This is a genomic window from Corynebacterium sp. ACRPS, from assembly GCF_022346005.1.
Lineage (GTDB): Bacteria > Actinomycetota > Actinomycetes > Mycobacteriales > Mycobacteriaceae > Corynebacterium.
Map to the genome: position 1 here is coordinate 113328 of NZ_JAKRMY010000001.1, position 57671 is coordinate 170998.

The 57671-nt window shown below is 60.0% G+C and carries 45 protein-coding genes and 1 tRNA gene; 23 read left to right on the top strand and 23 right to left on the bottom strand.

Going from position 1 to position 57671, the window contains the following annotated elements:
* The first annotated feature begins 131 nt into the window (after positions 1 to 131).
* The 5 genes from MHX65_RS00555 to narI are packed head-to-tail and all read left to right on the top strand — an operon-like array spanning position 132 to position 8431.
* Positions 132 to 1457: a nitrate/nitrite transporter gene (locus MHX65_RS00555; RefSeq protein ID WP_239267773.1), complete on the top strand. Its 1326-nt coding sequence runs from the start codon at positions 132 to 134 to the stop codon at positions 1455 to 1457.
* Between the two features lie 19 nt (positions 1458 to 1476).
* Positions 1477 to 5214 (top strand): nitrate reductase subunit alpha, encoded by a 3738-nt coding sequence (locus MHX65_RS00560; RefSeq protein ID WP_239267774.1) that lies wholly within the window; start codon positions 1477 to 1479, stop codon positions 5212 to 5214.
* Positions 5214 to 6806 carry a nitrate reductase subunit beta gene (gene narH, locus MHX65_RS00565; RefSeq protein WP_126318814.1) on the top strand — a complete coding sequence of 531 codons (1593 nt, stop codon included), beginning with the start codon at positions 5214 to 5216 and terminating at the stop codon, positions 6804 to 6806. Before MHX65_RS00560 ends, narH begins: the two co-directional genes overlap by 1 nt.
* A 7-nt stretch (positions 6807 to 6813) precedes the next feature.
* On the top strand, positions 6814 to 7641 hold the full coding sequence (narJ, locus tag MHX65_RS00570) for a nitrate reductase molybdenum cofactor assembly chaperone (RefSeq protein WP_005280179.1): 828 nt from the start codon (positions 6814 to 6816) through the stop codon (positions 7639 to 7641).
* Between the two features lie 10 nt (positions 7642 to 7651).
* The gene (gene narI, locus MHX65_RS00575) at positions 7652 to 8431 is read left to right on the top strand and encodes a respiratory nitrate reductase subunit gamma (protein ID WP_005280178.1); all 780 of its coding nucleotides are present in this window, start codon (positions 7652 to 7654) and stop codon (positions 8429 to 8431) included.
* 403 nt (positions 8432 to 8834) lie between these two features.
* On the opposite strand, the gene MHX65_RS00580 is transcribed toward narI, so the two are convergent.
* From MHX65_RS00580 to MHX65_RS00590, 3 genes are read right to left on the bottom strand one after another with little or no spacing between them, the layout of a single operon-like run.
* Positions 8835 to 10217: a multicopper oxidase domain-containing protein gene (locus MHX65_RS00580; protein WP_239267776.1), complete on the bottom strand. Its 1383-nt coding sequence runs from the start codon at positions 10215 to 10217 to the stop codon at positions 8835 to 8837.
* On the bottom strand, positions 10218 to 11417 hold the full coding sequence (locus tag MHX65_RS00585; RefSeq protein WP_239267778.1) for a beta-carotene 15,15'-monooxygenase: 1200 nt from the start codon (positions 11415 to 11417) through the stop codon (positions 10218 to 10220).
* Positions 11407 to 12483: a hypothetical protein gene (locus MHX65_RS00590; protein ID WP_239267780.1), complete on the bottom strand. Its 1077-nt coding sequence runs from the start codon at positions 12481 to 12483 to the stop codon at positions 11407 to 11409. The genes MHX65_RS00585 and MHX65_RS00590 overlap by 11 nt, the downstream gene beginning before the upstream one ends.
* 70 nt (positions 12484 to 12553) lie before the next feature.
* Between MHX65_RS00590 and MHX65_RS00595 the strand changes: the two genes are divergently transcribed.
* The 4 genes from MHX65_RS00595 to MHX65_RS00610 all read left to right on the top strand — a co-directional run bounded on the left by MHX65_RS00595 (position 12554) and on the right by MHX65_RS00610 (position 16184).
* On the top strand, positions 12554 to 12814 hold the full coding sequence (locus tag MHX65_RS00595; RefSeq protein WP_239267782.1) for a DUF2249 domain-containing protein: 261 nt from the start codon (positions 12554 to 12556) through the stop codon (positions 12812 to 12814).
* 84 nt (positions 12815 to 12898) lie between these two features.
* Positions 12899 to 13660 carry a molybdate ABC transporter substrate-binding protein gene (gene modA / locus MHX65_RS00600; protein WP_239267784.1) on the top strand — a complete coding sequence of 254 codons (762 nt, stop codon included), beginning with the start codon at positions 12899 to 12901 and terminating at the stop codon, positions 13658 to 13660.
* A 3-nt stretch (positions 13661 to 13663) separates the two neighbouring features.
* Positions 13664 to 15520: an ATP-binding cassette domain-containing protein gene (locus MHX65_RS00605; RefSeq protein WP_239267786.1), complete on the top strand. Its 1857-nt coding sequence runs from the start codon at positions 13664 to 13666 to the stop codon at positions 15518 to 15520.
* A gap of 4 nt (positions 15521 to 15524) precedes the next feature.
* On the top strand, positions 15525 to 16184 hold the full coding sequence (locus MHX65_RS00610) for a helix-turn-helix transcriptional regulator (protein WP_239267788.1): 660 nt from the start codon (positions 15525 to 15527) through the stop codon (positions 16182 to 16184).
* Here MHX65_RS00610 and thrB read toward each other — a convergent pair.
* From thrB to argS, 4 genes are all read right to left on the bottom strand, one after another.
* On the bottom strand, positions 16171 to 17100 hold the full coding sequence (thrB, locus tag MHX65_RS00615) for a homoserine kinase (protein ID WP_239267790.1): 930 nt from the start codon (positions 17098 to 17100) through the stop codon (positions 16171 to 16173). The genes MHX65_RS00610 and thrB overlap by 14 nt on opposite strands.
* Positions 17101 to 17123: 23 nt before the next feature.
* Positions 17124 to 18467: a homoserine dehydrogenase gene (locus tag MHX65_RS00620; protein ID WP_239267792.1), complete on the bottom strand. Its 1344-nt coding sequence runs from the start codon at positions 18465 to 18467 to the stop codon at positions 17124 to 17126.
* 178 nt (positions 18468 to 18645) lie between these two features.
* Positions 18646 to 19983 carry a diaminopimelate decarboxylase gene (lysA, locus tag MHX65_RS00625; protein WP_239267794.1) on the bottom strand — a complete coding sequence of 446 codons (1338 nt, stop codon included), beginning with the start codon at positions 19981 to 19983 and terminating at the stop codon, positions 18646 to 18648.
* The gene (gene argS, locus MHX65_RS00630; RefSeq protein ID WP_239267796.1) at positions 19984 to 21636 is read right to left on the bottom strand and encodes an arginine--tRNA ligase; all 1653 of its coding nucleotides are present in this window, start codon (positions 21634 to 21636) and stop codon (positions 19984 to 19986) included.
* 224 nt (positions 21637 to 21860) lie between these two features.
* Between argS and MHX65_RS00635 the strand changes: the two genes are divergently transcribed.
* From MHX65_RS00635 to MHX65_RS00655, 5 genes are all read left to right on the top strand, one after another.
* A complete protein-coding gene (locus MHX65_RS00635; RefSeq protein ID WP_239267798.1) occupies positions 21861 to 22646 on the top strand; it encodes a (Fe-S)-binding protein in 786 nt (261 codons plus the stop codon).
* Positions 22646 to 24151 (top strand): lactate utilization protein B, encoded by a 1506-nt coding sequence (locus MHX65_RS00640; protein WP_239267800.1) that lies wholly within the window; start codon positions 22646 to 22648, stop codon positions 24149 to 24151. Before MHX65_RS00635 ends, MHX65_RS00640 begins: the two co-directional genes overlap by 1 nt.
* Complete coding sequence (locus MHX65_RS00645; protein ID WP_239267802.1) at positions 24148 to 24768, top strand: LutC/YkgG family protein; 621 nt, start codon at positions 24148 to 24150, stop codon at positions 24766 to 24768. The genes MHX65_RS00640 and MHX65_RS00645 overlap by 4 nt, the downstream gene beginning before the upstream one ends.
* A gap of 111 nt (positions 24769 to 24879) precedes the next feature.
* The gene (locus MHX65_RS00650; RefSeq protein WP_239267804.1) at positions 24880 to 26436 is read left to right on the top strand and encodes an alpha/beta fold hydrolase; all 1557 of its coding nucleotides are present in this window, start codon (positions 24880 to 24882) and stop codon (positions 26434 to 26436) included.
* 53 nt (positions 26437 to 26489) lie between these two features.
* Positions 26490 to 26563: transfer RNA gene (locus tag MHX65_RS00655), tRNA-Arg, on the top strand.
* 595 nt (positions 26564 to 27158) lie between these two features.
* Here the strand turns inward: MHX65_RS00655 and MHX65_RS00660 are convergent.
* Positions 27159 to 27608, bottom strand: a complete 450-nt coding sequence (locus MHX65_RS00660; RefSeq protein WP_239267806.1) for a Panacea domain-containing protein — start codon at positions 27606 to 27608, stop codon at positions 27159 to 27161.
* Positions 27609 to 27805: 197 nt separating this feature from the next.
* Here MHX65_RS00660 and MHX65_RS00665 point away from each other — a divergent pair, with 197 nt between their 5' ends.
* Both MHX65_RS00665 and MHX65_RS00670 read left to right on the top strand, forming a co-directional pair.
* Positions 27806 to 28705: an ABC transporter ATP-binding protein gene (locus tag MHX65_RS00665; RefSeq protein ID WP_239267808.1), complete on the top strand. Its 900-nt coding sequence runs from the start codon at positions 27806 to 27808 to the stop codon at positions 28703 to 28705.
* Between the two features lie 3 nt (positions 28706 to 28708).
* Positions 28709 to 29878, top strand: coding sequence for an ABC transporter permease (locus tag MHX65_RS00670; RefSeq protein WP_239267810.1), 1170 nt, complete (start codon positions 28709 to 28711; stop codon positions 29876 to 29878).
* A 56-nt stretch (positions 29879 to 29934) separates the two neighbouring features.
* Here the strand turns inward: MHX65_RS00670 and MHX65_RS00675 are convergent, their stop codons facing one another.
* The 7 genes from MHX65_RS00675 to MHX65_RS00705 form a co-directional block, all read right to left on the bottom strand.
* A complete protein-coding gene (locus MHX65_RS00675) occupies positions 29935 to 30138 on the bottom strand; it encodes a hypothetical protein (RefSeq protein WP_023017763.1) in 204 nt (67 codons plus the stop codon).
* 72 nt (positions 30139 to 30210) lie between these two features.
* On the bottom strand, positions 30211 to 30531 hold the full coding sequence (locus tag MHX65_RS00680) for a molecular chaperone GrpE (protein ID WP_239267812.1): 321 nt from the start codon (positions 30529 to 30531) through the stop codon (positions 30211 to 30213).
* Positions 30518 to 31024 (bottom strand): MarR family winged helix-turn-helix transcriptional regulator, encoded by a 507-nt coding sequence (locus tag MHX65_RS00685; protein WP_239267814.1) that lies wholly within the window; start codon positions 31022 to 31024, stop codon positions 30518 to 30520. Before MHX65_RS00685 ends, MHX65_RS00680 begins: the two co-directional genes overlap by 14 nt.
* Positions 31025 to 31029: 5 nt before the next feature.
* A complete protein-coding gene (locus tag MHX65_RS00690; RefSeq protein WP_239267816.1) occupies positions 31030 to 33615 on the bottom strand; it encodes an AAA family ATPase in 2586 nt (861 codons plus the stop codon).
* 5 nt (positions 33616 to 33620) lie between these two features.
* Positions 33621 to 34736, bottom strand: coding sequence for a metallophosphoesterase family protein (locus MHX65_RS00695; protein ID WP_239267818.1), 1116 nt, complete (start codon positions 34734 to 34736; stop codon positions 33621 to 33623).
* Between the two features lie 2 nt (positions 34737 to 34738).
* On the bottom strand, positions 34739 to 35560 hold the full coding sequence (locus tag MHX65_RS00700; RefSeq protein WP_239267820.1) for an SWIM zinc finger family protein: 822 nt from the start codon (positions 35558 to 35560) through the stop codon (positions 34739 to 34741).
* A 4-nt stretch (positions 35561 to 35564) separates the two neighbouring features.
* A complete protein-coding gene (locus MHX65_RS00705) occupies positions 35565 to 38594 on the bottom strand; it encodes a DEAD/DEAH box helicase (protein ID WP_239267822.1) in 3030 nt (1009 codons plus the stop codon).
* 168 nt (positions 38595 to 38762) lie between these two features.
* Here MHX65_RS00705 and putP point away from each other — a divergent pair, with 168 nt between their 5' ends.
* From putP to MHX65_RS00720, 3 genes are read left to right on the top strand one after another with little or no spacing between them, the layout of a single operon-like run.
* Positions 38763 to 40334: a sodium/proline symporter PutP gene (gene putP, locus MHX65_RS00710; protein WP_239267824.1), complete on the top strand. Its 1572-nt coding sequence runs from the start codon at positions 38763 to 38765 to the stop codon at positions 40332 to 40334.
* A gap of 34 nt (positions 40335 to 40368) precedes the next feature.
* On the top strand, positions 40369 to 40935 hold the full coding sequence (locus MHX65_RS00715) for an HNH endonuclease family protein (protein ID WP_255716798.1): 567 nt from the start codon (positions 40369 to 40371) through the stop codon (positions 40933 to 40935).
* A 56-nt stretch (positions 40936 to 40991) separates the two neighbouring features.
* On the top strand, positions 40992 to 41435 hold the full coding sequence (locus tag MHX65_RS00720; RefSeq protein ID WP_005282326.1) for a hypothetical protein: 444 nt from the start codon (positions 40992 to 40994) through the stop codon (positions 41433 to 41435).
* Positions 41436 to 41443: 8 nt separating this feature from the next.
* Here the strand turns inward: MHX65_RS00720 and MHX65_RS00725 are convergent, their stop codons facing one another.
* The 4 genes from MHX65_RS00725 to MHX65_RS00740 all read right to left on the bottom strand — a co-directional run bounded on the left by MHX65_RS00725 (position 41444) and on the right by MHX65_RS00740 (position 47593).
* Positions 41444 to 42682, bottom strand: coding sequence for an HNH endonuclease signature motif containing protein (locus MHX65_RS00725; protein ID WP_239267828.1), 1239 nt, complete (start codon positions 42680 to 42682; stop codon positions 41444 to 41446).
* A gap of 146 nt (positions 42683 to 42828) precedes the next feature.
* Positions 42829 to 44700: a DEAD/DEAH box helicase gene (locus MHX65_RS00730; RefSeq protein WP_239267830.1), complete on the bottom strand. Its 1872-nt coding sequence runs from the start codon at positions 44698 to 44700 to the stop codon at positions 42829 to 42831.
* A gap of 46 nt (positions 44701 to 44746) precedes the next feature.
* Positions 44747 to 45916, bottom strand: a complete 1170-nt coding sequence (gene hutI, locus MHX65_RS00735) for an imidazolonepropionase (RefSeq protein ID WP_239267832.1) — start codon at positions 45914 to 45916, stop codon at positions 44747 to 44749.
* On the bottom strand, positions 45917 to 47593 hold the full coding sequence (locus MHX65_RS00740; protein WP_239267834.1) for a urocanate hydratase: 1677 nt from the start codon (positions 47591 to 47593) through the stop codon (positions 45917 to 45919). It lies immediately after the preceding gene.
* A gap of 181 nt (positions 47594 to 47774) precedes the next feature.
* Here MHX65_RS00740 and MHX65_RS00745 point away from each other — a divergent pair, with 181 nt between their 5' ends.
* Positions 47775 to 48581 (top strand): SGNH/GDSL hydrolase family protein, encoded by an 807-nt coding sequence (locus MHX65_RS00745; protein ID WP_239267836.1) that lies wholly within the window; start codon positions 47775 to 47777, stop codon positions 48579 to 48581.
* Here the strand turns inward: MHX65_RS00745 and MHX65_RS00750 are convergent.
* The 3 genes from MHX65_RS00750 to MHX65_RS00760 all read right to left on the bottom strand — a co-directional run bounded on the left by MHX65_RS00750 (position 48564) and on the right by MHX65_RS00760 (position 51599).
* Entirely contained in the window at positions 48564 to 49226 is a 663-nt protein-coding gene (locus MHX65_RS00750) for a flavin reductase family protein (protein ID WP_023021803.1), read from the bottom strand. The two genes, MHX65_RS00745 and MHX65_RS00750, sit on opposite strands and share 18 nt — an antisense overlap.
* A 1-nt stretch (position 49227) precedes the next feature.
* On the bottom strand, positions 49228 to 50781 hold the full coding sequence (hutH, locus tag MHX65_RS00755) for a histidine ammonia-lyase (RefSeq protein ID WP_239267838.1): 1554 nt from the start codon (positions 50779 to 50781) through the stop codon (positions 49228 to 49230).
* 74 nt (positions 50782 to 50855) lie between these two features.
* Positions 50856 to 51599 carry an IclR family transcriptional regulator gene (locus MHX65_RS00760; protein WP_239267841.1) on the bottom strand — a complete coding sequence of 248 codons (744 nt, stop codon included), beginning with the start codon at positions 51597 to 51599 and terminating at the stop codon, positions 50856 to 50858.
* Between the two features lie 62 nt (positions 51600 to 51661).
* On the opposite strand from MHX65_RS00760, the gene hutG reads away from it, so the two are divergent.
* The gene (gene hutG / locus MHX65_RS00765; RefSeq protein WP_239267843.1) at positions 51662 to 52600 is read left to right on the top strand and encodes a formimidoylglutamase; all 939 of its coding nucleotides are present in this window, start codon (positions 51662 to 51664) and stop codon (positions 52598 to 52600) included.
* Positions 52601 to 52603: 3 nt separating this feature from the next.
* Here the strand turns inward: hutG and MHX65_RS00770 are convergent, their stop codons facing one another.
* Positions 52604 to 53950 (bottom strand): YjiH family protein, encoded by a 1347-nt coding sequence (locus MHX65_RS00770; protein WP_239267845.1) that lies wholly within the window; start codon positions 53948 to 53950, stop codon positions 52604 to 52606.
* Positions 53951 to 54077: 127 nt separating this feature from the next.
* Here MHX65_RS00770 and MHX65_RS00775 point away from each other — a divergent pair, with 127 nt between their 5' ends.
* Together MHX65_RS00775 and MHX65_RS00780 are read left to right on the top strand one after the other, a co-directional pair.
* Positions 54078 to 54464: a (deoxy)nucleoside triphosphate pyrophosphohydrolase gene (locus tag MHX65_RS00775; protein ID WP_239267847.1), complete on the top strand. Its 387-nt coding sequence runs from the start codon at positions 54078 to 54080 to the stop codon at positions 54462 to 54464.
* 12 nt (positions 54465 to 54476) lie between these two features.
* A complete protein-coding gene (locus tag MHX65_RS00780) occupies positions 54477 to 57599 on the top strand; it encodes a DUF3427 domain-containing protein (RefSeq protein WP_239267849.1) in 3123 nt (1040 codons plus the stop codon).
* The last annotated feature ends 72 nt before the right edge of the window (positions 57600 to 57671 follow it).

The following is a 57671-nucleotide window of genomic DNA, read 5'->3' on the forward strand; positions in this document are numbered from 1 at the left end:
GGAATCGATCAAGAATTACGCAACATTTGTATGCCGTAATTAGATACGGATTTTACCGTTTTTATTTACCTGTTCGAGCATAGTCGCCGGTAAATTGAGGAGTCGAACGACCTACTACCTGTGAGGAAATCATGACTGCTCTTGATACCTCAGGCAAAGTCATCCAAGGTTGGGATCCAGAAGATTCTGACCACTGGGACTCTAAAATTGCCTGGCGCACGCTGTGGATCTCCACATTTGTCCTTATCATTGGCTTTGCCACCTGGTACCTCGTATCGGCAATTGCCCCACAGTTGAACCAGATCGGTTTCGACTTATCCCGCAGCCAGCTCTACTGGCTGACCGCCATCCCCGGATTGGCCTGCGGTATCTTCCGCCTCATCTTCATGTTCTTGCCGCCCATCCTGGGCACGCGCAAGCTCGTCTTCAGCTCGTCGCTGCTATTTATCATCCCCATGCTGGGTTGGTTCTTCGCGGTGCAAGACTCCTCCACCCCATACTGGTGGCTGCTGACCCTCGCCTTCCTCTCCGGCATCGGTGGCGGCGTGTTCTCCGGATTCATGCCCTCGACCGGTTACTTCTTCCCCAAACGCCTGTCCGGTACCGCGCTGGGTATCCAGGCCGGCATCGGTAACTTCGGTATCTCCTTTATCCAGCTGGTCGCCCCATGGCTCATGGGCTTTACCCTGCTGGGCGTGGGCTTTGTCGCCCCGCAGCGCACCGATGACGGCGAAATCTTTGTCCACAACCCCGCCATCTTCCTGGTGCCGTGGGCCATCGTCGGCGCATTCCTCGCGTGGACCCTGCTCAAGGACGTTCCCGTGAAGGCGAATTTCCGCCAACAGATGGACATCTTTGGCAATAAGAACACCTGGATTCTTACCGTCGTCTACTTCATGACCTTTGGCGCATTTTCCGGCTTCGCGGCGCAAACCGCGCTGCTTATTAACCAGATTTTCGGCGAAGGCTCCGAATTTGCCGGCACCTACGATAACCTCCCTGCCGGCGCGAGCTACGCCTTCCTGGGACCACTCATCGGCGCGCTCGTCCGCGCGCTGTGGGGCCCGCTGTGCGATAAGTTCGGCGGCGCCATCTGGACCTTCATTGGCTGCCTGGGCATGACCATCTTTACCGTCGTGGCCACCTTCTTCCTCACCCCGGACGAGCCGGATGAGGTCTGGTGGTTCCTGGGCACCATGCTCATTTTCTTCTTCTTCACTGGCCTGGGCAATGCCGGCACGTTTAAGCAGATGCCCATGATTTTGCCCAAGCGCCAAGCAGGCGGTGTCATCGGTTGGACCGGTGCCATCGGCGCCTTCGGCCCGTTTGTCGCGGGTGTCTTGCTCTCCATGATGTCTGCACCGACGTTCTTCTGGGGCTGCGCCGTCTACTTCGCCATCACCACCGTGCTGGTGTGGATCTACTACGCCCGCCCCAACGCCCCTTTCCCCGGATAATTAGGAGCTTTCATTCCCCATGACTGCATACTTCGCGCCCGAAAAAGGCAACTCAAATCCACTCTTTAAGCTCGGTGCCTACCTGCGCAAAGGCGAAGCTACCGATTCTGGTCAGCAGCTTTTCTTAAAGGGCGGCCGCCAGGCAGACGTCTTCTACCGCAACCGCTGGGCCTTCGACAAGATGGTGCGCTCCACCCACGGCGTGAACTGCACCGGTTCATGCTCGTGGAAGGTTTACGTCAAAGACGGCGTCATCACCTGGGAGTCCCAGGCGGTGGATTACCCCACCACCGGCAATGACATGCCGGAATACGAGCCCCGCGGCTGCCCGCGCGGCGCCTCCTTTTCCTGGTACACCTACTCTCCTACCCGCGTGCGCTACCCGTATGCCCGCGGCGTGCTGGTGGATATGTTCCGCGAGGAAAAGGCAAAGCACGGCGATTCCGTCCTGGCATGGCGCGCCATCCAGGAGGACCCAGAAAAGCGCAAGGCGTATATCTCCCAGCGCGGCAAGGGCGGGCTTATCCGCATCTCTTATGAAGAGGCCATCGATATCGCCTCGGCCGCGCACGTCTACACCATCCGCAAGTACGGGCCGGACCGCATCAACGGCTTTACCGTGATCCCGGCCATGTCCCAGATCTCCTATGGCGCGGGCATGCGCTTCCTGCAGACCATCGGCGGCGTCGCGCTCTCCTTCTACGACTGGTACGCCGACCTGCCCCCGGCATCGCCGCAGACCTTCGGCGACCAGACCGACGTCCCCGAATCCGGCGACTGGTACAACTCTTCCTACCTCATGATGTGGGGCTCGAATATCCCGGTCACCCGTACCCCGGACGCCCACTTCATGGTGGAATCGCGCTACAAGGGCACCAAGGTCGTCGTGGTCTCGCCCGACTTTGCCGATAACACCAAGTTCGCCGATGAGTGGGCTCGCATCGAGCCGGGCACGGATGCCGCCCTCGCCTTTGCCATGGGCCACGTGATCTTGAAGACCTTCCACGTAGACCGCCAGGAACCGTACTTCCTGAACTACATGCGCAAATACACCGACTCACCCTTCCTGGTATCCCTGGAAGACCGCGGCGACGGCACCTACACCCCGGGCAAGTTCCTCACCGCCTCGCAGCTTGCCGATGCCACCTTGAATTCCTCCCCCAACGCCACCCACCGTGGCCTGGTGATGGAGGAAGACGGGTGCATCGTTGACCCAGGCGGCACCGTGGCAGACCGCTGGGATAACGAAAGCGCCAAGTGGAACCTGGCGCTAGATAACGCCGATCCGGTCATGTCCATCGCAGAAACCGATAGCTTTGATACCGCCGAGGTGCTCTTCCCGCGCTTCGACCTGGATACCAACCCAGAGGACGTGGGAACCGATAAGCCCATTGGCGCGGGCATCGTCCACCGCGGCGTGCCAGTCCGCGAGGTCGACGGCAAGCTGGTTACCACCGTCTTCGACATCATGCTCGCCCACTACGGCGTCAACCGCGAGGATCTCCACCTGCCGGGTAGCTGGCCGAAGGACTTCCACGATTCCAGCGAAGTCGGCACCCCCGCCTGGCAGGAAGAGCTCACAGGCGTGGCCGCCGATACCGCTATCCGCATCGGCCGCGAATTCGCGCAAAACGCCGCGGATTCTAAGGGCCGTTCGCAGATCATCATGGGCGCTGGCGTCAACCACTACTTCCACGCCGATAATATCTACCGCACCTTCTTGGCACTGACCTCCATGTGCGGTACCCAGGGCGTCAATGGCGGCGGTTGGGCGCACTACGTGGGCCAGGAAAAACTTCGCCCGATCAACGGCTGGACCCAGTGGGCCATGGCCGCCGACTGGCAGCGCCCGCCGCGCCACATGATTTCCACCGGCTTCTACTACTTCGCCACCGAGCAGTATCGCTACGATAATTCGCGCGCCTCCCACTTGGGATCGCCGCTTGCTAGCCACGGTTCCATTGGGGACAAGATGGTCTCCGATACCATGGCAGAATCCATGCGCCGTGGCTGGATGCCGGCCTACCCGCAGTTCAACCGCAACTCCCTCTTCCTTGCCGATGAAGCCGATGAGGCCGGCATGGACATCAACGACTACGTGGTCCAAGAGCTAGAAAACGGCCGCCTGGAATTCTCCTATGACAACCCGTCTGCCGAGGAGAACTGGCCGCGCATCCTGCTCAACTGGCGCACCAACCTGCTCGGCTCGTCCGCCAAGGGCACCGAGTTCTTCCTGCGCCACCTGCTGGGCATCGACTCGGACGCCACCGCGGAAGAACTAGCCCCCGAAGACCGCCCACGCAGCATTAAGTGGGTGGATGAGGCACCGGAGGGCAAGTTGGATCTGATGATGACCACGGACTTCCGCAATACCTCCACCACGCTGGTCTCGGATCTCATCTTCCCGGCCGCTACCTGGTACGAAAAGCACGATATGTCCTCTACCGACATGCACCCGTACCTGCACTCGTTTAACGCGGCGATTAACCCGCCGTGGGAGGCACGCTCGGACTATGAGGTCTTCCGGGACCTGGCCGCGGCACTCTCTGATAAAGCCACCAAGTGGCTTGGCGTGCAACGCGATGTCATTACCCAGCCGAGCCACCACGACAGCCCAGACGAGCTCGGCATGCCCAATGGCATCGTCCCCGACCCCGAAGAACAGGGCCTTATCCCTGGGGTCACGATGCCGAAGCTGCATGTGGTCGAGCGCGATTACACCAAGGTCTACGAAAAGTGGGCCCACCTGGGCCCGCTTCCCGCCAAGGCCGGCACCGGCGTGCACGGCACCAAGTTCAACGTGGAAAAGCAGGTCAAAGAGCTCGAGCTTATCTGTGGCACCACGGAGACCTCGATGGGCGAGCTGGTGGACCTATCCAAGGACACCAAGGTCATCGACGCCATCCTGCACCTTTCCGGTGTCTCCAACGGCGAGCTAGCCAAGCAAGGCTTTGAGTTCCTATCCTCGCGCACCGGCAAGGATCTCACCCCGCTGGGCGCTCCCGATGAAGACGTACGCATCACGTGGGACGACATCAAGGAACGCCCGAAGGAGGTCATCACCTCCCCGGAGTGGACCGCCGATAAGCGCAATAAGCGCCGCTACACCGCCTTTTCCATCAACGTCGAGTTCGACAAGCCCTGGCACACGCTGACCGGCCGTATGCAGTACTACATCGACCACGACTGGTTCATGGACTACGGCGAAGCGCTGCCGATCTTCCGCCCACCGCTCGACCACGTCCACATGCACGGCGAATTCGCGCCGGGCACGGAATTGACCAATGACCGGGGCGAGGCCGAGGTCACCCTGCGTTACTTGACCACGCACAATAAGTGGTCCATCCATTCGCAGTACTTTGACAACCTGCACGTGCTCTCCATCTCGCGCGGTGGCCAGGTGGTCTGGATGTCCAATAAGGACGCCGAGAAAATCGGCGTGACGGACAATGACTGGGTCGAGGTATATAACCGCAACGGCGTCGTCTCCGCCCGCGCCATTGTTTCCCACCGCATTCCGGAGGGAACCATGCTGTGCAACCACGCACAGGAGCGCACCGTGGGCACACCTATCAACGAGCACACCGGCCGCCGCGGCGGCACGCACAACTCGCTGACCCGCATTTCCATCAAACCGGTGCACATCGCTGGCGGCTATGGCCAGCTGACCTACCACTTCAACTACATCGGCCCTACCGGTAATAACCGCGATGAAGTCACCCGCGTTCGCCGCCGTTCCCAGGAGGTATCCTACTAATGAAAGTCATGGCCCAAATCTCCATGATCATGAACTTGGACAAGTGCATTGGCTGCCACACCTGTTCAGTTACCTGTAAACAGGCATGGACCAACCGCGAAGGCACCGAGTACATCTGGTTCAATAACGTCGAAACCCGCCCCGGCCTCGGCTACCCGCGCACCTGGGAAGACCAGGAAAAGTGGAAGGGCGGCTGGGAGCGCACGGCGTCCGGCAAGATCAAGCCCAAGGCCGGCGGGCGCCTCAAGAAACTGGCTACCCTCTTCCACAACCCCAACCTGCCCACCATCCAGGATTACTACGAGCCCTGGACCTACCAGTACGAGGACCTGATGGGCGCCGAGGCGGGCCAGAAGACCCAGCCGACCGCCAAGCCGGTCTCCCAGATCGACGGACGGGACATCGGCAAGATTGAATGGTCCTCCAACTGGGACGATAACCTGGGTGGCTCTACTGCCACGCTTGACGATGACCCCGTTCTCCACAACATGAACCTCGAGGTCAAGAAGGAAATCGAGGACTCGTTCATGTTCTACCTGCCGCGCATTTGCGAGCACTGCATGAACCCGACCTGCGTATCCTCCTGCCCCTCCGGTGCGATGTACAAGCGCACCGAAGACGGCATCGTCTTGGTGGACCAGGACCGCTGCCGCGGCTGGCGCATGTGCGTATCCGGTTGCCCGTATAAGAAGGTCTACTTCAACCACAAGACCGGTAAGGCCGAAAAGTGCACGCTGTGCTACCCGCGCCTCGAGGTGGGCCAGCCCACGGTGTGCTCCGAGACCTGCGTGGGCCGCCTACGCTACTTGGGCGTTATCCTCTACGATGCCGACCGCGTCGCCGAGGCCGCCTCCACCGAGAATGAGCAGGACCTTTTCGAGGCACAAAAGTCGATCATGCTCGACCCCCACGACCCAGAGGTAGTCCGCGCGGCCCAGGCGGAGGGCATCCCGCACTCCTGGATCGATGCCGCGCAGCAGTCGCCGATCTACGACCTCATCTTCAAGTACGGCGTCGCTCTGCCGCTCCACCCGGAGTACCGCACGCTGCCGATGGTCTGGTACATCCCGCCGCTGTCGCCCATCGTTGACAAGGTGACCGCAACCGGCAACGACGGTGAGGACCACAAGATCCTTTTCTCGGCGCTATCGAATATGCGCATTCCGCTGGAATACTTGGCGGGCCTATTTACCGCCGGCGATACCGTCCCGGTGGAAAAGTCGCTGCGCCGGCTCGTCGCCATGCGTTCGTATATGCGCGATATCAACCTGGGCAACGAGCCGCAGGAGGAAATCGCCCAGGCAGTCGGCATGACGGGCAGGGATATGGAAGGCATGTACCGCCTGTTGTCCATCGCTAAATACGATGACCGCTACGTTATCCCCACCGCCTCGCCGGAATCCCCGCGCGGCATTACCGATTTGGATCCGTTCGGCGATGTGGACCCGGCCAAGGCCTCCGAGGACGTCTTCCACGACCTTGGCATGGGCGCGCCCGAAGCTTGCACCCACGGCGCCGAACCGCAAGGTAAGGTCTCGCTGCTCTCCTGGAGCGGCGACCGCCCCGATGCCATGTTCCCGCCGCGGAAGTAGGTTAGCCGTGAATATCTTCGATAAACTCCGCAAGCGCCAGGAATCCCTGCAGCGGCAATCTGCCCCGCAGGGTGCCGATGCCCCCGTGGCCGGGTTCGGAACTCCCGCCGGCATCGGTTCCATGGGCGGTGCCAAGGACGTCGAAAAGACGCTGCGCACCCACACCGGTCAAGTCCCGCGCGAATTCGTCACGCCTGTCGAGGTCACCGAAGACCAGCGGCGGATAGTCGCCATGGCCGTGTCCGTGCTGCTTAATTACCCAGGCGAAGACATCTTTGACCGCCTCTCCGTGGTCGAAGACCAGGTAGATGACCTGCCGCTGGCCATTGCCACCGACTTCATCAACTTCGCCGAATGGGCCCGCAGTATCGGCCCGCGCGGCTTGGAAGAGCACTACGTCGAGACCTTTGATCAACGCCGCCGCTGCGCGCTGTACCTGTCCTACTTCGCCGTCGGCGATACCCGCCAGCGCGGAATGGCCATCTTGTCCTTCCGCCAGCAATTGGAATCGCTCGGCTTCGAAATTTCGGATGAAGAACTACCCGATCACCTCTGCGTCGTCCTCGAAGCCCTCGCCATGAGCGAGGGGGACACGCACGAGCGCGCCGTCGAATTGGTAGCCAGCTACCGCGAGGGAATCGAGGTGCTGCGCGCGGCCCTCGCCCACGAGCGCTCGCCGTACGTCAGCTTGATCGTGGCGCTGTGCAAGGCCCTTCCAGAAGTCGATTCTGATACCGCGCAAAAGTACGTCGATCTCATCCGCACCGGCCCACCCGCCGAGATGGTCGGCATTGCAGACCTTCCCTTCCCCACTACCCAACCAGACCTCGTCTAGGAGCCACATCATGTTTGATAACTTCCTCTGGGGTGCCTTCCCGTGGTTAGCCATCGCGGCATTCTTCGTGGGCATCTTCTGGCGGTGGCGATCCGACCAATTCGGCTGGACCACCCACTCCTCCCAAATCTATGAATCCAAGCTGCTGCGTTTATCCTCGCCGCTCTTCCACTGGGGCATGGTTTTCGTGGTCATCGGCCACCTGATGGGCTTGGCATTCCCCAAGTCCTGGACCCAGGCCGTTGGCATCAGCGACCACGCCTACCACCTCCTGGCCACCATCCCCGGCTCCATCGCCGCACTGGCGGTCCTGCTGGGCTTTGCCGGATTGCTGTACCGCAGGCTAAAGAACCGCTCCGTATTCTTGTCCACCTCCACCTCGGACAAGGTCATGTACGCGCTGCTCGGCCTCGCGCTGGTATCGGGCTCGTTTGCCACCTTTACCCTGCAGCTTTTTGACCTCGCTGGCACCGGCGGATACGACTACCGCGAGACCATTTCCCCATGGCTGCGCCAGCTGTTGATTTTCAACATTCAGCCCGACCTCATGGCCAGCGCCCCGTGGCAATTTAAGGTCCACGTCCTCTGCGGTTTCACCATCATCGCAGTATGGCCCTTTACCCGCCTCGTCCACGCATTCTCGGCACCGGTTGGCTACGTCACCCGCCCCTACGTGGTGTACCGCTCCCGCGATGAACGCACCACCCCGATGCGCTCCAATACCGCGTGGGAGCCTATCCGCTCCAACCGGAAGCAATTGGAGGGAGAAACCCCTGGCCACGGTGCCTAGGTAGTTCCTCGGTCCTTTTCACCACCGCGCGTCGTCCAGTATTTGGATGGCCCGCGGCGGTTTCCTTATGTCTGAATCTACTCCGACGCTACCCACGCGCCCACCCCGCGCCCCCACTCGCCCTTCGCGCTCACCGGCAAAGCGGCGCGGCCGTGAAATCACCACCCGGTGAGCGCCAAGGGAAGGTGCCGATCAACCCCCGCACCCTTCGCGCTCACGAGGAAAGCGGCGCGGCCGTAGATACTTCCGCCCTGTGAGCGCCAAGGGGGAGGCTGCGATCAAAGGACCCCCGCCCTTTGCGCTCACGAGGAGAGGTGGATCTATCTCTCTACAGTGCCCTGGTGAGCGCCAAGGGCGGGGGAACGAAGTGCGCGGGAACGAAGGGCGGGGAACTAAGGCCGCTTTATTCGGTGACGACGAACTTGCCGTGCTGTCCCTTTTCCGCGTTAGTCATGATGTGGTTGACAAAGGAATACGTTCCAGGCTCGTTGAAGGTCATCTCCACGAACCCGCCTTGTGCGGGGAGCAGGTCGAGGGCTTGCGAACCGGTCTTATCCTCGTCCTTGATGAGGTAAGCACCTTCCTTATAGGCAGTATCGAATTGCTCGCCCACCACGTGGAAGCTAAGCGGCTGATCGGGGCCCACGTTCAGGATCCACAACCGGACGGTATCGCCCACCTTGGCCTTGATGGGGTCGACGTCGTACTGGCTGGGGTAGTAATTAAAGGCCATGAGGTCGAAGTCGCCATCGGCCACGCGCTGGGCGTCGGCGCCGGTCTTTTCCTCACCGAGGAATACATCGTTGGCGATGAAGTTGTACTCGGCATCTACGTCCTTGAGATCTGGTGGATCGATGATGACGTTACCGGCCATGCCGTTGGCGATGTGCAGGGACATCGGGGCGGTTGAGCAGTGATACATCCAAATGCCGGAGCGATTCGCGGTGAATTCGTAGGTTAGTTCTTCCCCGGGCTGGATGGACTTCATGTTTTCATCCGGGTTGACCTCACCGGCGTGGAAGTCGATGGAATGGGCCATGCTGCCCTCGTTCTTGATGGTGATCTTGAACTTATCGCCCACCTTGCCGCGCAGCGTCGGCCCTGGCGCCTGGCCATTAAAAAGCCATTGCATCTGCTTAACTCCTGGGGCTACCTCAACGATTTCCTCGGTCATCGACCAGGTTTCTTCGTGCGTGGTGGTATTAGCCGCCGGCGCCAGGGAGGCGTCATAGGCGCTAAAACCTTCGCGGGAGGCACCGAGTTCGGCGGCGCTCGGAACATCAACGTGCGGGTTGGATGCCCCTGCCACGGCGTGGTGGTGATCGTGCCCGCCGGTGCTTGGCGCGGAATCGTCCACGTTGACGTCAAAGGTCATACCTTGCAGGCGGTGACCGGCAATGGTGCAGTAGCCTTCGATGCTGGATTCGATGACACCGGCATCGAGCTGCACGGTATCGCCGGGATCGACGCGGCCGGTTTCGGCATCACCAATCTTTAGATCGTGGACTTGGTCCCCGGTATTGGTGAAGTTAACCACCAAGTGGGTGCCGGGATCGATATCAACGTGGTTGGGGACGAAGGCCATACCATCGACTTCTACGTCAATGGTGTGGGTTTCACCTTCGGCAACAGAGCCCGCCGGTTGAGAGTCCTTAGAGATGGTATTGACTAGGGCGAGCGCGATCACCGCGGCCAGCGCGATACCGATAAGTAACCACGAGGCCCATTGGGAGTTACCGGACTCCGGCGGCTTATCCTGTGGCTGTGGGGAAGAAACACTAAGCATTTAATTCTCCAGATTCTGTTGTTGGTAGACGGCGCGTCCCACGGCAAGCACGTTTAATGCTAAGCCTATCCCCATGAGGATAAGCCCAGCAGAAAGGGCGTTGACAAGGCTCAGCAGGGCGCCGAGGTTGATGAGGACGAGTCGGGCAAAACCGGCGCGGTCCGCGGTATCCCGGCCGTGGTGCACCTTGGCAGGACCGCCTCCCACCAGCGTGGGCAAGAGATGGTGCAAGACGCCGGTGACCAGCTGCAAAATGCCGCCGCCGATGAAGGCCGGAACCACAAACAGCGTGATGACGCGCGGGTAAGCGCCGAGCGCTGCGGCGACGGCATCGCCGGCGCACAGGGCCACCATCCACAGCAGTCCTGCGATAACGGATACCGATGCTGTGGTGAGCCGGGGGTTGCACCCCAGCACAGTGGCCAGTACCGGTTGGATGATCATAATTGCAGCTAGCACGACAAGCAGCTGGGCGATGCCCGCCGCGCGCGTCCACCCCACCGCGCCACAGACCATGGTCAGTATTAGCCCGGTGCAGTGGACGATGAGCCCGCGTGTGCACCGCATCCGCGCGGTGGGCGAAATCGCGGTATTAGACAAGGTGGGAAGCAGCGTCACGATGGTGCCCACGATGGTCAGCCACGCAAACCCCCAGACCATGCCGCGCGAGTGCGCTGCCACTAGGAAGGAATAGTTACCCACGCCATTGCCGCTTAAGATCACGAGCACCACGGAGGCGATCATGAAGATGGATGCGGCCGCATAAAACGGCACCGTCACCGCAAAGGATCCGGAAAGCGAGCCGCGCAAACGCGTATAGGTGAATACGAGCTGCCAGGCAAGGGCGGCGATGATGAGGAGGGAGGCGGCATCGGCAAGCAGGCCCCAGTCATAGCCCGCGCGATCGATCATGAGCAGGATGAGGCCCACCTGGATGAGCGCCACGCGCGCGCCCACGCCGCGGTAACCATTATTGGCGGTGCGGGTGAGCGCCTCGGTGAAATGGGTGGAAAATACGATGATGGCGGTGGTCAGCGCGCCAATGGTCAGCGGGTGGATGAGTTCCCACCACACCACGGGGGCGCCCAGGTGGCCCGCCACGTTGATGCCGATGCCGATGAGTACCCACGCGCCGATAAGCGCGGCGGTAAGGATATGCCAGCGGCTGCGGGCGGCCAGGGAGATGTCATTAATGCGCACGGTGGGCCTCCTTCACCGTCAACGTAATGCCGCAGGCGAGGAATACCAAGACGGCGGCGATGGTGGTCAGGCCACCTACCTGGTAGGCAACGGTGTGGCGGGCGACATCGGCAAGAATGCGCAGCGCCAGCCCGCCGTGCAGGACCGCTACGGGGAGAAAAAGCACCGGATGGTAGGGCAAGTGGCGGCGGATGACGGAGGTAATGATGATGGGGGCATGGGCAAAAATCATGGACATGACAAAGCCTAAAAAGATGGCGTGCACCGAGGCGTCGTAGGCAAAGCCCGAGCTTTCGCCATAAAGCAGCCAGAAATATCCGCCCAGGGCCAGCCAAAAATACCCGGCGAGCATGCAGGCTGCGGAATAGCGCGGCAGCCCGCGCGAGCGCACTAGGTTCTTCGCCACATCCACGCGCACGGTAGAAACCGCAACGCCGATAAGCGCCGCACCCATCGCGCGGTAGCCCACGGCCGGGGAAAGGATATAGACCACGCTGAGCGCCGCCAACCCCAAAACCCACAGGGTAATGCGCTTTTCCGCCTGGGTGCCGGCCATGGTGATGCGGGCAAGCTCCATGCGCTCGCCGATGATCGTCGCTACCACGTAGAGCACGCACAGCGGCATCGCCGTAGAAAAGGCCGGCTCCATGGCCCACAGCAGTGCCGCTGCTACCCCACCGATGACGCCGGTGGCCTGCACAATGATGGGCAGGGCCGGCTGGCGCCGGTGGATGGTGGCATAGATCAACCCCAGCACGATGAAGCCGGCGGCGAAGCACAAGGCCGGGACCTGCCGCGGTAAGCCTGCCACGATGCCCACGAAACCGGCTACGTGGAAGATGGGTCCTGCCCAGGCCCACCGCGTGCGCACGGCGACGGCGCGCTCTAGCCCAATGGCGCCGCCGACAAAGCCAAAGACCATCAGCGGGCCGTGATCGGCGGCGACGGAGGCTGCCGACGAAAATCCCACGCCGAGCAGGGATGCCCCGGCGGCGAGCCCAACCAGCAAGGACAGCCCCGCGCAGGCAAGGAAGAAGAAGCGGTGCGCGAGCCTATTATTTATCACGGCTTTAATCGTACTAATATTGGTGGCAAGGTAAAACCCTCGCCCCACCTCCGAAAGGATGATCCTCGCCATGGAACTTCCCATCACCGATTCCTCCCAGCAGAACTCCATCCCCACGCTCAACGCCACCGAAATCCCCCACGCCGTGCGCCACGGCGCCATCCACGGCGCTTTGGGTACGCTGAACGTGGGCCAAGCCATGGTCCTCATCGCCCCGCACAACCCGCTGCCGCTGCTCAAGGAAGTAGAAGAGCGCGCGGAGAAATTTGAGCTGTCGTACCTCAAGGAAGAAGAAAACGACTATCACATCAAGTTCACGCGAATTTCGTAACGTATTTCCTTGCAAGTCGATACGCTATGTGCTGATAACTCCATCTCTTATACCCTGTTGCCTACATAACACGGAGCATTCACTATGAATAAGAAATTTGCCGCAGCCGCCGTTGCTGCGACCGGCTTGGCGCTCTCCGCCTGCTCTCCCGATACCTCCACCACCTCCGATGCAGAGCAGACCAGCTTGAACCTCTTGGCTGCATCATCCACCCGCGTCATCAACGACGAACTAGAAAAGCGCGCTTCCGAGCTCGACACCCCGGTTGACCTCGAGTTCCAAAATGGCGGCTCTTCTGACTTGGTCAATAAGCTGAGCGAGGGCGCTCCTGCGGACCTGCTGCTTACCGCGTCCAAAAAGACCATGGACAAGGCAATCAATGACGGAACTGTGAAGGACCCGAAGGTGCTTGCCACCAACGTCATGGTGATGGTCGTACCGAAGGGCAACCCGGGCAATATCCACTCCATCGAGGATCTGCAGAACGAAGACCGCTTCGTCATCTGTGACCCGCAGGTTCCCTGCGGCGATATCTCTTCCCAGATCATCGAAGAAAACGACCTGGACGTAAAGCCCGCCTCCCAGGAGCAGCAGGTCGCTGACGTTTTGGGCAAAGTCGTCTCCGGTGAGGCCAATGCCGGCTGGGTCTACTCCACCGACGCCGCGGCCGCTGGCGATGATGTAGAGGTCATCGAGATCCCGGATGCTGATAAGTTTGCCAACCAGATCCTGGGCGCAGTCTCCGCCGAGGCTGAGCACCCAGAAGAGGCACAAAAGGTCCTCGACCTGTTGGCCGATGACTTTGATAAGACCTGGGAAGAGTACGGCTTTAACCCAGCAGATTAATCAATGACCCCTCCCCAGCCCATTCGCCTTCAGTCTCCCCTCGTTATCGGCCTTATCGGCCTCATCGCGGTCGTTGTTATCCTCGTTCCCGTAGCCTCGCTGGGTCTGCGCGTACCGTGGGACCGCATCGGCGAATACCTCGCCAAACCGGAAATTTGGGACATGCTCAAGCTGTCCTTCACCGCGGCATTCCAATCAATGCTGCTGGCGATGGTACTGGGGACCGGTCTTGCCTTATGGGTCCAACAGCTTGGCCGGGGCAGCGGCGTTATCCGCCTATTCATCTATTTGCCCCTGGCCATGCCACCCGTCGTGGGCGGTTTGGCGCTGACCGCCGCCATTGGCCGCCGGGGCTATTTGTCCCCGCTTCTTGACGCCATCGACTTCCATTTTGCTTTTGCTTTCCCGGGCGTCATCGCCGCGCAGTGCTTCGTCGCCTTGCCCTTCGTCGTGGTGGCGGTCGATTCCGCCCTGCGCCAATTGGATCAGGAGATTTTGGCCTCTGCCGCCAGCATAGGCCTTTCCCGCTGGGAGGTACTGCGCAAAATCACCATCCCCTCCATCGCCCCTGCCTTGGCCACCGGCGCCGGCCTTGCCTTTGCCCGGTCCCTCGGCGAGTTCGGCACCACGCTGACCTTCGCGGGCTCCCAGCCGGGCGTGACCCGCACGATGCCGCTCGGCATTTACTTGGAGCGCGAGGTCGATACCGATGGCGCCTACGTGCTCTCCGCCATCCTCATCGCGATGGCGATTGTCTGCCTCGCCCTCGCCGGGCTGCCCTCGCTCCTCCAGCATTCCTATCAGGCGCAGGCCCGCGAGCTGCACAGCATGGACTACGAGAAACTCCGCGCCCTGACCGCCCCGGATAATGCCCCTGCCCTATCCGTCACGGCGGATGGGGAGACGACTGAATTTACTCCGCGCGCGATCACCACCATCGTCGGTTCCAATGGATCGGGCAAAACCACGCTGATGAGCCGCATCGCCGGGCGTCTGACCGGCGCGGAGATTAGCGCCAACCAGGATGACATCGTCCTGCTGACCCAGCGCCCCGGCCTGCCGCCGCAGGCTACCGCCAACCAAGCCATCGCGATGGTCACCCGCGATAAGCAGCGCGCCACGCAGTTGCTGGAGGCTGCGGGCTTGCGTGAGCTTAACGATGTCCCCGTGCCAGCCCTTTCCGGCGGCCAAGCCGCCCAAGTCGCCTTCGTCCGCGCGCTCGCCGCGCGGCCCGCCATCCTGATTCTAGATGAGCCCTTGGCGGCCATCGACGTGGAATCCGCCAGCAAGTGGCGCCGCTTCCTGCGCGCCACCCGCCGCGACCGGACCACGCTGCTGGTGACCCATAATGCGCTGGATATTGCTGGGCTTGCCGATGACATGGTGGTCATGAATTCCGGCAACGTCATCGCCCACGGCTCGGCTGCGGATTTACTCGATGTCCCGCCCACCGGCTTCGTGGCTTCCATCGCCGGGCTCAACCGCGTAGAAGGTACCGTCAAAGCCGCCACCGCTACCGAGACCATCGTCTCTTGCGGGAGCACAACCATCACCGGTGACGCGAGCGATCTCCGCGCCGGCGATAAGGTAGTGGTCACGTTTAAGCCAAGCGACATGCACCTTACCTCTGAAGCCTCTACCGGGGTCAATCACTGGTCTACCAAGGTCATCGCGGTGGAAGCGGCCAGCATGGCGGGTGCCCGGCTGAGCCTGGATATGGGCGGACACACCATTACCGTGCCGGTCAGTAGGCAGACGGCTTTAGGCATTGATACAGGAAATACCGTATCCTATAGCGTGGCTAAAGATAAGATTTCTGTTAATCAAGCCCCTCATCAGCACCCAGAGATACGAAGTTAATCGCATGCCCAATTCGCTCCCACGCCCCAGCTCCGACCTTTTCCCAGAAGCGCTCAAGCTATCTCCTAAGCAGCGCGAGGTGCTCACGCAGCTGCAGCATTATTCGCGAGGAGCCCGTGCAGCGGAGGTAGCAAAAGATTTAGGCATGCACGTCAATACCGCGCGCGGGCACATCGATGAGCTCATTCAGGTTGGCGCCATCACCGCCGTTCCAGAACGCAGCTCTGGGCGCGGGCGCCCTTCCCTGGTGTACCAGGCCCGCGTGCCGGATAACCGTGCCATCGCAGAGGAATACGTCAGCCTCATTAGCGTGCTGACCTCCATGCTCGCGGGCAAGGAAGAGCTCGATGATTTCTCTTCCCCACAGGCCCGGGAATTGGGGCGGCAATGGGCGCGCGCTACGGGCGCGGATATCCAGAGCGGCGCGCTCGATACCCTCTTTGCCACCCTGCGCGATATGGGGTTTGATCCTTCGCAGGGCGCGGATCCTTCCGAAATCGAGCTGAATGCCTGCCCGTTCGTCTCCTCCGGGACCACGCCGAGCCCCTTTGTCTGCGCCATACACGCTGGCTTTTTGCAAGAAGCCAGCGGCACGGACACGGACATTGCCTTAACCCCGATGCAGCGCCCCGAGGTCTGCCAGATCGAGATTAAGCCTGTGTAACTTCCACGCGGACTGGGCCCGCGACCTTGAGATCGAAGACGCGCAGGCCCTGCTCGCGGGCATCATCAAGAATGCTCTCGTCGATGTCCTCCGTGTGCAGCACCATCACCGTCGGCCCCGCCCCAGAAAGATAGGCGGCGTACCCGCGGTTGCGCAGGCGGTTCACCCACTCCGCGGTCACGGGGAGCACGTCTGCGCGATACGGCTGGTGCAAGCGGTCGCGGGTGCCTTCCCACAGTAATTCCGGGTAATTCTGCAATGCGGCTACCTGGACGGCGGTGCGGGAGACGTTAAAGGCGGCATCGGAATGCGTCACGTGCGAGGGCAGCACGCGGCGCACCGCCTGGGTGGAGGCGTGGGAATCCGGCACCAACGCGGTCGCCCGGATATCGGGATGCACGTTGATGGTAGCGGCCTTGTATTCCGGCAAGGAGCGGCCATCGACGGGCACCGTCGTCCACGAGACCACGGCGCTGCCCAGCACCGAGGCCGCGGCATTATCCGGGTGTCCCTCAAACGCCGAGGACAATTGCACCAGCTGTTTTTGGATCAGCGGGCTGCCTGCCAACGCATTGCCCGCGGCCACGCCGGCGACCGCCGTGGAGGCAGAAGAGCCCAAGCCGCGCGATTGGGGAATCGTATTATGCGATACCACGCGCAGCCCTGGCACCGTGGCTTCGGCGGCAGATAGTGCGGACCGGATGGCCTTGACCATCAGGTGCGATCCATCGCGTGGGAGCTCTTCTGCCCCCTCGCCAAAAATCTCCACCTCGAGGCCGGAGGGAATGACCTCCACCTCGGCGGTGTCGTACATGCTCAGTGACATGCCGAGGGTGTCATATCCCGGTCCCAAATTCGCCGTGGAGGCGGGGACGGTGACTATCGCTTTGGTGCCGACTTCAACTTCGATGCTCATGGTGACTAATATATCGAACCGATTTAGCTGCCCAGGCGGATGACCGAGTGAACGGCCTTGACCTCATCGAGCTCGCCCAAGGCGGAGACGATGTTTTCCAGGGTTGCTTCCTTGGCGGCGTGGGTGACCACGATAAGGCGCGCGGTGTCCTCGCCGTCTTCTTGGCGCACGGTGCGCAGGGATACCCCATGCTGTGCGAAGAGCGCCGAAATGGCTTCCAAGACGCCGGCGCGGTCCTGGACTTCCATATCGATGTGGAAGCGGGTATCGACCTCGCCAAAGTCTGCAATGGGCAGGTTGGCGTAGGTATTCTCGCCAGGCGCGCGACCGCCGTGCACGATATTGCGGGCGGCACCGACGACATCGCCAAGCACTGCCGAGGCAGTAGGGTTGCCGCCGGCACCATTGCCGTAGAACATGAGCGACCCGGCGGCTTCAGCCTCGACGAAGATGGCGTTATAGGACTCACTGACAGAAGCCAGCGGGTGATCCTTAGCCACCAGGGTCGGGTGCACGCGCGCGTTGACCACTTCGGATCCATCCTCGCGGCGGAGGCGCTCACAAATGGCCAGCAGCTTGATGGAATAGCCGGCATCGTTTGCCGCGGCGATATCGTCTGCAGTGATATCGGTAATGCCCTCGCAGTGCACGTCCTCGAACTTCACGCGGGTGTGGAAGCCGATGGAGGCCATGATGGCGGCCTTCGATGCTGCGTCGTGGCCCTCCACGTCCGCGGTGGGATCCGCCTCGGCATAGCCCAAGCGGGTAGCTTCCGCCAGGGCTTCGTCATAGGTGGCGCCGGTGGACTCCATGGCATCCAGGATGTAGTTGGTCGTGCCGTTGACGATGCCGGAAATGCGCTCGATTTGGTCGCCCGCCAGGGAGCGGCGCAGCATACCCACAACCGGAATGGCGGCGGCCACGGCGGCCTCAAAGTAGAGGTCAACCCCGGAGCGTTCCGCAGCCTCGGCCAATTCATCAGCATGCGCGGCAACGAGCGCCTTATTAGCCGTCACCACAGACTTGCCGGAATTAAGCGCGGTCAAAACCAGCTCGCGCGGGAAATCGATACCGCCGATAACCTCCACCACCATGTCGATATCATCGCGGGAGATCAGGGCCTTGGCATCATCAGTCAGCAGCTCATTAGGCACGCCCGGGCGCAGCTTGTTCTTGTTCTGGATTGCGATGCCGCGGATCTCTGCCGGCCCGCCGATGCGGTGAGCAAAGGCATCCGCATTTTCATCTAAGAGGCGGAAGACTTCCGCGCCCACGGTGCCGAATCCAAGCAGTGCAATGCCAACGGTTTCGCCTTCGCCCTTGCCGGTACGCGAATGTAGCTGTAGCTCACTGTTTGAAGCATCCATAGTCCGTCTCCATGTTGGTTTAGTGGTGGAAAATGTCCCCCGCTTTACGCGGCTACAGGACACTATACAGAACGAGCTGTCTATATTGCGACATGCGGGGGATAATATTCGTTCAGCTACAGAAAACCCCCGCCGCACGGGCCGAATGCGGCACCTGCTTAACGGGGGTAGTACTGACTTAATCCACTTCCAAGGACAAGAGGTCCTCGATGGTTTCGCGCCGCAGCATGGGTTTGGTATTTCCCACGCGCGTTGCCACCACAGCCGGGCGCACCGCGCCGTTATACCGAGACGACATCATGTACTGATACCCACCGGTGGCCGCGAAGGCGAGCAAGTCCCCCGACTGGATATCATTGGGCAATTCGCCTTCTTCTAGCAAGATATCGCCGGATTCGCAGTGGAAGCCCACGATGCGCGAGGGCACCATCTCACCATCGCTAAAGCGGTTCACCAGGCGCACATCGTATTCGGAACCATAGAGCGCGGGGCGGATATTATCGGACATTCCCCCGTCGATGGAAATATAACGGCGCACCGGCAAATCGGCCTTGCCGGTTTCCACGTCCTTGACCGTGCCCACGCGGTAGACGGTCACGGCAGAACCCGCCACCAAGGAGCGACCCGGCTCCACGAGGAGGAACGGCGCCTTAATGTCGAGTTCTTCCGCGGTTTGGTCCACAGCTCGCAGCATGTCCTTTGCCACGCGGTCAATATCCAGCGCTTCCTCATAGGGCATATATGGAATACCAAAGCCGCCGCCCAAATCCAGCTCGGCAAGGTCAACGCCCAGCTCGGTGTGGATTTGGCGGTAGAGCTCCAGCACGCGCTCGGCGGCGAGCTTAAAGCCCTCAGCATTAAAGACCTGGGAGCCCACGTGGCAGTGCAGTCCGCTCAAGTGGAGGTTATCCACCTCGAGGCAGCGCTTCGCGGCAGCAAAAGCCGCACCCGTGGCCAGGGAAATACCGAATTTCTGGTCCTCGTGCGAGGTGGCCACGAACTCGTGGGTATGCGCGTCCACGCCCGGCTTGACGCGAATCATCACCGGCTGCACCACGCCCGCCTCACCGGCGATACGGTTGAGCTCTTCGAGCTCCTGCTCATTATCGATGACCACGTGGCCCACGCCCGCATCCACGCACAGGCGCAGGTATTCCTCGTCCTTATTATTGCCGTGCGCGGTAATGCGCGCGGCTGGGAACTCTGCGGCGAGCGCAATCTTTAATTCATTGAGCGCGGCAGCATCGAGGCACAGGCCCTCTTCATTGACCCACTGCACTACCTTTTTGGAAATGAACGCCTTGGAAGCATAGTGCACGTGATCCGGCCCGCCGAAGGCACGCGCCATATCTTGGCACCGCGAGCGGAAGTCGTCCTCATCGAAGACGTAGAGCGGAGTCTGGAATTCCTCTGCCAAATCCGGCAAGGGCACTTCCGCCACGGTAACGACGCCGTCCTCTTGGCGGCTCACGTTCCGCGGCCACACGTGCGCGGGTAGCTCGTTGAAATCAGCCATTTACATCTTCTCCGGTGCGCTCACGCCCACCATGGTCAAGGCATTGGACAGGACGACGCGGGATGCTTCCGCCAATGCGAGGCGTGCGCTGTGAATGGGCTGCTCTTCCTCCCCCGCCTTGGGCAGGACCTGGCAGGTGTCGTAAAAACGGTGGAACACGCCCGCCAGCTCTTCGGCATAGCGCGCCACTCGGTGCGGCTCGCGCAGTTCCGCGGCATCTGCCACCACGGCGGGAAACTCGCCGAGGGTGCGGATAAGGTCGCCTTCGCGCTCATGCTCCAGCAGCGACAGGTCCGCACCTTCGGAACTAACTCCCAGCTCCGCTGCCTTGCGCCCGATCGAGCACAACCGCGCGTGTCCGTATTGCACGTAGTAGACCGGATTATCCGAGGACTGCGACTCCCACAGGCCCAGATCGATATCGATCGACTGATCCACAGAAGATCGCACCAGCGAATACCGCGATGCATCGACGCCGATGGCGGCGACCAGATCCTCAATGGTGATCACAGTGCCCGCGCGCTTGGACATGCGCACCGGCTTGCCATCGCGCAACAGGTTGACCATCTGACCAATGAGCACCTCCACGCCATCGGCGTCATAGCCCAAGGCAGCTGCCGCCGCCTTCAAGCGCGGGACATAACCGTGGTGGTCAGCGCCCAGCATATAGATATTGAGGTCATGGCCACGGTCGAATTTATCGGCCACATAGGCGATATCGCCGGCGATGTACGCGGCATTGCCGTCCGATTTCACCACGACGCGATCCTTAGAATCGCCATAGTCGGTCGATTTCAGCCACCACGCGTTGTCCGCCTCATAAAGGTGACCTTCAGACTTCAGGGTCTCAAGCGCCTTGTCCACCGCCCCAGATTCGAACAGTGAATTTTCGTGGAAGTAGACATCAAAGTCCACGCCAAATTCATGCAGGGACTGCTTAATCTGGGCAAACATCATCTCTACGCCATCGGCGCGGAAGGCCTCCTGCACCTGCGCAGCATCGCCCTCGAGCGCGTTGGGGTTCTTTTCCACAACCGCGTTTGCGATGTCGCGAATATAATCTCCGCCGTAGCCGTCCTCCGGCGTGGGCTCGCCTTTAGCTGCGGCAACAAGGGAGCGCGAGAAGCGATCGATCTGGCCGCCGTGATCATTGAAGTAGTACTCGCGGGTGACTTCTGCACCGGAAGCCGTGAGTACCCTGCCTAGCGAATCGCCGACGGCGGCCCACCGCGTCCCGCCCAGGTGAATCGGGCCCGTGGGGTTGGCAGACACAAATTCCAGGTTAATCTTCTTGCCTGCAAAGGAGTCATTCGAACCGTAGTCCGCGCCTGCCTGCAGAATCTGGGCGACAATCTCACCCTGGGCAGCGGCGGCTAAGCGGATATTAATAAATCCAGGCCCGGCAATATCGGCTTCCGCAATGGCATCGTGCTGGGCTAATTTTTGCGCTAACCAGCCACCAAATTCGCGCGGATTCGCGCCGGCTTTCTTGGCCACCTGCAGTGCAAGGTTGGTGGCGTAGTCACCGTGTTCTGGGTTGCGGGGGCGCTCTACCGTGACAGATTCCGGCAATACGGACGCGTCTAGGTCATGTTCTGCCATGACCTCGGTGGCGGATTCTTTAACTAAGGTGGCCAAATCAGCTGGAGTCATGTGGCAAGAGTCTAGTTCACTGCCCCGACACGTGCGAAAAGAAGCACTGGCTAACATTTCCGCGGGCGGAGATCACTCATTTAATAGACCTCTTAGGCAAACCTATATTGCGATATATATTACAAAATATATGCTGGTAGAACGTGATTCACACTACATTCCACGCAGTGAATGTGTAGTGTTAATGACACCTCCATGACTTAAAAACTAATAAGGAGCACCGTATGCGCATTGCGCTTTTTTCTACTTGCATTGGTGACACCCTTTTCCCGGACGTCCAAAAGGCGACGGCATTGGTTCTCTCCCGGTTAGGTCACGAAGTTGTCCTTCCGGAGGAGCAAACCTGCTGCGGCCAGATGCACATCAACACCGGCTACCAAAAGGAAACTCTGGGGATGATCCGCTCTTATGCGGATGCCTTCGCAGATCCTTCCATTGACTACGTCGTGGCCGCCTCCGGTTCCTGCGTTGCAGCAGTTCGCGACCGCCACGAAAGCATTGCCGACCGCTTCGGCACTTCCGCCGATGTCGATGGCGCGCAGAAGACCGCGGGAAAGACCTACGATCTCACGGAATTTTTGGTCGATATTGAAGGCGTGACCAACGTCGGCGCTTTCTTCCCACACCGAGTGACCTACCACTCAGCCTGCCACGGCCTGCGCTTCCTTAAGCTGGAAGACCGCCCCTACAAGCTTTTGCAAGAAGTCGAGGGCATCGACTTGGCACCACTAGCCAATAGCGAAGAGTGCTGCGGCTTCGGCGGCACGTTTGCCCTGAAGAATGCAGAGGTGTCCCAGGCAATGGTCTCCGATAAAACCCGCCACATTAAAGACACCCAAGCCGAGTACGTTACCGCTGGTGACTCGTCCTGCCTGATGAATATCGGCGGCGCGCTCCACCGCCAGCGCTCCGGCATTCGCGCCCTACACATGGCAGAGATTTTGGCCTCCACGAAGGAACACCCGTGGCAGCCAAACTCCGCCGCTTACTCCAAGGAGACGATGCTCTAATGACCTCTTTCCTCGACACCACCCCACCACGCGCTCCTGAAGGCTACGGCAACCTGCGCGGCAGCAAGGCCTTCGTCCCGCTCGCGCACGTCGGGCTGAATAACGCTACCCAGCGTCATAACCTGCAGCACGCGACCACCACCATCCGCCAAAAGCGCGCTAACACCGTGCAGGAAGTGGATGACTGGGAGCTGCTCCGCAACGCCGGCTCTGCCCTCAAAGAGGACGTCGCAGCCCGCATGCCGGAATTGCTCGAGCAATTTGAGAAGGCCGTGTCTAACCGCGGCGGCATCGTCCACTGGGCACGCGATGCCAAGGAAGCCAACGAGATCATTGAAGGTCTCATCCGCGAAACGGGCGAAACCGACGTAGTCAAGGTTAAGTCCATGGCTACCCAGGAAATCGGCTTGAACGAGCACCTCGAAGACGCCGGAATCCACGCCCAGGAAACCGACTTGGCAGAGCTCATCGTCCAGCTTGGTGACGATATGCCATCGCACATTCTGGTGCCCGCAATTCACCGAAACCGCGCGGAAATTCGCGATATCTTCGTCGATAAGATGCCCAATACGGACGACTCGCTGAAGGCCGAGCCCGCCGAGTTGGCCGAGGCTTCCCGCCAGTTCCTGCGCCAGCAATTCATGAAGGCCAAGGTCGCCATCTCCGGCGCCAACTTTGGTGTGGCAGAAACCGGCACCGTCAACGTTGTCGAGTCTGAGGGCAATGGCCGCATGTGCGTGACGTTGCCGGAAACGCTGATTACCGTCATGGGCATCGAAAAGCTCGTGCCTACCTTCCAGGACCTGGAAGTCTTCCTGCAGCTGCTGCCTCGTTCCTCCACCGCGGAGCGCATGAACCCCTATACCTCCATGTGGTCCGGCGTGACGGAGGGCGATGGCCCGCAGAACTTCCACATCGTCTTGCTGGATAATGGGCGCACCGCAGCACTGTCTTCGCCCGTTGGTCACCAGGCGCTAAAGTGCATCCGTTGCTCGGCCTGCCTCAATGTCTGCCCAGTCTACGAGCGCGCCGGCGGACACGCCTATGGCTCCGTGTACCCGGGCCCCATCGGTATCTCGCTGACTCCGCAGCTTACCGGCATGAAGGACCACAACGATCCATCAGCAAGCCTGCCGTATGCTTGCTCGCTGTGCGGGCGCTGCGATGACGTGTGCCCGGTGAAGATTCCGCTTTCTGATGTCATCGTGGAAAACCGCCATCAGAAGGTCACCCACGCTGCCTCGCCGATCGAGCCGAAGCTGTTCAAGACGGTGCAGCTGCTCTGGGACAACCCGAAGATGTGGGATAAGGTCACCCACCTCGTGGCACTTGGCCGCGTGATGGGCGGATTCAACGGCACCATCGAGTCGCTGCCGCTATTTATGTCCGGTTGGTCCGATGGCCGCGATACCGCGATTCCGCCGAAGAAATCCTTCCGCCAATGGTTCGACTCCGATGAAGGCAAAGAGCTGCTGGCTAATGCCCGTAAGGAGGCCACCAAGTGAGCGCAAAGCAAGACATCCTAAACCGCATTCGTTCGGCGCAGAAACAGGCTGGGCTCCCAGATCACGTCGATGTGCCGCGCGAATACCAGCGCGAAGGCACGCTGAATGATGATGAACTGCGCGAAATTCTGGTCGATCGCCTCGAGGATTACAAGGCAGAAGTCCACGTCACGGAGGAACGCGATCTGAAAAAGACGCTGGATACCATCGTCCACGACCGCAACTGCACCGACATCCGCTACGCCCCAGGCATGAATGCCGATTTTTTTGATGGCCTTCCTGCCCGCCCGGACGACGAAGACGCGGATCCGCGCGAGCTTGACGATGCCGATGCCGTCGTCACCGAGTCCCTCGTGTCCTCCGCACAGACCGGCACCATTGTGTTGCAGTCCGATTCCCGCTGCGGCCGCCGCGCCCTGACGCTGGTACCGGACCGTCACATCTGTATCGTCCGCCGCGACGAGATTGTCTACGGTATCCCCGAGGTCATTTCCCGGATGAACCCTGACAAGCCCGCAACGTGGATTTCTGGCCCTTCCGCGACCTCCGATATCGAGCTCTCGCGCGTCGAAGGCGTGCACGGCCCGCGCGATCTGATCGTGATTATTGTGAAGTAGCGTGGCTAGGGTGCCGAGTTAGGGCACCCGTCACGTGGAAATTCCTGCCACGAACCTGAAAGAAGCATAAGCTAACTCTGACAAACGTTATAGGAGTCGGAGCTTTAGCTTATGCTTTCTTTTTCTCGAAAAATCTCTACCGTAGTGTGCGCTAGCGCCCTCGCGCTGGGCGTGGCAGCCCCCACCGCCGCGGCGACGGAGCCGGACATCACCTGGGAGGATTGCCCCGAACAGGTCAACCTCAATGGCGCCGAGTGCGGCCGGGTAGAGGTGCCTACCTACTACGATAACCCCGCGGCCGGCACCATTAGCGTCGGGTTCGTTCGCGTGCCCGCGGCACAACCAGATGCGCGCCGCGGCGCGCTCTTTACCAACCCAGGTGGCCCAGGCGGCGACGCTTATTCTTGGGCTGGAAACGATGCCGTCGAATGGCCCGAGGAAATTCGCAACGAGTGGGATCTGATCGGCGTCCAGCCGCGCGGCCTGCCCGGTTCCACCCCGGTGGACTGCGCTACCACCCCGAACTTCAATCCCATCGAGGCCACCACCCAGATTGGCAAGGCTACTCGTGACGCCTGCGAGCAGAATACCCCTGGCTATACCAACTCTTTAACCACCGCCAATACCGCCCAAGACTGGGAGATGGTGCGCCAAGCGCTGGGCGAGGACGTCATTGACATCGCCGGTGTTTCCTACGGCACCTACCTTGGTTCCGCCTACGCCACCAAGTATCCGCAGCACACCGGCAAGGTGCTGCTCGATTCCGGCATGAGCCCCCAGTTGGCGTGGAACGGCATCTTCGCCTCGCAGCAGCAGGGTTATGAGAATGCGCTGCACGATCTGTTCCAGTTCATTGCGGATAATGACGCCACCTATCACTTAGGCACTACCCCACTTCAGGTCTATGAAAAGTGGTCGCAGAAAGTCGCCATGGAAGCCGGTGCCCGTCCCACCGTATTGCCACCGGATGCGAAAATCGGCGACCTTCCCCCAGGGCTCGAGTTCGCCGGCCAGCCGGGCGCGGACATCATGACCGCCACGGGTGAGCTGCGCGTACAGGCGGAATTCCTCGCCAACAAGGCGCTTAACCCACAAGCGGACCAGCGCGCCTCAATCACCTTGGGTAAGACCCGCGAGGTCGTTCCTATGCCCGCGCACTGGGATGAGTTTGCCAAGTACTTAAACGGCAGCACGCCCCTCGAGGTCGTCGATGACCCGGAGCTTGCCCGCGCGGTGCAACAGCAAACTATCCAGATGATGAATATGCAAAACCTCATCGTCTGCAACGAGAACACCGTCGCCGGCAACCCGTGGCTCTTCCCCACTTATCTATGGTCCAACTTTGTCACCGGCGATATTTTCTCCCTGGTTAATTCCATGTATGGATCTGGCGCCGGGTGCGGCGGCCGCGGACCCGTTACAGGCGGGGCTCCACTCGATGGCTCGCACCTTGCCACCAAACCGCTGCAAATCCAAGGTACGGGCGATCCGCAGACCCCGTACCAGTATCACGAGGCACTCTCCCAGCCCATGCAATCGCGCGTCGTCACCGTCCACGGCCCCGGCCACGGGCACTTTGCGCTGGGTAATAAGGCCGTCGATGAGATTGGCGTGCACTATCTGCGCACCGGTGAGGTAACCACCGCAGACGCACCGGGCCTGATTTAGTTCCGCGGCTGCCGATGCGCTAGAATCACATCGTTGGGAATTTTCCCAGCGATGTCTCCGTAGCTCAGCGGATTAGAGCATCGGTTTCCGGTACCGAAGGTCGCAGGTTCGATCCCTGTCGGGGACACAAAATTTTTAGCCCCTCGCTTTTGCCAGCGAGGGGTTTCACTATGCGCCCCGTTTTCGGATTATGTAGCCACCGAGGGTTCAGGAAGGACCAATCATCCCGAACGCCGAACGAAAATTGTGAGACGGGCTGGGTCTAGCAAGGTCAAAGTCGCGGGCTCCGCTTTAATGTGAGTAAAGATCCCCATATTTAGTCTCTATCCATAGAACATAGAAAATTCCACCGTCTTTCCAGCCAACGAATGGAAGGTTTTCTTGGTGTCGGAACACGCGGAATTTGGTTAGCTCTTGGAACTGCCTAGGGATTTGAGCTTTGATTTCCTTTTTCGGGATAAATTCTGAGCCGAGGCCGTGCCTGTGGTGATTAACAAACTCTGTCCAAGAAATTAGTGACCGTTTGTGCCATTTGTCGAGGAATTCTCTGCGCATTCTATCGGTCATTTGCCCGAACCCCCATCCGCTCTGCAAAAACCTAGTGGACAGGAGTGGGTATTCGTTTGATGCTGCTCTTATGGCACTCAAGACGCTTGTATCGGCACCACTTTGGCTCTTTGAGGCAGGCCGAGTGCTACGTCTCTTACTTTTCTTTCCCATATCTAGTCGAAGTACTCTTTGAGGTCTGCATCAGAAACCTCGAGCCCCCGTTCTTCTTCAACGAAGTTTTTCTTCCAAGGCGACTCCGTGTGGGTTTTATTACGTAAAGCCCATGCGGAATAGGGCCCGTACTTATTCCATACTTCAATCAAGGTATCTTCCACAGGCCGGTAATCGTCCCAGTTGAAGTCATCAGAAATAAACGTATCGGGGTCGATGGGGCTCTTACCGTACTTTTTAAGCTCGTGGTAGATGTCTACAACGACAGGTCCGTGGGCCCATGCTTCCATCCGTTCATTGAAGAGAGGAACCCCTCCGGAGGCTGGCATGTAAAACCCCTTTGCATAGTAGAGGAGCTTTTGAAGTTTCAGTGGTGTCAGCTCGGCTTCTTCGGTTTCTTCAGCCCAAGCTACGAGCCATTCTGCGATTTGGCGGGCAGTGAATTGCTTCATTGTGCACCCCCTTCCTGCATGTTCTTAACGTTACAGCACCTAGATAGCACTTTCTATTCCTACCTACTCAGCAGGGGCTTGACCCATGCAACCTGGCTTTCGATGGATTCCATTGTCAAACTATTAGGCTTATGAAATACTAAGGTACTTAGAACCACGACAGTTATGCAGTATAGGCGCGACATGGAGGAGACCCCTTGCCCACCTTAGAAATCGACCATCTCAATAAATCTTTTGGCAGTGTTCGCGCGCTGCAGGATATGACCTTTAACGTGCAGGAGGGCGAGATCTTCGGTTTCGTCGGTTCCAATGGCGCGGGCAAGTCCACCACCATGCGCATCGCGCTGGGCGTGCTCGCGAAAGACTCCGGCGAGGTTTATTTCGATGGCTCCCCCATTAATGACGATAATCGCCGCCGCATTGGCTATATGCCCGAAGAGCGTGGACTCTACGGCAAGGAACCGCTGCTTAGCCAGCTGACGTTTCTGGGCACCCTGCATGGCATGAGCAAGCAGGCCGCCCAGAAATCCGGCACGGAGCTACTGGAACAGTTGGGGCTGGGTGAGCGCCAGGACGACAAGCTGGATGATTTATCCTTGGGCAACCAGCAGCGCGTGCAGCTGGCCGCGTCCCTCATTCACGATCCGGATATGTTGATTCTGGATGAGCCCTTTTCCGGCTTGGACCCCGTCGCCGTCAATGTCATGTCTGACATGCTGCGCGAGCGCGCCGCCCGCGGGGTGCCGGTCATCTTTTCCTCCCACCAACTGGACTTGGTGCAGCGCCTGTGCGACCACGTGGGCATCGTCACGCAAGGCCGCATGGTGGCAGAGGGCACGGTAGATGAGCTGCGCACCCAAGGGGCCTCGCGCTATGCGGTGGAAACCCCTGCCCGCGGTTGGTATCCGGAGGGCACCCACCTAGTAGAGGAAACGGACCAGGGCGTAGTGCTCGAAGCCGATGACGGCACCGATGACCAAGCCATCTTGCGCGCTGCCATGGCCGCTGGCCCCGTCCACTCCTTCGGCCTCAAGGTCCCAGACCTTACCGAGCTATTCCAAGACGTCGTCACCAGCACCACCACCGAGGAGGCCTAGCCCATGCAGTATTCGGCAATGAAGACCATAGGGACCGTCGCCAAGCGCGAGATGGCGGTTGCCCTTAAGACCAAATCCGTTGTCATCATGATGCTGCTGCTTATCATTGGTGCCATCGCCACCCCTATCATCATTGACTTGCTGTCCGGTGGTGACGATGAACCAGATTCCGTCGCCGTGGTGGGCCTGGAGGCAGACGCATTCGCTGATTCCGGACTGGAGACGCAGGCCGCAGATGACCGGGATAGCGCGGTGCAGCTTATCGATGACGGCGACGTCGACGCCGCCCTCGTGCCCGCCGACGACGAGGGGTGGGAGCTTTTGGCCAACGGCACCGTCTCCACCACGATCTCCACCACGGTCAATCAAGTGGTCGCGGCGCAGGCGCAGGCAGAGGCACTAGATACGCTGAATATTGATGCCCAAGACCTTGCCGACGCCACCCCATCGACCAAGGTGACCGCGGTAGATCTGGAAACAGATGAGGCCTCCGAAGAACAGATGGGCAATGTTGCCATCGTCCTTATCGCCGCCATCGTGGTGGTCTTTTCCATCATGACCTTCGCAGGGCTCATCGGCGGCCGCGTTACCGAAGAGAAGTCTTCGCGCGTGGTCGAAATAATCCTTTCCACGGTGCGCCCGGTGGATTTCTTGGCAGGCAAGGTCATTGGCAATACCATCATCGGGCTGCTCGGCACCTTCCTCATCTTGGCCGGCGGCGTGGCTTCCCTGGCATTTACTGGCGCAGCAAGCGAAATCCAGCTCGACTATGGTCTAATCGCTGCCCTGCTCGTCGGGGAAATCCTCGGTCTCTTATTCTTCGGCAGCCTCTATGCCGCAGCCGGCTCCATGGTGCAGCGCACCGAGGATCTGCAATCGACGCAGATGCCCATCCTGCTCATCGTCTTTGCCACCATGTATGTCCCCATGTTTGGCTGGACCAACTTGGATGCCACCTGGATGCAGGTCATGGGCTGGGTGCCGCCGGTCTCCATGTTGGTCGCTCCCCTCCAAGTTGCTGGCGGCAATATGAGCTGGCTAGGCTTGGCGGGAAGCTATGCGGTCCTCGCTGTAGTTACCGCGCTGATCCTCATCGTTGTCGCGCGCATCTACCGCCGTGCCATCTTGAATAACGGCAAGAAGATGACCTGGCGCCAGGTGCTCAAGAAATAAAAATAAATCCGGCCTCCCACTTTCCAAGGGAGGCCGGATTTTTCTATTGCGCCGAATTACTCAACGATGAATTCGTTGGTGATCGGCTGGGTGATATCCAGGGTGCCGTGCTCGATGTAGTACATGCCAAAGAACATGGCGCCGAGCAGCACTACGGACAGCAGCATGCAGGGAATCCACTGGACAAAAACGGAAACCCAGCCCTCGGATTGCTGGCGGGCCGCTGCCTCGCGTTGTTCTTGAGCCTCGCGCTCGTTCATAATGATAAAACCTCTCACTTCACCGAAGATTAACTAAAAGTATCTTAACAGTTTATGGTCTCCGCGGTGGCATTAGATCCCCGGATCTTCATCATTTAATAAAGCCTCGAGGAATGCCTCGCGGTCCGCGAACATTTTCTCGATATCCTCTTCCGCGCCCACGATCCAGGCATTGGCATCCTCATCAAAGGTCACCGCGGAATCGGGATAGGTTTCCAGGGCTTCCTCCATCGCAGCAAGCTGATCGGCATCGGCACGGTCCTCAGCAAAAGCCTCTGGATCGCCAATACGCTGGCCCAGCTCACCCAAGGCCGTCAAGCCATACGTTTTATGCTGCTTTTTCGGGTACTCGAAAAGTTCTTGGCCCATCATGGCGGTATTATTTTCCTCCATTCAATAAAGAATCCGGGACGAATCCCGAATAGCCGGGGATATTATTGACCTGCAATACCCCATGGAAAAAGCGCTTGAGCGCGGGAACGTCATCCTCGTGGAGGTGGTCGAAGACCAACCGCCGGACGGATTCCACGTGCTCGGGGGCCGCGCGCTCGAGGTGGTGGAGCCCAGCCTCCGTGATGTGCACGTTGACCCCGCGGCCATCATCGGTGGTCTTTTCCTTGACCAAGAGCCCGCGCTTTTCCATGCGCGTGACCTGGTGGGAGGCGCGCGAGCGATCCCAGGCCAGTTCCGTGCACAGGTCGCGCAGGCGCAGGTGCTGATCTGGGGCTTCCGAAAGGGATGCCAAGACCGCGAATTCCGAGACGGAAATCTCCCCGCCCGCCTTAAGGGTCTCGTCCATGCCCCTATCTATCTTGCGGGTCGCAGCCAATAATAGGCGCCATAGCTCCTGTTCATCATCGTTTAACCAGCGGGTTTGTTCAGACATAAGGACTAGATTACCCCCTTCAGCATGGCGATGTCGCGCTCGCTGCGCCCGAGCACCCGCGAATAGCGCTGCGGCATGCAGGTAAAGACCAAAACCTGGTTCTCGCGGCCCACCTGTGAGAACAAGGTGGACATGAGTTGCAGGCGGTGGGCGTCGGTGGAGCCTAGCGCATCATCGACGATGACCGGCACGGTTTCCTCCCCCGCCACCAAGCGCGCGATGGCAAAGCGGGTAAGGATGGCCAGCTGCTCGCGCGCGCCGCCAGACAGGCTGGTCATGGCCACCGTTTCATTATCGCGGGTGCGCGCGGTAACAGAGAGATCGTCCGCCAATTCAAAGCTGATATCCCCGCCGTAAATAGTGCGGGCCAGCTGGGCGAGCGCCGCCACGAAGGGCTCGGCATAGCGCTGGCGCGCGGCATCGCGGTGCTTGAGCAGCAACTCGCGCAGGTAGCGTGCCGCCAGCGCGCGCTTTTCCACGCTTTCTAGCACCGCCTGCGCCATTTCTGCTTCCGCTTGCGCCTGCTGCTCGCGCTCTGCCGCGCCGGAGTGATAATTAATTTCACTCGACAGCTTGCCCAGCTCCACCTTGGTATCTTGCACCTGGTTCTGCAGGTACTCTAGGTGCGATTGCGCACCCTCCACCAAGCTCTGAGCGGTGGCCAGGTCCACGGCCTCCATCTCAGATAGCTGTTCCTGCAGCCGGGTCACCAGCGCACCCAACCGCTCCGCTTCTTCTGCCAAGCCGGCATCGGAAGTTTTCTCCCGCGCTTCGGCCAGCTCGCGCTCGGCGCGCTCGGCCTTCTCGTTGGCGGCCTCAAGCTCGGCTTCTAAGCGCACCACGTCGTGGGCGATGCGGCTATCGCGGAAGGGAATAAGCTCGCGGTCGAGGGCATCGACAAGCTCGCGCGCCTCTTCCTCCGCCTCCTCCGCAGCGGATAAATCCTTGGCAGGGGCATCATCGAGGCCGGCGACCTTCTCCTTGAGCGCCGCGTGTTGGGCGCGCAGTTCACCTAAATCATCCGGCCCCAACTCGCTTTCGAGCTTGCGCGTTGCCACATCCAAGGCGGCATTCTGCTCGCTGTGCGCCTCGTGCAGGTTCTCTGCGGCGGCGATGGATTCCACGCCGGTGGCATCGAAAAGCTCCTGCAAACGCGCCTCGGCCTGATCCACCTCGCGCTGGGTCTTATCGGAAGAGTACGCGCCAGCCACGAAGCGGGCGGTGATATCGCCGATGGTGATCTCGCGGCCATCGACAAGCTCAATTGCGGGCTGCTTGCCGATGTCCACCTGCGTCCCATCCACCCCAATCTCCGCGCCCTCAGGCCCGGAAAATTCCACCTTAGCGGCGGTGGCATCGTGCAGGCGCTTGGCCAGCGACAGATCGGCATCCGCCTTGCGGAGTTCCTCGACATCCGCGGCGGTCATCTCGCGCCCGCGCTGGGCTATCTCCGTTTGGGCCTTCTCCACGCCACGTACCAATTCTTCTACCTTGAGCAGGCGTTTATCCAGGCGCTTAAAGGTCTCCTTGTCCTGATACGCCCGCGCCTGTTTGAGCGTTGCGCGCGCGGTGGCGTAGTCCTCCTTCGCGGTGGACAGTTTCTTTTCCACCGCTTCTTTCTTCTCGTTTTCCTCTGCGGCCTTCTCGCGGGCGGCCGCGAGCTTATCCGAGGCGCTCGCCTGCGCCGTGCCAGCGGCCTCGAGCGCCTCTGCCATCTCCCGGCGCTGGGTTTGCGCATCCTTCGCGCGTTGGAAATCCTCCTTGGCGCGGGTGAGCTCGGCCTTGTGTGCATCCACCTGGTGCTGGGCCTTCACGGCCTCGTCCGCGGCGGACTGTTTCTCTGCGAGATCCTTGCGGGCAGCGGGAAGCTGCGCTTCCGCCTCTTCTTGCTGGTGTTCCAGGTGCTCGTAGCGCTCCACCACGGAATCGAGCCCGCGCACCGCAGCGGTTGCTTCCTCCAGCTCTTGCTCGGCACGCTCCAAGGTCTCCTGGGCCTTCTTGTATTCGCCAGCCGGTTTGCCCCACCTTGCTCCGTAGTAGCGCTTATATTCCCTATCTACCTTGCCCAAAAGTTGGGAGTCGTCGCCGGATACCTCGTCTTCAGCCAAGCCGGACTCCTGCTCGAGGGCCTGCGTCAACGTGGGAATGCCCGCTGCGGAGATGGCGTCATTGGAGTCATCCTGGCGCATAAAGAGGACATCGAGAAGCTGGCGGTCCAGGTTCTCGCTTAAGATCTGATCCAGCTCATCATCGGCCTGGCGGCCGGTATACTGCGCGTGGCGCGGGGACGAGATGGCCAATTCACTGTACTTCTTCTTCAGCCAGCGCTTGGCAATGCGAAAGCGGTACTCCCCCACTGATATATCCGCGATGACCTCCGGTGAAACGTCCTTGCCTACCGGCTGCAAGTCCTTTGTAGCTTTCGTCCATGTGTGTTTTTCCGTCAGCACCACATCGAGGGCCTCCACGATGGTGGACTTACCGGCCTCGTTCTCGCCGTGGATGACCACCACCCCGGTTTCTGGAAGGTCATCTAAAACCAGGTGCTCGATGCCGCGAACATTTTTAATCTCTAAGCTGTGGATGCGCATGTGGTTTATCCTTCCAGGCGAAATAGCAGGTTGGCGGCGTCGCGGGCCACCGGATCCTCGCGGTTATCCAGCAGCTCCTGCAGGGCGTCGGCGGCATAGCCGGAAATATCCAGGTTGGCTAGTTCGTCTTCGCTCGGTTCCAAGAACAGGTACATGGTCCGCTCGCGCGGGCGCAGCGAGGCGAAGACCGCCTCCAACTCATCCAGCCCGCGCTGCAGCCGGGCGTGCGCCGCAATACCGAGGGTCCCCTGCAGGCTGTATTTAATCGCCGTGCGCACCTTATCCGGGTACTCCTCCAGGCTGCGCAGGAAGCGCTCGACGTCCTCGGTGGAATTGACGGAGGCATCGAGGGCTTCAAAAGTCCAGCGCCCGATGCTGCGCTTATCGATGTCTATGTCCTCCCCCTCAATCCTTACCACCAGCGCATTCCCGGAATCGGCCTCGCCGCCACCGGTGGAGCATTCCTTAAAGTCCGTAGTCTCCGGGCTGCCAGAGAACCAGACGCGGCCGGTCTTTCCCAGGCTGGCCGTCGAGTGGGTATCGCCCAGCGCCAAGTAATCGATCACCCCGCGCTCCAAGCACTGCTCTACGAATTCCAGGTCGATGGTATCGGCATCTCCCCCGCTAGAGCGCGAATCCACCTGGCCATGGCCCACGGCAATTCGGATTCCTTCCGTGGGTTCAAGCGGCTCCAACGCCTGGCGCACCAAATCGTGGTTGGCGCGCTTAGACAGGTACGGCGCGCCCACCAATTCCACGCCCTTGCCCACCTCGATGGGCTCTGAATCCGCGATGACGTGCACATTATCTGCGCTGGTACGATAAAATACCGAGTCCGCGACCAGCGGATCGTGGTTTCCCGGCAGCACATATACAGGCACGGGCAAGCGCTTAAACATCTCGGTGGCACGCGCCAAGATTTCCCGGGAGAGCGCATTGTGTTCAAATACATCGCCCGCAACGACGATGAACTGCGCGCCAACCTCCTCCGCGAGCTGGCCTAGGTGCATGATGGCGGACTCGCGGTCATCGTTGAAACGACCTTGCGCCTCCCCCTTTAAGAACCAGCGGGTCATTCCCAGCTGGAAGTCGGACGTGTGGATAAAGGTCGTTGCAGTCATAATCAGTGCGTTAAGTGGTAGTAGAGGTCTTCAATATCGGACACGGCGCGCAAGAGATCAATATTGGTATGCGATACGGCTCGAAGGGCCTTGCGCAAGAGGTCAGGATCGGAATCTTCCAATGCTGGGGCCACCTTGGGGTGCGGCAGCTTAGGCATCTCGCGGCCATTCCAGAACACGTCGTTCTTTTCTTCCGCGGATAAATCGCTGGCGCCAAAGCTTTCACGGGAGATCTGCTGCGATTGCTCCATGACGGCCTTTTCCAAACGCGCAAAATCCAGCCCGCGCATATTGAAAATCACGGCTGGATCCGCATCCGCGCGGGTGGCGAGCCTATCTCCCACCGCCACAATGTGCTTGCAGGTATAGGCGGAATCCGGGCACGTGCAGGATAGACGCAGTTCTTCGGCCTCGCTGGCAAAAAGCGTATCCAGCGCTTCCTCAGATAACAGGCCCTTGCGCGCATTCGCTACGGAATTAGGGGTGCGCGCGAATTGGCCGGCGAGTGCCGCAATATCGTCATTATCGCGGTACGGCAGCTGAATGAGTATGGAAAAAGGCTCGTTTTGGGAACCAGCCACGCGCCCATGGATGGCACCATTGCGGATCTCCAAACCAACGACGTGACCGCCTTCGGCGTACTGGCGCCCGCGGCTAATCCGCCCCCGGTCCGCATCATAGTTGGTAAAGGACGAAATCCGGGCGGCGGTCTTGGACAGCAGCCGCCCGCTGCGGTCGACATGGTTGACCTCGTCCGGGGTACTCACGCGCTTGCGGGTACCAAAGTTCGCGTAGATGACATTGTCATCGCCCTTAACGGCCATCCGCTTACTCCTTTCCCCGGTAACTCATGAGCTCTGCCAGCTGGTCCGGCTCCAGTTCCGTGAGCCAGCCCTCGCCTTCGCCGACGACGGCGCCAGCCAGCTGCGTCTTGCCATCCAAGATGTCTTGGATGGATTCTTCCAACGTGCCAGCCGTAATCATCTTATACACCTGCACGTTGCGGCGCTGACCAATGCGAAAGGCGCGGTCCGTGGCCTGGTTTTCCACCGCGGGGTTCCACCAGCGGTCCATGTGCACCACGATGGACGCCGCGGTTAGGTTCAGGCCCGTGCCGCCTGCCTTGAGCGAAAGGATCATCGCCTGTGGGCCATCATCGGCCTGGAAGTCCTCCACCATCTGGTCGCGCTTATTCTTGGTCACCCCGCCGTGCAGGAAGGGAATCTCGTGGCCCAGTTGCCCGCTCAGGTAGGGCTGCAAGATATCACCGAAGGCCTTGTACTGGGTAAAGATCAGCAGGCGCTCGCCGGATTCGGTGGCGGCATCGACAATCCGCATCAGCTCCTTCACCTTGCCCGAGCGGTGCTTGCCCTTGATAACCACCGGCGAATCGTCTCCCAAATAATGCGCCGGGTGATTGCAGATCTGCTTAATGCGCGTCAGGGAGGCCAAGACGATCCCGCGCTTGCTGATGCCCGTAGCATCCTCCAAGCTCTTCTTCACCTCATTGACCAGCGCCTTATACAAAGCCGCCTGCTCTGTAGTCATGGATACCGTAAGAATCTGCTCGGACTTTTCCGGCAGGTCATCGATGATATTGGGATCGGTCTTGACGCGGCGCAGGATAAGAGGTGCGGTCAGCGCGCGCAGGCGCTCGGACATCTCCTCATCATTATTGCGCTCGATGGCCTTGGCAAAATGATTGCGGAAAAAGGACGCCGTGCCCAAAATGCCTGGGTTGCAAAAGTCCAAGATGGACCGCATCTCGGACAGGCGGTTTTCTACCGGCGTACCGGTCAGCGCCACGCGGTGTTCAGACGGCAGCGATCGCACCGCCTTGGAGGAACGCGTGGCCGAGTTCTTAATGGCCTGCGCTTCATCAAGGACCACCCGCTGCCAGGACACCTCACCCAAGAGGTTGAAATCCCGGCTCACGGTGCCATAGGTAGTAATGACGAGATCTGCTTTTCCTGCGGCCTCGAGGAACTTCTCCCCGCTCGGCCGTCCCGCGCCGTGTTGCACCATGACCTCGAAATCCGGCACGAAGCGACGGGCCTCGCGAGCCCAGTTGCCCACCACGGAGGTGGGTGCGACGACCAAGGTAGGCCCGGTCTGTTCACCGCGTTCCTTCTCCACCGCCAAAAGGGACAGTAGTTGGAGTGTTTTGCCGAGCCCCATGTCATCGGCAAGCACGGCACCAATATCATTGCGCGACATCCAATACAGCCAGTCCACGCCAGTGCGCTGATACTCGCGCAGCTCCGCGTGGACGGCCTCCGGAATGTCCACGCGCTTCGGCGCAACCGTATCCATGCCGCCGAGCAACGCGGTATGCCACGTGCTGCCAGTAAATTCGATGGGCTCCTGAGCCATCGACTCGAGCGCCAGCTCCCGCAGCTCCGCCACCGTGACCTGGTGCTCGCTCTTCTCGTTGAACTCTGCTCGGCGACGCTCGACCTCTGCCATGAGCTGCTGCCAGCCCGGCTCACCTAGCTTCTTGGCCATCTCCGCCGAGGCCGCCAGCTGCTCGAGCTCCTTCTTGGCGCGCTCGCGGGACTTATCCGCCAGCTCCTCCATATAAAAAGAAACCTTGGACACGACCTGGGTATCGGCCATGACCCACTTGCCGCGCAGCTGAATGAGCCCGGACTTGGAATTGACCAGCTCATTCATCTCGGATTCGGTAAGTTCCACATCGCCCACGGACATGCGCCAGTTATAGTCCACCAGCTGGTTCATACCGATGTGCTTCTTTGTCGCGGCCTCTGCCGGATCCCGTGCCTCGCGGGTTTCTAGCTTGGCCTTCGTATCCATCTGCGCCCACGATTTGGGCAGCATGACGGTAATGCCCCGCCTCTTCAGCTCGGGTACCTCGTGCGCAATAAACTGCGTGAGCTGTTCCGTGTCCAGGTAGACGTCCCAATCGCCGTCGCCTGGCTGGGGCATTTGCGTGCTCTGGCCCAGGCTCGGCGCCGCGTGCAGGGCCTTGCGGTGGTTTTCGCGCAGCTTCTCGATGCTCGCCCGATCCAGCTCCTCCGCCAACACCGGCCGCGGCGAATCCGTTCCCGAGCGCACCCGCACCCGAATCGGCCACGCTGCATCCTCGGGGTCCTGTTCTTCAGGCTCCTCCACGATGTAGACGAGTTGGAGTTCCACCTGGTAAATGGAATTTTTCCATTCATTGAGCGCGCGCAGTAGTTGCGCGCGGCCGCGGCGAATGGGCGACGTCGTCAGTAGTGCACGGGCGAAGTCGTGCCACGGCATTGACCGGGGTTCATTGAGCAGCGGCTGCAATTCCCGGTTGGCAATCCAATGCGTCAGTTCATCCGCTAGGTCATCTGAAAGGGCTCTATTATTTATATGGAGAATCCCGGGTGCCGCGGCCATCATCTCTGCGAGCCAACCGCGCTCGCCCAAACCTGAGGCCAACTGCCACATGGGGAACCACTCGTTGGCCTGGTAGGCCAGCCGGAACGTCACCCTGCCCGCGCGGACAAACTTGCTCAGGCCGCTATATGCGTGAATGAGCCAGTGCAGATCCGGCGCAATTGATGCCGGTGGATGATGATCCAGGTATTCCAGCTGGGCTAGGGCTTCTACCGCTTCTTCCGGGGCAAACATGGCCATGGGCACCATGAGCGAGACGTCCTTACCCTTTGGCGTCCGTAGTGATACTCGCGCCCGGTTCCGGAATGATTTCTTAGCCAAGATGGCATCAATAGCCTGCGGAAACGTCCCTTCTGGCACGGCCGAAGGCATAACAATCTTGTGCCCTTCTACCTGCTCAATCCATAGACCAAGCCCCGAGACCGGCAGCCAAAGGCCATGCACAAGGTAAGAAGCCATAGCCGCCAGCATAGCAGCCCGGCAAAGTTTTGTTACAAGCTCGTTATATTCACGTCTTTACGCAGTTAAACGGTGAAAAATATCACCAGAGATCTATGCCACAGCTGGATTTTAGCTTGGTTGAACCTTAAGTCACCGTTAACGTAAGAATGTCCGACAAATCACTACAAGGAGTGAAACGTGCAAGAATCAACTTGGTACGTCATTGCGATGATTGTCTATTTCCTCGTAATGGCAGCCATTGGCTACTGGAGCTACAAACAAACCGACGAATACGACGATTATGTTTTGGGCGGCCGTGGCCTGCACCCATTCGTAGCTGCTCTCTCCGCCGGTGCATCTGATATGTCCGGCTGGCTGCTCATGGGTCTGCCTGGCGCGCTCTTCCTTTCCGGTTTTTCCGAGCTGTGGATGCCTATCGGCCTCCTTATCGGTGCATGGGCAAACTGGAAGTGGATTGCGCCGCGTCTGCGCGCGTACTCGGAGGTTGCGGGCGATTCCATTACGGTCCCCTCCTTCTTCGAGAACCGTCTGCGCGATAAGTCGCGCCTGCTGCGTATTATCTCCGCAGTTATCATTATCTTCTTCTTTACCTTCTACGTCTCTTCCGGCATGGTCTCCGGTGGTCGTTACTTCGAGTCCACCTTCGGTGGCGACTACATCACCGGTATGTTGGTCATCGCCGCAGTGACCATTTTCTACACCTTCATCGGTGGCTTCTTGGCAGTGTCCTACACCGATGCTATGCAGGGCATGCTCATGTTCGTCGCCCTGCTGATCGTGCCAATCATGGCGCTTTTCGCTCTTGACGATGCCGGCGCGATCTTCTCCTTCGCTACCGAAAACAACTACGCTACCGACGGCGCACTAGAGCCAAACGATAACTACTTCTCTCTCTTCGCTGGCGTTTCCGCTGGTGTTATCGTTGGTAACGCCGCTTGGGGTCTTGGCTACTTTGGTCAGCCGCACATCATCGTGCGCTTCATGGCGCTGCGTAAGCCTTCTGACGCCAAGCAGGGCCGTTTCTACGGCATCACCTGGATGGGCCTTTCCGTCATCGGCGCTATCTTCGTTGCGCTGACCGGTACTGTGTACTTCACCCAGTTCGGTGAAACCATTACTGACCAAGAGAACTTCGAGACCATCTTCTTGGATATGGCTCAGGCCATGATGCACCCATTGCCTGCTGGTTTCATCTTGACCGCAGTCTTGGCAGCGATCATGTCCACCATGTCCTCCCAGATGCTCGTGGTTTCCTCTTCCCTGATTGAGGACCTCTACCTCATCATCGCAAAGCGCAAGCCTGACGAGCGCATCCTGATTAACCTGTCCCGTACCGCCGTTGTGGTCATCGCGGTTATCGCCGCACTCCTGGCTATCAACCCGTCCGACTCCATTCTTGGCCTGGTCGGCTTCGCATGGGCTGGTTTCGGTTCCGCATTCGGTCCGCTGGTCATCCTGGCTCTGTACTGGAAGCGCCTCAACGCAACCGGTGCAATCGCCGGTATGGTCACCGGTGCAGTCGTCGCCATCGGCTGGGGCATGTCCCCGCTCGGCGATTCCCTCTACGAGATGGTTCCGGGCTTCTTCTCCGCACTCATCGTCACCGTTCTGGTCACCTTGGCTACCAAGCAGCCAGACCAGGAGGTCTTGGACGAGTTCGAGGAAGCCGAGAAGCTTGCCAAGCTCGTTGAAAAGGACGACTCCCTGGACTTCGAGGAAGCAGCAGAAAAGGTTTCCGATAACAAGTAGGAACCTTCCCGCACCTCGCGGAGTCCAATAGGACATGAAGTCCTATTACCTGGCCGCGCTATCATGCATAACCGCTCTCGTTATCGCATGGTATGCGTGGCCTTTTCCGCGTTTTGATGTCTCCACCGTGCCAGCTCGCACGGAATTGCAAGGCTACGACCGCGACGAGTTCGGCGGCTGGCAGCCCAACGGCGCATGCACTACGCGGGAGGCCATCATGGAGAACCAAGCCAGCGAGGCCTTCGCTGACTGCCGGCCACAATCCGGCACGATCTATGACCCCTACGCGGGCGAGACGATTTCAGCCACCTCCCCCATTGAGGTCGACCACATCTTCCCTCTTTCTGCCGCCTTTGACATGGGTGCCGCAGAATGGGACCAAGACACCAAGAGGCGTTTTGCCAACGATCCTCTCAACTTGGTGGCCACCAGCCGGAAGCTCAATCAAGAAAAGTCCGATTCCCTTCCTTCCGAATGGTTGCCGCCTGCCAACCGCTGCGATTACTCGCGGCGCCTCGCAGAGATCGCGCGGAAGTACGAGCTGCCCTTGTCCCGCGCGGACGTCCGTGCAATGAGAAGGCAATGTCGGTTCGATTTCTAGCAGGGAAATTGATTAGGGTGAACAAGGCAACTTTTCTTAACTGAAGGGCATCCTCCATGACTACTTTGTTCATCTTCCTGCACGTGGCAGCGGCCATCGTCCTACTTGGCCCCGTGTGCATTTCCACCTCCATCTACCAGACTCAGCTGCAGGGCGCAGCGCAGGGCGATAAGACGGCCCTCGGAGCCGCCCGCAACCTGCACAACATCACCAATACTTACGGCTACATTTCCGCCCTCGTGCCGGTCCTTGGTCTTGCTGTGTTCCTGTCTGATATCGAAACCTTTAAGAGCCAGGTCAACTTCCACATCGCCATCCTTGTGGCCATCATCGCGTGGTGCCTGCTCTTCTTCCTCATCCTTCCTAAGCAGCGCACGGCGCAGGCAGCCCTAGAGTCCGGCGATACCGCCAACCTGGGCTCCATTAAGAAGTCGCTGTCCGCTTTCGGCGGCGTCTTCAACCTCCTGTGGATCATCTGCCTTATCCTGATGTACCTCTAGGAAGCCATTTACTTTTCGGGGACAGTGTCATCGCTGTCCCCTTTTTCATGCGTGGACTCCTCCCTAAGCTCTTCTTTTAGTTGCTGCGCACCTGCATGCGCATTCTCCCGCCGCTTCTGCGTGGCCTGCGCCACCGTCTGCGCCCACCTGCGGTTCTTCGGCGCCAACGGTCCGCTCGCGGAGTCGTAGACCCACGTAGAGTCATCGAAAAGCCAGACGATGTCCCCACTTATCGGGTCCTTGATATAAAACGCCCTCCCATCGGTCTTTATATTGTGATGGTGCTGGCACAGGCAAGTGAGGTTTGCCGCCGAGGTCGGCCCACCATCTGCAAAGTCGTGCCGATGGTCCATCTGGGACGCCACCGCCGGCCGCGTACAGCCTGGCCACCGGCACGTGCCATCCAAGCCCTCTACAAACGCCCGGATATCTGGCGGAGTCACATAATTCGGGCTCTCCGCCTGACCGGCCTTCTCCATGTCCCTTGTCGTTGTCGCCCGAGCCTCTAGGTCATCCGCGGTCTCCGGGGATACCCAGCCTAAGTTTTGTACAAACGCGGGTGCATCCGGCAGGTCGCAGCGATACATATTCAACACGACCTTGGCCTTTGGTTGCGCCTTTCCGGTCAGCAGCTCCACTGCGGCCTCAGCCATCGTGAGGTCCTTGTCCGTAGCGATATCCCGAATATTGCGGTCGATTATCTCCGCGGTTTCTAACCCGACGTCCAGACAAACCGCAGCCCACTCCCCGCCTGTAGGTTCAACGCTATAGGCTTGCTTGCGGCGCGGATCCCGCGCGGCAATTGAGGGATCGAGGCGCACGATGAGCTCGCGTAACTTGCGGCGGAGATTGCGGTGCGAGGGCAGCTTTTGATTGGGGCGGGTTGGGGTCAAGTAGTTGGTCAGGGCGTCATCGATAGTAAACTTCTTCTCCGCATCAATGGCGCCGAGCTTGGCTAGGGTTTGGTCAATCGTAATCAGGCGGTCTAAATCTAAATGGAAATGCTGTTCTTGCCGGGCGCGCAGCCGCGGCAGCTCCTTTAATCGCTCGAAGGCGAAGATAATATTTCTAATTCGGGACTGACGCGCCCCAGTTAAGTCAGACAGGGATTGGCTAATAACTTCGATATCATCATCCGGGTCAGGGTGAAGCCTCTCCCAGAACTGGTATTCCGCTTTCCTAATCTCTGTAGCTGCACGGGAGGTAGAATTTTCCGGATTAGTATTGGCATAATATGGCGCATTCATGGACTTTCTTTCGAGAGATTTACTAGAACATGCTTTCGCCATACACCATACAAAACCGCCCCGACACACTACCCCCATTTATAGTAAAAGCGCAGGTCACAGGGCATGAAAAAAGGGCCTCTAAAAGAGGCCCTTTGGAGGTTTAATTAGTCGCGGAAGCGACCACCATGTTTGCGTCCACCGCCGCCGCCATCACGGCGAGGCGGGCGACCAGTATCCTTCTGAATCTTGATGAGCTGCCCAGAAATCCGGGTATCCTTCAGACGGTCCAGCACAGCTGGGTCCATGTTCTTCGGCAGGTCCACGAGAGTGTGTCCCACCGCAATGGTAATGCGGCCGAAGTCCTTGGCGGACAGGCCACCTTCGTTGGCGATTGCACCGACGATGGCACCTGGGCGGACATTCTGGCGCTTGCCGACGTCCAACCGGTACGTCTCAAAGTCACCATCCGGCCGCTTGGAGCCGCCGCGGTTCTTGCCGCCGCCCTTGAAGTCACGGTCGCGCTTGCGGTCATCGCGATCGCGGCGGTCCTTCTTTGGCTTGGGCAAAGGCTTGTCTTCCAATAGGAAGTTCTTGCCACCCTGGTGCATGACGGCCAGCGCCGCGGCGATGTCATCCATCGCGACGTCATTTTCTTCCGAGTACTTGCGCACCAAGTTGCGGAAGAAATCGGCCTGCTTGTTGTCCATGGACTGGGTGATGGCCTGCGCAAACTTTTCCTTGCGCTTTTCATTGACCTCATCGACGGAGGGCAGGTCCATCTCTTCGAGGCGTGCGTTGGTCACGCGCTCGATGGAACGCAGCATGCGGCGCTCGCGCGGGGTGACAAACAGGATTGCCTCACCGGAACGGCCAGCACGACCGGTGCGGCCAATGCGGTGCACGTAGGACTCGGTATCGTTCGGGATATCGAAGTTCACCACGTGGGTGATGCGCTCCACGTCGAGGCCACGTGCGGCGACGTCAGTGGCCACGAGGATGTCTAGGCGGCCATCCTTGAGCTGGTCGACGGTGCGTTCGCGCTGCGCCTGGGCGATGTCGCCGTTAATGGCAGCAGCGCTGTAGCCGCGATCGCGCAGGGCCTCGGCCACTTCTTCGGTCTCGTGCTTGGTGCGGCAGAAGACGATGATGGCGTCATAGGTAATGACCTCGAGGATGCGGGTGAACGCATCCATCTTTGCACGGTGCGGAATCAGCAGGAAACGCTGCTTAATGTTGTCGTTGGTACGGCGCTCGGACTTAACGGTTACTTCCGCCGGGTTGTGCAGGTACTGCTTGGACAGCCGGCGGATGGCATTAGGCATGGTGGCGGAGAAAAGCGCCACCTGCTTGCGGTCCGGGGTGCTTTCGAGGATGCGCTCGACGTCTTCCTGGAAGCCCATGTTCAGCATCTCATCGGCCTCATCGAGGACGAGGAACTGCAGCTGGGACAGGTCAAGCGAGCCCTTTTCCAAGTGATCGATGACGCGACCCGGGGTACCCACGATGACCTGGGCGCCGCGGCGCAGGCCAGACAGCTGGATGCCGTAGGCCTGGCCACCGTAGATGGGAAGAACCTCGATACCCTTGAGGGTTTCTGCGAAGGATTGGAAGGCATCTGCAACCTGCAGGGCGAGCTCGCGGGTAGGCGCGAGGACGAGTGCCTGCGGGTGGCGCGCATGCGGGTCAAGCTGGGACAAGACCGGCAGCGCGAAGGCTGCGGTCTTGCCGGTACCGGTCTGTGCAAGGCCCACGACGTCGCGGCCTTCCATCAGGATCGGGATGGTTTCTGCTTGGATGGGGGACGGCGTGGTGAAGCCTACTTTCGCAACGGCTTGCAGAATTTTATCTGGCAGGCCGAGGTGCTCGAACCCCTGGGAGTTGTCGTTGGCCGAGTCCTTGGACTCAGCGCCGGTGCCCTCAGAAGTATTCGCAGCCCTGGTGTCCTGGTTGACACCTTGCGAGTTGTCCTGAGATTCCGACTTATTAAAATCTTCCGGCTCGTTTACGCCGCCGGTGGCGTTATCGGTAATGCTCATTGCTCATCCAACCCTACGCGATACCGGCGGCAAACTCCATTCCTCGCTATACCCCCGCCACGAACGTGCGGTAGCTCAGCGGCATGCCCGGCCGGTAGGCCAAGTGCACCGCGCTGGGAGCATCGAGCACGTGCAGGTCAGCGGCAGCTCCTTCCACCAGGGTGCCCTTCGCGGGGCGGCCCTGCGGGTCGAGTCCGTTGCCCACATTATGGCGGCGCAGCGCCGTGGCACCACCGGTGGTGGCGGCGTGGATGGCCTCGTCGACGGATAGGTGCTGCTGCAGGACGGCCGTGGTCACGCAGTAGTTCATCGACGAAGTATAGGAGGTACCTGGGTTGAGGTTGGAGGCGATGGCGAGGGTGGCGCCGGCATCGAGAAGCGCACGGCCAGGCGCCAAGGGCTCGCGCGTGGAGAGATCGCAGGCCGGGAGCATGGTGGCCACGGTCTCGGATGCGGCGAGCTTTTCGATGTCACTATCGCTCAGGTAATTCACGTGGTCCACCGAGGCGGCGCCGAGATCGACCGCGAGGCTAACCCCCGGGCCCTCGCCAAGCTGGTTGCCGTGCACGCGCAGGCCAAGCCCCAACTTTTTACCGGCTTCGAGAACCCGGCGCGACTGCTCTTCATTGAACGCGCCGCGCTCGCAGAAGACGTCGATCCACTGGACGTATTCGGCAACCCCGTCCAGCATGGGGCCGACGACCTCATCGAGGTAGTCTTCCGCATCCGCTCCCGGCGGCACGAGGTGGGCACCCAGGAAGGTGACGTCATCGACATGCTGGGATGCCACGCGCGCGGCTTCCACTTCAGATTCCGTGTTGAGGCCGTAGCCGGTCTTGGTCTCGAAGGTGGTGGTGCCACCGCGGCGGCCGGCTGCCACGCGCTCGGCGACGAGCTTATCCAAGCGGTCTGCCCCCGCCTCCCGGGTGGCGTCCATGGTCACCGCGATGCCGCCTGCCTCGTAGGAACCGCCGGACATGCGGGCCTCGAACTCGGCGGAGCGGTCACCGTCGAAGACCATGTGGGTGTGCGAATCCACCCAGCCCGGCAGGACGGCGCGCCCGCCCAAGTCCACCTGGTCATCGGCGGCAGGCGCCTGGGAAGCGGGGCCAATCCAGGCGATGGTGCCGTGGTCGGCGATAAGGGCGGCATCGTTAAGCGTGCCGTGCTCGCTGACCGTGCGGAGTTCAGAAATTCCGGTAAAAAGTGTGCTCATTTAATCCCTTGCCTTAAATTCCATGGGAACGCGAACGCCGCGCTCCTTGGCTACTTCCTCTGCGCGAGAGTACCCGGCATCGACGTGGCGGATAACACCCATGCCTGGGTCATTGGTCAGCACGGCGCGCAGCTTGGCGGCGGCGAGATCGGTGCCATCGGCAACCGTGACCTGGCCGGCGTGGATGGAGCGGCCCATGCCCACTCCGCCGCCGTGGTGGAGGGAGACCCAAGTCGCGCCGGAAGATACGGCGGTCATGGCATTAAGCAGCGGCCAGTCAGCGACGGCATCGGTGCCATCGAGCATGGCTTCGGTCTCGCGGTACGGGGAGGCAACCGAGCCGGAGTCGAGGTGGTCGCGGCCAATGACGATGGGGGCCTTGATCTTGCCCTCGCGCACCAAGTCATTGAAGAGCAGGCCGGCCTTGTGGCGCTCGTTGTAGCCAAGCCAGCAGATGCGGGCGGGCAGGCCCTCGAACTCGACGTATTCTTCGGCGGCGTCCAGCCAGTTGTGCAGGTGCTCGTTCTCTGGGAAGAGCTCCTTCAGGGCTTCGTCGGTGACCTTGATGTCTTCGGGGTCGCCGGACAGCGCTGCCCAACGGAACGGGCCCATTCCCTCGCAGAACAGCGGGCGGATATAGGCGGGAACGAAGCCGGGGAACTCAAATGCGCGCTGGTAGCCGGCGTGGCGCGCCTCATCGCGGATGGAGTTGCCGTAGTCAAAGACCTCGGCGCCCTCGTCCTGGAATTCCACCATCGCCTGGACCTGTGCGGCCATAGATTCGCGGGCCTTTTTGGTAAAGGTCGTGGGATCGGCCTTGGCCTCGGACTGCCAGTCATCCACGGTGATTTCGGTGGGCAGGTAGGACAGTGGGTCGTGCGCGGAGGTCTGGTCGGTGACGATGTCTACCTTGAATTCCCCGGCGCGCTGGCGGCGCAGCACCTCGGGGAAGACCTCGGCGGCATTGCCCACCAGGCCGACAGAAAGGGCCTTTTTGTTTTCCTTGGCATCGAGAACCAAGCGCAGGGCCTCGTCCAGGTCGGTGACCACTTCATCGAGGTAGCGCTTGTGCTGGCGGCGGCGCAGGCGGTGTTCATCCACGTCCACGATGAGCACTGCTCCGCCGTTCAGCGTCACGGCGAGCGGTTGGGCACCGCCCATGCCGCCGCACCCGCCGGTCAGGGTCAGGGTGCCGGCCAGGCTGCCCTCGAAGCGCTTCTTGGCCACGGCCGCGAAGGTCTCGTAGGTGCCCTGCAGGATGCCCTGGGTGGCGATGTAGATCCAGGAGCCGGCCGTCATCTGGCCGTACATCATCAGGCCCTCGTCCTCGAGCTTGCGGAAGTGCTCCCAGTTGGCCCAGTCGCCCACCAGGTTGGAGTTGGCGATGAGCACGCGCGGTGCCCATTCATTGGTCTTCCAGATGCCCACCGGCTTTCCGGATTGGACGAGGAGGGTTTCATCGCTTTCTAAGTCCTTCAGCGATTCCACAATGGCATCGAAGGCCTCCCAGCTGCGCGCTGCACGACCGGTACCGCCGTAGACCACGAGGTCCTCGGGGCGCTCGGCAACCTCGGGATCGAGGTTATTCATCAGCATGCGCAGTGGCGCTTCGGTTTGCCAGGATTTTGCGTTGAGTTCGGTGCCGCGGGGTGCGCGGACTTCGCGTGGTTCAGACATGGCTTCCTTTCGCTCGTGCTTATCGACGCCGTGCCCTACCCCAAGGCCGGTTTCCCGGGGCTGTCTCCCGGGGGCTTGGCGAGCGTCACAGATATCAATTTAGTGTGATACACAACGTATTTAGAGCATTCACAATCACCAACTGTCTGGCATTTCAGACTCGACGGCTACGATGGCAGTCATGCGCCACGTATTGCCCGCCCTCGCCGCCGCCTGCCTGCTGGCAGGATGCTCCTCGCAGCCGCAAGAAGCCCAAGAAGCCACAGAAGACCCCGAAAACTATGTGGCCCTCGGGGATTCCTACGCGGCGATGGGCTCGACGACGCTCCCTCTCGATCCGCCCGATTCCTGCGCACGCGCACAAGATTCCTATCCAGAACTCGCCGCGCAGGAGATCACCACCAGTTCTTTCCGCAACGTCGCCTGCCAGGGCGCGAGCACGCTGGATGTTTTATCCTCCGCGGGCGAGCACCCCGCCCAGGTGGACGCACTGGCCGCGGATACATCCCTTGTCTCCTTGAGCATCGGCGGCAACGACGTAAGCTTTGTGCGCCTGACCCAATGCGCAACGGACGATATATGCCAAGACGAATCGGGAGCGCAGATAGACCTGGAGCTACACGATCTACCCCAACGCCTGGACAAGGTCTACGGGGAAATCGCCCACCGCTCGCCCGAGGCAAAGGTCATTGCCACCGGCTATATCCCCCTCATCAACCCCGGCGAGACCTGCCCCTTCATAGAAAAAATCCCGGCCACAGACCGGGAGTGGTTGGCAAATACCATCCAGCGCATCAACCAAGCGGTGCGCGAGGCCGCCGAGCGCAACGGCGCCACCTACGTGCTGCCTGACGATGCCCCGCAGCACTCCGCCTGCTCAGGCAAACCGTGGGTGGACTTTACGGGGCAGGATACCGATTCCTTCCCCATGCACCCCACCCACGCGGGCCAGCGGGCTATGGCCGATGCGCTACGCGCTGCCCTCTAGTCCGGCGCGCGCGGCGTCGTCGGAGCCGGGCACGCGCATCTCGAATTTTTCTGTGACCACGGTGTAGTCAAAGTAGCCCATGCGCGCGATGGGCTTAATCTTGAGGATGTCAAGCTTGCCTTCCTCATCGATGACAGATTCATCGATATGGATAGTCTTTACATCCGCCACCACGAGGTCGATGCTGCCCACCTTGGAATTGCCAGGCACGCGCAGCGTGGTCTTGTACTGGCACTCGAACTTCACCGGCGATTCTTTCACCATGGGAATGCGGTAATTGTCCGCATATTCCTTGGTAACGGACAGGCGGTCCCACTCGCTGTCGCCATAGTCGAGCACCTGGGCGGATTTATTGACTTCCTCGCGAAGATCATAGGTGGCCATATTCCACACGAACCAGCCGGTCTCCTCCGCGTTAAGCACCGTGTCCTTGCGACGACCATCCGGATACTGGTTGGCCGAAAACATCACCATGGGCGGATCGAAGGTGAGGTTTTGCCACTGGCTATAAGGAGCGATATTTTCGCGGCCCTCACCATCCACGCTGGAAAGCCATCCAATGGGGCGCGGTACCGTGCTGGCTTTGAAAGGGGAAAACGGCAAAGGGTTGGGCTCAGATTGCGGGTGCCAAGAGATGGTCGACATATTAATCACGCAGCTTTCCAGTAGCATTCTCGACAGCTTCGACAAGCGCGCCCTCCTTGACTAGGCGCACGGTCTCCTCGATTTCCGGCGAGAGGTAGCGGTCCACACCTGGCCCCTTGACGGTTTCGCGCAGCTTGGCGATTACCGCGCCGGTTCCCTTGGCCGGGGTACCCTCGCGCATGTCGATAGCGCGGGCAGCGGTGAGGATTTCTACGGCAAGCACGCGTTGTAGGCCATCGACGGCCTTGCGCAGCTTGCGGGCGGCGGACCAGCCCATGGATACGTGGTCTTCCTGCATGGCAGAGGAAGGAATGGAATCGGCCGAGGCCGGGGTGGCCAGGCGCTTTAATTCGCTGACGATGCCAGCCTGGGCGTATTGGGCGATCATGTGGCCGGAGTCGACTCCGGGGTCATCGGCAAGAAAGGCGTTCAAGCCGCGGTTGCGGGCCGGATCCAAGAAGCGGTCGGTGCGGCGCTCAGAAATGGACGCCAGGTCCGCGGTGACGATGGACAGGAAATCGAGCGCATAAGCCACCGGGGCGCCGTGGAAGTTGCCGTTGGAGACCACGCGGCCGTCCTTAGCCACGACCGGGTTGTCCACGGCGGCGGCGAGCTCGCGCTCTGCCACCTGTGCGGTATGCGCCAAGGTATCGCGGAAACCGCCGGCCACCTGTGGCGCGCAGCGCACGGAGTAGGCGTCTTGGACCTGGTTCTTCTTGAACTCCTCCAGCGCTGCGGCGAGGATCTCGGAGCCGTCCGCCACCTGGCGGATATTGGCGGCAGAATCGGCCTGGCCCGGGTGCGGGCGCAGCTGCTGGAGGTCATCGGCAAAGACCACGAGGGTGCCAAGCAGGCCTTCTACCGTCATCGCGGTGGCGATATCGGCGGTCTTGGCGGCCGCACGCAGGTCAGTAATGGCCAGGCAGAGCTGGCCCAGCATGCCATCGGTTCCGTTGATAAGCGCAAGGCCCTCCTTCTCGCGCAGCTCCAGCGGCTCGATGCCGGCGGCGGCAAGAGCCTCGTCGGCGTCCTTGAGCTCGCCGCCCACGCGTACCTCACCCTCACCCAACAGCGCTAGGGCGCAGTGAGCCAGCGGGGCCAAGTCGCCGGAGCAGCCCAGCGAACCGTATTCGCGCACCACCGGCACGATGCCGGCGTTGAGCGCCTTGGCATAAGTTTCTACCACCACGGGGCGCACGCCGGTACGGCCGGTACACAGGGTGGATAGGCGCAGCAGCATGAGCGCGCGAATTACTTCTTCTTCCACCTCAGGGCCGGTGCCGGCCGCGTGGGAGCGCACCAGGGACAGCTGCAGCTGCGCGCGCATCTCTTCTGGAATGTGGCGGCGGGCAAGCGCGCCGAAGCCGGTGGAGATTCCGTAGACCGGCGTGGGATCCTGGGCCAGTTCTTCGACCCGGTCGCGTGTGGAGGCGACCTCGTCCAAAGCCTCGGCGGAGATTTCTACCGTGGCACCGTAGCGGGCAACGGCCACGACTTCCTCAATGGTCAGCGCTCCGACGCCGACTGTAACGGTGGATGGGTATGCATTAGGCATGATGACTCCTAGTGTCTTTAGGGCAACAAAATATAGCTCACGTCACAGCCTAACGCGCTAGCCCGCATGGTACCTCACTTTTCGCGCTGGCGATACATTTTCCCCGCAACTTTCTCCGCGGCCTGGCGCAGCGCCGCAATGAGCTCCTCTACCCTATCCGCCGGCGTGGACACGGGATAGGTCACCGCAATGGCCGCCGCAGGCCGCTCCAAGTGGTCCAGGATGGGCACCGCCACCGAGGCCTGGCCCCGCGAGATTTCTTCCACCTCCTGATCCCACCCGCGCGCACGGGCCAGGTGCAGCTGCTCTTTGAGGAAACCAAAATTTTCCCCGCCCGCGGTATCAAAGGCGGCCTTGACCTCGGATTCCGGCAGGTGCGCCAGCATCACCCTGCCCGAGGCCGTCTTATGCGCCTGCAGGCGCACCCCGACCTCCGTAACCAACGAGGTCGCGCCCGGCGCGCGGACCTCCTGCAGGTATAAAATCTCCGAGCCCGCCATACGCGAAAGGTGCCCAGATCCACCTACCAGCCGCGCGCATTCCTCCAGGTCGCGCGTTGCCATGCGCACTAGCGGCTGCTGGGTTACATAGGCAGAGGCCATCGAATACGCGGCCAGCCCCAGGCCGTAGGTCTTGTGCTCGGGCAGGTGGGCAACGAAGCCGGCATCGACCATCTCCGCGAGCAGGTGGTACGTGGTCGAGCGCGGCAGGCCGAGCTCGCCTTGGATGCGGGCGGCGGAAATCGGGACATCGATAGTCGATAGCAGCTTGAGGATGTCCAGGGCATGGCGCGCAGCGGGGACTCGATTAGCACTCACAGCGCCCAATTATATTCCGCTACTGCCAGACAAACTCACCGCACGCTTCTAGTATCGGCACTATGAATACCGAATCAGCCCCACTTTTTACTCCCGCCCCCGAGTGGTCCGGCCGCTCCGATGGTCCCGGCCCCGAGCACGCGCGCTGGCATAGCGTTATCAACCAAGCCGAATCCGCGCCCGTAACCCTGCTGGGGTTTGCCTCCGATGAGGGCGTGCTGCGCAACGGCGGCCGCCAAGGTGCTGCCGCCGGCCCCGCCGCCCTGCGCACAGCCCTCGGATCCCTCGCGGTTCACCACGGCCATGCGCTTGCCGATGCCGGAACCATCACCACCCAAGCCGACGATCTCGACGGCGCCCACGAGGCCCTATCTGACAAGGTCGAAGAACTCGTCCGCAGCGCTACCCTGCCGATTATCTTGGGCGGCGGGCACGAAACCGCCTTCGGCTCCCACCGCGGCCTGTTCCGCGCGCGCGGTGCCACCCCGATCATCAACCTGGATGCCCACTTCGATCTCCGCCACGCGGACCACGCCACCTCCGGCACGCCCTTTACCCAGATTTCCCAGCTCACCGATGACTTTGAGTACACCGTCTTCGGTATTTCCCGCCCCAATAACACCGCGGTGCTCTTCAACGATGCCGATAAGCTCGGCGTCAACTACACCCTGGATGAGGAGCTGGTGAACCTCACCCCGGCCGAATGCGGCGCGCTCGCCACCCAGGCCACCGCCGCTGCGGACAAGGTCCACCTCTCCATCGACCTGGATGTCCTTCCCGCCTCCACCGCGCCGGGTGTATCCGCTCCGGCCAGCCTCGGCGTTGCCTACGAGCGCATCCGCGCCCTGGCGGTCGCCATCGCCGCGACGGGCAAGCTCGCGCTTGTCGATGTCGTCGAGCTCAACCCCACCTTCGACATAGACAACCGCACCGCCAAGGCAGCGGCACGGCTTATCGATGACATCGTTAACGCTCACCTCACTGCGGTAAGCGGGCAATAAACCTCAAAACAGCAGGTGCGCAATCGGGGTCGCAATCACGATGGTGAGGGCCACCCGCTCAAACCAGATGATGACCAGGTGAGATAGCTTCACCGGAATCTTGGTGGCCAAAATGCACGGCACCAGGGCGGAGAAGAAGATGATGGCAGAGACCGCCACGACCCCGATGACGAATTTCAGCACCATGGAATCGCTGTCGGCCACCGCTGTGGCGGGTAGGAACATCTCCGCAATGCCCATCGCCGCGGCCTTGCCGCCAAGTGCCGGCTCCGGCAGCTGCACTATCCAAGCAAAGGGATAAAACAGGTACCCAATCCATTCAAAGATCGGGGTAAACCGCGCAAGCAGCAAGCCAATAAGGCCCACCGACATGATGGACGGCACGATGGCCGCGGCCATGCGCACGCCATCGCGCAGGTTATCCCAAATGGCCTGCGGCAGCGACGGCGCGCGCTGCAAAGCCAGCATCGCTTCGCGCCACGCATTCTTAAAACGCGATCCTTCCACCGGCTTTTCTGGGTCAGGCTCTACACCCGCGCAGTATTCATCCGGAATCGTCCGCAGCGGCGGGATGCGCACGGTAATGGCCGTAACCAGGAACGTCACCAGCAGCGTGACGGCGAAATAGGTGCCCCAGATATTCATCAAATCCAGTTGCTTGGCCACGATGACCATAAACGCCGCCGATACCGTGGAAAACCCCGTGGCAATAACTGCAGCCTCTCTGCCGGTATAACCGCCCTTTTGATAGACACGGTCCGTGACCAAGATGCCCAGCGAATACGACCCGACAAAGGATGCCACCGCATCGATGGCGGAGCGCCCCGGCGTCTTCCACAGCGGACGCATGATGGGTTGCATCAGCACCCCAACAAATTCCAAGAGCCCAAAGCCAATGAGAAATGCCAGGAAGGTACCGCCGATGGGCACGATAAGCCCCACCGGTGTGGCAATGGAGTTCCACAAGAAGGGAACCAAGTCCTCATCGCCCAATACCCACGGCAGCGCGTCAATGACCATGAGGAAGGAAATGACCGCACCGGCGATATTGAGGACCGCAAAGACCGCCTGCAGCGCACTTTGCTTAAACGCCCCAGTGCTAAAGCTACGGACCGTGCCATACACGGCGAGCGCAAAAATAAGCCACGGCACCACCGCCGGAATGCTATCGCGCACGATGGTGACCATGTGGTCCAAAGGAATGGAGTTCTTTTCCTTATACGTCACAGGAAAGAAGAACACGAACGCGCCAATGGCGCTATAAACAAAGAGTTTCCACCGTCCCTCAGGCCGCGGGACTTCCCCGTCATGGCTCTGGATGGAGGAATTAACTGAATCAGTAGAAGTCACGATAGACCGCCCCTCAAGCTTGCATGATGATCAAGCCCGCGCGACAGCCTGACGCGAACATTGCGATTATGTTAGCTAAATTACATCTTCTTGTCTAGCGTTTCTTAGCTCAAGGCACAATGGGACTATGTCTAACCCCATCCGCGTCGTCGGCGCCGTCTTTCACGATGGCGATCGCTTCCTCGCCTGCCGCAAGAAACCCGGAAAACCCCTAGAAGGACATTGGGAATTTCCGGGCGGAAAAATCGAACCGGGAGAATCACCCGAACAGGCTTTAGCCCGCGAAATTCGCGAGGAACTCAACCTTACTGCCCGCGTAGGCAGCAAACTCACGACGACCATCTACGAGTACGACTTTGCCACCATCGAACTAACCACCTTTTATTGCACGCTCACCAGCGGCGAGCTTCGCCTGAGCGATCATGACGCAACCAGGTGGGTTACCCCCGCAGAAGCAATGGAGCTGACCTGGGCGCCAGCAGATATTCCAGCCGTGGAAAAACTTTGCCCTTAGAATCTTGTAGCTATGAGTCATTCCTTGGATTCCTCGCTCCCCTTCGGCGTTTACGAAACCCCGGTGACCTCGCGCATTCGTGAGCGAATGGAGGAAACGCAAAGCCGACACCCATCGGCGGGATTCGGGGTAGGAAACGGCACAGATGATAGCGCTCGCGGGCGCTATACCTCGGCCATGTCTCAACACATCGGCGATTTACTAGAGCAACGCCTCATGGGGCTCAAATCCTCAGCAGACCGAGTAGCCCTTATCAATACAATCGCTGGAATGCTTGGCGAGGACGAAGATATTGATACCGAGCAACTCCTCTACGCCGTCTACAACACTTCTTTAGCCGAGCCTCCGCTGCTTCCGGATGTATCGCTGACTAAGAGCGCGCTTTTTACTAATGCCCAGGGCGAGACCAGCCTGACCAGCGAGGTTGAGCGGGAGATAAAGACAGCCGATTCCGTCGACTTATTGTGTGCCTTCATCAAAAGCTCCGGAATCAGTGTCCTTGACCAGCAATTGCAGTTCCTGCGCGACAACCAGATTCCATTCCGCCTATTGACCTCTACTTACTGTGGGGCTTCCGATGCGGCGGCTCTTAAACGCCTGGTAGAAAAATATCGCGCCGATGTAAAGATTTGCTATGAGCATAAATCCACACGCCTGCACGCCAAAGCATGGCTATTCCGACGGGATTCTGGCTTCGACACCGCTTTTATTGGAAGCTCGAACCTTTCGAGGTCTGCTCTTATCGATGGCTGGGAATGGAACGTGCGCGGCTCTGCTACGGCGACGCCTGAGGTCATCGAAAAATTCATAAAGACTTTCGACAGCTACTGGCACGATAGCCACTTCAAGACTTTTGACCCCGCCAGGGATATGGATCGCCTGCAGGAATCCCTGCGCATTGCAAAAGGCACGGAGTCCCCACAAGCTTTGCGCCAATTAGAGCTTTCTGGCCTAGAAGTTACTCCCTATCCTTATCAAGAAGAGATGCTCGAGGCGCTGCGGTCCGAACGTGAGGTAAAGGATCGCCACAAAAACCTACTCGTTGCGGCGACAGGCACCGGCAAGACCGTCGTAGCTGCCCTGGATTACCTCAATCTTTGCCGGCAGTGGAAGCGTCGCCCACGTTTGCTCTTCGTCGCACACCGCAAAGAAATTCTTCACCAAGCGCGGCGTACGTACCGCGAGGTGCTCAAGGATGCCAACTTTGGCGAGTTGCTTGTCGATGGCACCGAGCCCCGGCGCTGGGACTTCGTATTTGCGAGCGTTCAGTCGCTCAATTCCACTCGCTTAGAAAAGCTCGCGCCGGATCAATTCGATGTGGTGGTCATCGACGAATTCCACCATGCAGAAGCTCCAACATATAACGCGCTTCTTAGCCATTTTGAACCAGACGAATTACTTGGGCTGACCGCAACACCTGAGCGCGGCGATGGCAAAAATGTCCAACAGTACTTTGACTACCGCATTGCCCATGAGCTTCGCCTCTGGGATGCTTTGCGCCTGCAACTTTTGGTTCCCATGCATTATTACGGAATTGCAGACGGTACGGATCTTTCTTCGCTTACGTGGAACAGGGGCAAGAAAGATTACAACACCAACGAGTTGTCAGAGTTTTATATCAAGTCTGGTGAAAAACGGACGCGCTTTATTCTTAATGAACTGGATAAACGGATTTTCGATCTTTCTGAAATGAAGGCGATCGGCTTTTGCGTCTCCATTGCCCACGCAGAGCATATGGCCCAGCAATTTCAGCACTTTGGAATTCCAGCCCAGGCCGTAACGAGCAAATTAACTTCTTCTGAACGCGCAGAAGCCATTCAACAACTCGAAAGCGGCGCCATCAAGGCTCTCTTTTCCGTTGATATTTTCAATGAGGGCGTCGACATCCCAGCGGTCAATACACTGCTCTTGCTCCGGCCAACCCAAAGCCCGGTTATCTTCCTACAGCAACTTGGCCGCGGTCTTCGCCTTGCTCCCGGAAAGGATTCTTGTACCGTATTCGATTTCATTGGCCAACAGCATGTTGAATACGATTTTGAGCGTAAATTCAATGCATTAACGAGAAAACGCGGGAAACATCTACTCACCGAGATAGAGCAGGGCTTTCCCACCACGCCGCCGGGAACGCACATCCAATTCGATGAATCGACGACGGAACAGGTCCTCAACAACGTAAAGAAGACGACACGGAGCAACTTGCGGAAAGTGCGTGCGCTGGTGGCGGAATTGCGAACTACCGATCTCAAAGAATTCCTCGACGAGGCAAACCTCGAATTGGAGGATATTTATCGCCCCAACAAATACTCCTGGACCCGCCTCCTGCGCGAGGAAGGCCTCCTCGAGCCACGTGACGATGAGATGGAAAGCTTCTTACTCAACCGGATTAAAGTTTTCCTCCACGTCAATGATGCGACACGCATTGAGGCTTATCTTCGAATCCTAAAATCCTCCACTTCGCAATTCGGCGATATGTCGCCCACTGATCAAGCCTTTGCACGAATGCTGGTCTTGGGCTTTTGGGCTAATTCCAATGCACCCAGCCCGTCTTCTTTTGACCAAGCGCTGGGGATATTGCGAGAGCACCCGCGAGTTATTTGGGAACTTGAACACGTCATGCGGCTACAAAACGATGCTTCGCGCATTATCCCGCAGCCTAGTGACGACACCGTTCTGGAAACTCACGCAGACTACTCTCTGGCAGAGTTAGTCGGCGCCTTGCAAACTGGCGAATTAGAAAAACTGGTCAGCCTTCCGCGCGAGGGAGTGAAATACTTCCCCGAGATGAACATGGACTTATTCTTGGTGACTTTCCAAAAAGACGATCAAGTTAGCGCCACCACGAATTACCGGGACTACCCGATTTCACCGGATCTCCTCCACTGGGAATCGCAATCGACAACAACTCTAAAATCGAAGGCCGCACGTCGTTATATTCGGCATGATGAGCTCGGCGGGAAGATTCTTATCGCCTCTCGCTTTACTAAGAAGAACTCAGTGGGCACCGCGAGCGCCTATACATTTTTGGGTGCTGTGGATTATGTTTCCCACCACGGTGAAAAGCCCATTCAGTTCCAATGGAAGCTGCAAAGAACCATGCCAAAGGCGCTGTACGCTGCTGGCCGGACCGTCGCTTAGCACGCATGGTTGAATAATTGGGCTGCACTCTACCAGTCAAGAGTGATACATTTCTCTTAAGTGATTCACACC

What these genes read in the sequence shown, in the direction of transcription:
- MHX65_RS00555 (WP_239267773.1), top strand. Translation starts at nt 132, where the DNA reads ATGACTGCTCTTGATACCTCAGGCAAAGTCATCCAAGGTTGGGATCCA.
- MHX65_RS00580 (WP_239267776.1), bottom strand. Translation starts at nt 10,217, where the DNA reads ATGCTTAGTGTTTCTTCCCCACAGCCACAGGATAAGCCGCCGGAGTCC.
- modA (WP_239267784.1), top strand. Translation starts at nt 12,899, where the DNA reads ATGAATAAGAAATTTGCCGCAGCCGCCGTTGCTGCGACCGGCTTGGCG.
- MHX65_RS00725 (WP_239267828.1), bottom strand. Translation starts at nt 42,682, where the DNA reads ATGAATGCGCCATATTATGCCAATACTAATCCGGAAAATTCTACCTCC.
- MHX65_RS00660 (WP_239267806.1), bottom strand. Translation starts at nt 27,608, where the DNA reads ATGAAGCAATTCACTGCCCGCCAAATCGCAGAATGGCTCGTAGCTTGG.
- MHX65_RS00690 (WP_239267816.1), bottom strand. Translation starts at nt 33,615, where the DNA reads ATGCGCATCCACAGCTTAGAGATTAAAAATGTTCGCGGCATCGAGCAC.
- MHX65_RS00715 (WP_255716798.1), top strand. Translation starts at nt 40,369, where the DNA reads ATGAAGTCCTATTACCTGGCCGCGCTATCATGCATAACCGCTCTCGTT.
- MHX65_RS00740 (WP_239267834.1), bottom strand. Translation starts at nt 47,593, where the DNA reads ATGTCTGAACCACGCGAAGTCCGCGCACCCCGCGGCACCGAACTCAAC.
- MHX65_RS00720 (WP_005282326.1), top strand. Translation starts at nt 40,992, where the DNA reads ATGACTACTTTGTTCATCTTCCTGCACGTGGCAGCGGCCATCGTCCTA.
- MHX65_RS00745 (WP_239267836.1), top strand. Translation starts at nt 47,775, where the DNA reads ATGCGCCACGTATTGCCCGCCCTCGCCGCCGCCTGCCTGCTGGCAGGA.
- hutG (WP_239267843.1), top strand. Translation starts at nt 51,662, where the DNA reads ATGAATACCGAATCAGCCCCACTTTTTACTCCCGCCCCCGAGTGGTCC.
- MHX65_RS00675 (WP_023017763.1), bottom strand. Translation starts at nt 30,138, where the DNA reads ATGAACGAGCGCGAGGCTCAAGAACAACGCGAGGCAGCGGCCCGCCAG.
- hutH (WP_239267838.1), bottom strand. Translation starts at nt 50,781, where the DNA reads ATGCCTAATGCATACCCATCCACCGTTACAGTCGGCGTCGGAGCGCTG.
- hutI (WP_239267832.1), bottom strand. Translation starts at nt 45,916, where the DNA reads ATGAGCACACTTTTTACCGGAATTTCTGAACTCCGCACGGTCAGCGAG.
- MHX65_RS00700 (WP_239267820.1), bottom strand. Translation starts at nt 35,560, where the DNA reads ATGGCCGTTAAGGGCGATGACAATGTCATCTACGCGAACTTTGGTACC.
- MHX65_RS00705 (WP_239267822.1), bottom strand. Translation starts at nt 38,594, where the DNA reads ATGCTGGCGGCTATGGCTTCTTACCTTGTGCATGGCCTTTGGCTGCCG.
- MHX65_RS00610 (WP_239267788.1), top strand. Translation starts at nt 15,525, where the DNA reads ATGCCCAATTCGCTCCCACGCCCCAGCTCCGACCTTTTCCCAGAAGCG.
- MHX65_RS00670 (WP_239267810.1), top strand. Translation starts at nt 28,709, where the DNA reads ATGCAGTATTCGGCAATGAAGACCATAGGGACCGTCGCCAAGCGCGAG.
- lysA (WP_239267794.1), bottom strand. Translation starts at nt 19,983, where the DNA reads ATGGCTGATTTCAACGAGCTACCCGCGCACGTGTGGCCGCGGAACGTG.
- argS (WP_239267796.1), bottom strand. Translation starts at nt 21,636, where the DNA reads ATGACTCCAGCTGATTTGGCCACCTTAGTTAAAGAATCCGCCACCGAG.
- MHX65_RS00695 (WP_239267818.1), bottom strand. Translation starts at nt 34,736, where the DNA reads ATGACTGCAACGACCTTTATCCACACGTCCGACTTCCAGCTGGGAATG.
- MHX65_RS00780 (WP_239267849.1), top strand. Translation starts at nt 54,477, where the DNA reads ATGAGTCATTCCTTGGATTCCTCGCTCCCCTTCGGCGTTTACGAAACC.
- MHX65_RS00685 (WP_239267814.1), bottom strand. Translation starts at nt 31,024, where the DNA reads ATGTCTGAACAAACCCGCTGGTTAAACGATGATGAACAGGAGCTATGG.
- MHX65_RS00620 (WP_239267792.1), bottom strand. Translation starts at nt 18,467, where the DNA reads ATGGATGCTTCAAACAGTGAGCTACAGCTACATTCGCGTACCGGCAAG.
- MHX65_RS00650 (WP_239267804.1), top strand. Translation starts at nt 24,880, where the DNA reads ATGCTTTCTTTTTCTCGAAAAATCTCTACCGTAGTGTGCGCTAGCGCC.
- narH (WP_126318814.1), top strand. Translation starts at nt 5,214, where the DNA reads ATGAAAGTCATGGCCCAAATCTCCATGATCATGAACTTGGACAAGTGC.
- MHX65_RS00640 (WP_239267800.1), top strand. Translation starts at nt 22,646, where the DNA reads ATGACCTCTTTCCTCGACACCACCCCACCACGCGCTCCTGAAGGCTAC.
- MHX65_RS00560 (WP_239267774.1), top strand. Translation starts at nt 1,477, where the DNA reads ATGACTGCATACTTCGCGCCCGAAAAAGGCAACTCAAATCCACTCTTT.
- MHX65_RS00750 (WP_023021803.1), bottom strand. Translation starts at nt 49,226, where the DNA reads ATGTCGACCATCTCTTGGCACCCGCAATCTGAGCCCAACCCTTTGCCG.
- thrB (WP_239267790.1), bottom strand. Translation starts at nt 17,100, where the DNA reads ATGAGCATCGAAGTTGAAGTCGGCACCAAAGCGATAGTCACCGTCCCC.
- MHX65_RS00680 (WP_239267812.1), bottom strand. Translation starts at nt 30,531, where the DNA reads ATGGAGGAAAATAATACCGCCATGATGGGCCAAGAACTTTTCGAGTAC.
- MHX65_RS00595 (WP_239267782.1), top strand. Translation starts at nt 12,554, where the DNA reads ATGGAACTTCCCATCACCGATTCCTCCCAGCAGAACTCCATCCCCACG.
- MHX65_RS00730 (WP_239267830.1), bottom strand. Translation starts at nt 44,700, where the DNA reads ATGAGCATTACCGATAACGCCACCGGCGGCGTAAACGAGCCGGAAGAT.
- MHX65_RS00775 (WP_239267847.1), top strand. Translation starts at nt 54,078, where the DNA reads ATGTCTAACCCCATCCGCGTCGTCGGCGCCGTCTTTCACGATGGCGAT.
- MHX65_RS00605 (WP_239267786.1), top strand. Translation starts at nt 13,664, where the DNA reads ATGACCCCTCCCCAGCCCATTCGCCTTCAGTCTCCCCTCGTTATCGGC.
- MHX65_RS00635 (WP_239267798.1), top strand. Translation starts at nt 21,861, where the DNA reads ATGCGCATTGCGCTTTTTTCTACTTGCATTGGTGACACCCTTTTCCCG.
- narI (WP_005280178.1), top strand. Translation starts at nt 7,652, where the DNA reads ATGTTTGATAACTTCCTCTGGGGTGCCTTCCCGTGGTTAGCCATCGCG.